The following is a 57671-nucleotide window of genomic DNA, read 5'->3' as shown; positions in this document are numbered from 1 at the left end:
GGGCGGCACGTTGATATCTATCTGCTGTTTACCAATCCCTGCCGTGATTACTGGGGCGATATTCAGGACTATGCGTTTCTGGCGAAGCTACAAAGCCGCCAGCGGCGGCGTCATGACCGGGAAGAATATCGCGGTTTATTCAGTGATGTGGCGCGCGCGCCAGCCCTGTTTAGTGAGCAAGGGGAACAACATCTGACTAACCCGCTGCTGGCCTCCTGGGGCAAGTTAGGCCGCGATAACCTCTTCCTGCTCAGCCAGATGGAGCTGAACAGCGAAATCGATGCGTTTGTTGACGTCGAAGAAGACAACCTGCTGCACTGCATGCAGCACGATCTTCTTAATCTGCAGGACAGGGCAATCATTGGCCTGACGGCGGATGAACTGGCTTACAGTGGGCAGAAACGGCGGCTGGACCCGCAGGATCGCTCTGTTGCCATCCAGGTTTGCCACAGTGCGCAGCGCGAAGTTGAAGTGCTACAGGATCATCTTCTGGCGTTGATGGAAGCCGATCCTGAGCTGAAAGCGCGGGATATTATCGTCATGGTGGCCGATATTGACGCTTACGCGCCTTTTATTCAGGCCGTGTTTGCAAACGCCCCGGCAGAACGCTATCTGCCGTTTGCCATTTCTGACCGTCGTGCCAGTCAGGCGCATCCTGCTATCGTTGCGTTTCTGCAATTACTGTCACTGCCGGACAGCCGGTTTGTCTCTGAAGATGTGCTGGCGCTGCTGGATGTCCCGGCCTTAGCGAATCACTTCTCGATTGACGAAAGCGGCCTGCGTCTGTTGCGCCGCTGGGTCAGCGAATCAGGCGTGCGCTGGGGGCTGGATGATGCCAGTGTGGAAGCGCTGGCTCTGCCGGTCACCGGTCAGCATACCTGGCGCTTTGGCTTGCAACGTATGCTGCTGGGATATGCAATGGAAAGCCAGCATGGCGACTGGCAAGGTATTCTGCCTTATGACGAATCAAGTGGGCTGGTCGCCGAACTGGCGGGCCATCTGGCCGAACTGCTGTCCCGGCTTAATCACTGGCGACAGGTCTTATCGGAGCCGCGCCCGCTGGAGGCCTGGCTGCCGCTGTGTCGCGAACTGCTGAATGCCTTTTTTACACCGGATACCGAAACAGAAGCGGCATTGCTGCTGGTGGAAGAGCAGTGGAAAACGCTGATTGAGTACGGTATGGACGCGCGTTTCAATGAGGCGATTCCGGTCGTGCTCCTGCGCGACGATCTGCGTGGGCGGCTGGATCAGCAGCGGATCAGTCAACGCTTTCTGGCCGGGCAAATCAATTTTTGTACCCTGATGCCGATGCGCTCGATTCCCTTCAGCGTGGTGTGCTTACTGGGGATGAACGACGGCGTTTATCCGCGCACCTTAGCGCCGCTGGGGTTTGACCTGATGCAGCAGCAGTCGCGCAAAGGTGACCGTAGCCGTCGTGATGACGACCGCTATCTGTTTCTGGAAGCCCTGATTTCCGCTCAGCAACAGCTCTATATCAGCTATATTGGCCGCGCTATTCAGGACAATACCGAACGTTACCCTTCGGTGCTGGTCACCGAATTGCTGGAGTATATCGGGCAAAGTTTATACCTGCCTGGCGACGAGGACAGGGAACTGGATGACAGCGCACAGCGGGTACGGGCACACCTGGAACATTTACACAGCCGGATGCCGTTTGCGCCGGAAAACTTCCAGCCTGCGTCAGCGGCACACAGCTTTGCTCGTGAATGGCTGCCTGCCGCGCAGGGCACCGGTCAGCCCCAGCCTGATTTTGTTCAGCCGCTGAGCACACCGCCTGTAGAGACATTAGCCTTCGAACAGTTTCTGCGCTTCTGGCGTCATCCGGTTCGGGCCTGGTTTCAGCAGCGCCTGGGGGTCAATTTCTGGCTTGAAGAAAATGAACTGCCCGACAGTGAACCCTTTGCTCTGGACAGCCTGGAGCGCTATCAAATCAATGCGCAGCTACTGAATGCGCTGGTAACAGGGGAGGACACCGATCGCCTTTATGCCCATCACCGCGCCGCCGGCAACTTACCTTATGGGGCGTTTGGCGAGCTGTTCTGGCAGGCTCAGCGCGAAGAGATGCAGGAGGTGGCCGCAGAGGTGATCACTCAGCGCAGTGAGGGTGAAAGTCGGGAGATCAATCTGGCACTGGCGGGCGTCAAATTAACCGGCTGGTTAACCCAGGTGCAGAGCGATGGCCTGCTGCGTTGGCGACCGGGTGTGCTGAATATCAATGACGGTTTATTACTGTGGCTGGAACATTTAGTTTATTGTGCACTGGGTGGAGACGGTAAAAGTCGGATGTTTGGCCGACAGCACAGCTACTGGTGCTTCCCTGCCGTGCCGCCGGACGAGGCGACTGATGCGCTGGCGCGCTATATGCAAGGCTATCTGCAGGGCATGCGCGAGCCTTTGATGTTGCTGACCAAAAGCGGTGGCGCCTGGCTTAATGCGTGTTTTGACAAGAAAAATCATCAGCTTATGACAGATGAGGCGACACAGCTCAAAGCCCGTAACGCTCTGCTTGCCGCCTGGGTCGGCGGTTACCAACAGGAAGGTGAGGGAAGCGATCCCTACCTGCAACGGTTATGCAGGGCACTGGATGAACCCCGGATACAGCAGATAACCGACGCGGCTGAATGCTGGTATTTACCGGTACTCCAGGCGCATCAGGACGACCGGTAAGCGACCGCTGCCGGGTAATGAAAACATCAAAAAGTTTGTTGTACTTTCAGCCGTTAATGCGCTCGCAACGCGGCTTTTGGGTAACGTAAGAGGTTTTACATGCGCACACATGCACGCTTGATCGCCGCCATTCTGCTGGGCTTACTGGCGCTGGCGGTACAAGCCGAAACCGGCGCGGGCTGGCAGCCTGTCAACACGCCCATCGGGAAAAGCGAACAGGATCCGCGTCAGTATCAGGCCATCACGCTGAATAATGGCATGACGGTGCTGTTGGTTTCAGATACTCAGGCGCCGAAATCCCTTGCTGCGCTGACATTGCCCATTGGCTCACTGGATGATCCCGCGCAGCAGCCCGGCCTGGCGCACTACCTTGAACATATGGTGCTGATGGGCTCAACGCGTTACCCACAGCCTGACAGCCTTGCCGATTTTCTCAAGAAACACGGTGGCAGCCATAATGCCAGCACCGCCTCCTATCGCACGGCTTATTACCTCGAAGTCGAAAACGATGCGCTTGAGCCTGCCGTCGATCGTCTGGCCGACGCGATTGCCGAACCCTTACTAGATCCGGTCAATGCCGATCGGGAACGCCATGCGGTCAATGCGGAGTTGACCATGGCACGGTCCCGTGACGGTTTGCGCATGGGACAGGTCGGGGCTGAGACGATTAACCCGGCGCACCCGGCCGCGCATTTTTACGGCGGCAATCTGGATACCCTGCGCGATAAGCCCGGCAGTAATCTGCATCAGGCGCTGCTGGACTTTTACCACACGCACTATTCAGCCAATCTGATGAAGGCGGTGATCTACAGTAATAAACCGCTGGCAGAGATGGCGACCATCGCCGTGAATACGTTTGGGCGCGTGGCTAACCACAATGCCAGCGTTCCCGCGATTACCGAGCCGGTCGTCACGGAAGCCCAGCAGGGCATCATTATTCACTATGTGCCGGCGCAGCCGCGTAAGCAGTTAAAAATCGAGTTCCGTATACCGAATAACAGTGACCGCTTTCGCAGTAAAACGGACACGCTTATCAGCTATGTCATTGGTAACCGCAGCCCCAATACGCTGGCCGACTGGCTGCAAAAACAGGGCCTGGCCGACGGCGTCAGCACGGAGGCCGATCCGGTGACCGAGCGCACCAGCGGCGTGTTCTCCATCAGCGTGTCATTAACGGACAAAGGTCTGGCACAACGTGATGAGGTCGTCGCGGCTGTTTTTAGCTATCTCGCGATGCTGCGCAAAAACGGTATCGACCAACGCTATTTCGATGAAGTTTCGCATGTGCTGGCGCTGGACTTCCGTTATCCGTCAATCACCCGCGACATGGACTATATTGAGTGGCTGGCGGATACGATGCTGCGTGTTCCGGTTGAGCACACGCTGGATGCGCCTTATCTGGCCGATCGCTACGATCCCGCGGCTATCAATGCTCGTCTGGAAAGCATGACGCCAGCGCAGGCGCGAATCTGGTACATCAGCCCGCAGGAACCGCATAACAAGCTGGCCTATTTTGTGAATGCGCCTTATCAGGTTGATAAGATAACGGCCCAGACGTTGACGCAATGGCAACAGCGTGGCCAGGCGATTCAGCTCGCCATGCCGCGCTTAAATCCCTACATTCCCGATGCGTTTACCCTGGTGTCGACTGACAAAACCTACCGTCATCCGGTTAAGCTCGACAATGATTTCGGGATGCGTATTTACTGGATGCCAAGCCAGTTCTATGCCAGCGAGCCAAAGGCCAGCATCACCGTCGCGCTGCGAAATCAGCAGGCGATCAGTGATGCGCGTCAGCAGGTACTGTTCGGCCTGAATGATTATCTGGCAAGCCTGGCGCTGGATGAACTGAGTTCCCAGGCGTCTATTGGCGGCATCAGTTTTTCAACCAGCGAAAACGATGGTCTGGTCTTTAATGCCAGCGGCTTCACACAACGCCTGCCTGACCTGCTTAAGCAGTTAGTTAATCGCTACAGCACTTTTCAGCCCAGCGAGGCACAGCTACAACAGGCCAAATCCTGGTATCTGGAGCGTCTGGACGCTGCAGAGAAAGGAAAAGCCTTCGAGCAGGCGATCCAGCCTATGCAGCTCTTATCCCAACTGCCTTACACGCAGCGAGACACGCGCCGTAAGCTGGTCAAGGGGATTACACTGAAGGATGTCGTGGCCTATCGCGATGCCTTAATTAAAAATGCCACGCCAGAAATGATGGTGATCGGTAACCTGAGTGCTGACAGTGTGACGCAACTGGGACGCGAGCTGAAACAGCAGATGCAGTGCGACGGTACGCACTACTGGCACAGCAATTACCTCAGTGTCGAAAAGCCGCTTAAGGCGAATCTGGAGCAGCACGGCAGCAGTACGGACTCTGCGCTGGCGGCGCTCTATATTCCCCTAGGTTATGACGAATACCAGAGTATGGCCAACAGCGCGATGCTCAGTCAGATTGTCCAGCCGTGGTTCTATAACCAACTGCGTACCGAGGAGCAGTTAGGTTATGCCGTGTTTGCGTTCAGGATGCCGGTAGGGCGTCAGTGGGGGATTGGCTTTCTGCTGCAAAGTAACAGTAAGCCACCCGCTTATCTGATGCAGCGCTATCAGGCTTTTTATCCCCAGGCGGAACACCGCCTGCGCTCGATGAGTCAGGCCGATTTTGTGCAGTATCAGCAGGCCATGATCAACGATTTGAAACAGCGTCCACAAACGCTGAATGAAGAGGCCGATCGTTACAGCCGCGATTTTGATCGGCAGAATTACGATTTTGATACCCGACAAAAGTTGATGGAGCAGGTTCAACAGCTTACCCCTTCCGGACTGGCGGACTTCTTTCACCAGGCCGTCATGCAGAAAAAAGGCATGGCAATGACCTCTCAAATCGCCGGTAGCGGTGAGCATAACATCGCGTTCGCACCGTTACCGGGCTGGCGGACCTGGCCAGAAATCGCCAAATTACAGCAGTCTTTGCCGGTCAAGAGTGAAACACCATGACGGCGTCCAGACCTGAACCGTTAAACCCCCTAACGCTGCCCCTCAACGGCGAGCGGTTAATTGAAGCCTCAGCGGGCACCGGTAAAACCTTTACGATTGGTCTGCTCTACCTGCGTTTGTTATTAGGGCTGGGGGGCGAGAACGCCTGGCGCAGGCCGCTGTCAGTCGAAGAGATCCTAGTGGTGACTTTTACAGAAGCCGCCACGGCGGAGCTGCGCGGCCGTATTCGTGACAATATTCATCAGCTTCGGCTCGCCTGCGTGCGGGGTAAAAGCCATAACACCATGCACCAACAGCTGATTGAACAGATAGCGGATTTGCCCCAGGCGGCCTCGCTGCTGCTGGCGGCTGAGCGGCAAATGGATGAAGCGGCGATTTTTACCATTCATGGTTTTTGCCAGCGCATGCTCAACCTGAATGCCTTTGAGTCAGGCATGTTGTTCGAGCAGGAACTCATCGAAAACGAACAAACGTTACTCCGCCAGGCCGCGGCGGATTTCTGGCGTCGCCAGTGTTATCCCCTGTCACTGGATGTGGCCCGGGTGATCGCGGCGGAGTGGAGCGGCCCGGACAGTTTGTTGACGACGTTACGGCCCTGGCTGCAGGGGGAATCCCCCAGGCTGAAGCGTCCGCCTCGCGCAGACGAAACGCTGGCATCACGTCATACCGCTAACCTGCAACGCATCCAGGCCCTCAAGCAGCAGTGGCAGACTGTCTGTGCCGATATCGAAGGGATGATCGCGGCTTCCGGCGTCGACAAACGCAGCTACAGCAGTAAGCACTTACCTAACTGGGTGGCGAAAGTGACTCAGTGGGCACAGAGCGATACGCTGGATTACCAGTTTCCTAAAGAGCTTGAACGCTTTGGCCAGCAGGTGCTGCACGAAAAAACCAAAAAGGGCGAGGCACCGCAACATGCGCTGTTCGATGCCGTCGATGGCTTTCTTGCCGAACCGCTGACGCTCCGCGATATCATCATCTGGCAGGCGCTGAGCGAGGTGAAAGAAACGGTGCAGCGGGAAAAACGGCAGCGTGCCTTGCTGGGATTTGACGATCTGTTAAGTCGTCTGGATGAAGCGCTTCAGCAGCCGGGCGGGGCGCTGCTGGCCGAAACTATTCGTGGCCGTTTCCCGGTGGCCCTGATTGACGAGTTTCAGGATACCGACCCGCAACAGTACCGAATCTTCCGTACGCTGTATATTCAACAGCCGGATGTGGCGTTGCTGCTCATTGGCGATCCCAAGCAGGCGATCTATGCGTTTCGCGGCGCAGATATTTTTACCTACTTACGCGCCCGTAGTGAAGTTAGTGCTCACTATACGCTGGAGACGAACTGGCGCTCATCGCCCGCGATGGTGAACAGCGTCAACCGCCTGTTTTCACAGGTTGACGCACCCTTTTTATTTTCTTCCATTCCGTTTCTTCCGGTCAGCCCGGCCGCCCCGAATCAGGCGTTAACGCTGGTTTACCATGATCAGCCCCAGCCAGCCTTGCGCTTCTGGCTCCAGCCGGGCGAAGGTGTTGGAGTAAGTGATTACCAACAATTTATGGCCCAGCAGTGTGCGGCCGATATCAGCCGCTGGCTGGTGGCCGGTCAGCAGGGCAAGGCGCGGTTAGGGAAAGGCGATGCACTGCAGCCGGTTAAGGCCTCGGATATCACCGTACTGGTGCGTAGCCGCAATGAAGCCAGTCTGATTCGTGACGCGCTGAATAAGCTGGCTATTCCGTCGGTCTATCTTTCCAGCCGCGACAGCGTTTATACCACGCCTGAAGCGCGCGAGCTGTTATGGCTGTTGCAGGCGGTGCAGTCACCTGAACAGGAGCGACTGCTGCGTAGCGCGCTGGCCACGTCCATCTTTGCTATCGATGCCGCCCAACTTGATGCGCTGGCGCAAAACGAACGTGAGTGGGATGCGCTGGTAGAGCAGTTTGTCAGCTGGCAGCAGATCTGGCAGCAACGTGGCGTACTGCCCATGTTGCGCGATGTAATGATTAAACGGCAGTTGGCGGAAAATATGCTGGCTTCCGAAAATGGCGAGCGGCGCTTAACCGATCTGATGCATCTGGGCGAATTACTGCAGGAAGCGGCAACGCAGCTCGACAGCACGCATGCTCTGGTGCGTTTCCTGGCACAGCAAATTGCCCGCCCTGACAGCCAGGCCGCCAGTCAGCAGCTGCGTCTGGAAAGCGATCGCCATCTGGTGCAGATCGTCACGATTCACAAATCCAAAGGCCTGCAGTATCCGCTGGTCTGGCTGCCGTTTGCGGCCGGATTTCGCGAAGCGGCCAGCGCCCTGTATCACGACCGTGAAAGTTTTGCTGCCATGCTCGACGTACAGGGCGATGCACAGAGCCTGACGCTGGCGGAAGAGGAGCGACTGGCCGAGGATTTACGGCTGCTCTATGTCGCGCTGACGCGCTCGGTTTACCACTGCAGCGTGGGTATTGCGCCCCTAATCAAAGGCGCGCGTAAAAAAGAGGGCGACAGCGATCTGCATAAGAGCGCGCTGGGCTACCTGGTACAGCGCGGTGAGAGCGGCGATGCCGCCGTGCTCAGTCACCATCTTGAGGCGCTCGCAGGCGAAGGGATTGAGGTGATACGGAGCGAGCTGCAGCCCGGCGCGAAGTGGCAGGACAGCGAACACCGCGAGAACGCGCTGAGCAGTCGGGAAATGACCCGAGCGCTGGCGGACAGTTGGCGCGTCACCAGTTACTCCGGATTACAACAGCACGGCAGTTCCCCCCTGCTGGATGCTTTGCCGAAATTCGATATTGATGCTGCTGGTGAGGCGGCTGAGGATGAAGAGCCCTTGTTAACGCCGCACCATTTCCCCCGCGGTGCGGCTCCCGGCACGTTTCTGCACGGGCTGTTTGAGGCCATGGATTTCACTGAGCCGCCGGACGCATTCTGGCTGGAGGATCAGCTTCAGCAACAGGGCTATTCCCTGAACTGGCTGCCCGTGATTGAGCAGTGGATCGCCCGCGTACTGACCACGCCGCTCAACAAAGACGGCTTAACCCTGGACAGCATCCGCAGCGCTGATCGGCTGATTGAGATGGAGTTTTACCTGCCGATCAACCACCTGCTGACGGCTGCCGATCTGGATGCGCTGATGCGCCGGCACGATCCACTGTCGCAGCGCGCTGCCGCGCTGGATTTCCGTCAGGTGAGAGGCATGTTAAAAGGGTTTATTGATTTGGTATTTCGCTGGCAGGGAAAATATTATCTGCTGGATTACAAATCGAACTGGCTGGGTGACAGCCATACCGCGTATACGCAGGAGGCGATGGCGCAGGCCATGATCGACCATCGCTATGACCTGCAATATCAGCTGTACACACTGGCGCTGCACCGGTATCTGCAGCACCGCCTGGCGGGCTATGATTACCAACAGCATTTTGGCGGCGTCTTTTATGTATTCCTGCGCGGGGTGGATGGCACCTCTGCCGATAACGGCATCTTTACCACTCGTCCCGATCCCGCCTTTATTGAGGAACTGGATGCATTGTTTGGTCATACAGAGGAGAGCTTATGAGTGATATAAACGCCTTGCTGCTTCAGGCAGTCGAAAAGCGTTTACTGCGTCCTCTGGATATTCAGTTTGCCCGCCTGATTGCAGATGAGACGCAACCCTTTCGGTTGCTGGCAGCGGCCTGTGTGAGTGCCGACGCGTGCGAAGGACATGTCTGCCTGCCGCTGGCTAACCTGAATGAGGCTGGGCTGTTCTCCGGTCGTCAGCCCGCACTGGCGCAGGCATTGTGGCAGGCCGCAGGCGCGCCCGATGAAGCAGAGCGGCATGCACAGCTGTCCAGTTGGTCAGCGGTGAGCGATGGCCGTGTTGTGACGCCCCTGGTGCTGAGTCACCAGCGTTTATACCTGCACCGGCTTTGGCAAAGTGAAGGCCAGGTTGCCCGGTTTTTCTCATTGCAGCCGGATAGCGGGACGTTTGATTCGCAACAGGCACGAGATGTTCTGCAGACGTTATTTGGCCGTCAGCCTGACGACTGGCAAAAAATTGCTGCTGCGGTGGCACTGACCCGTAAAACCGCCGTTATTTCAGGCGGACCCGGTACCGGCAAAACCACGACGGTGGCGAAATTGCTGGCGGCGCTGATTCGCCTGAATCCCGAACCTCTGCGCATACAGCTGGCGGCACCGACAGGGAAAGCGGCAGCCCGTCTGACCGAATCCCTGGGAAAAGCCCTGCAGGGACTGGCGGTGGACGATGACGAGTGTGCGCGTTTTCCTGCTGAAGCGACCACGCTGCATCGCCTGCTTGGCGCACAGCCTGACTCGCAGCGCATGCGCTACCATGCGGGTAACCCGTTACACCTGGATGTGCTGGTGGTTGATGAAGCGTCGATGGTTGATCTGACAATGATGGCAAAACTGATTTCCGCCTTGCCGCCTCACGCCAGAGTGGTGTTTCTGGGCGATCGCGATCAGCTGGCTTCGGTTGAAGCCGGAGCGGTGTTGGGGGACATTTGTCGTTGCAGCGAAACCGGCTTCAGTCCGGCGCGCGCCGCACAACTGGTGACGCTTACCGAATGTGCGCTTACGGGCAGCGATGACGATACCGCGCCTGCCGTTCGCGACAGCATTTGTCTGCTCCGCCAGAGTTACCGCTTTGACGAAAAGTCCGGTATTGGCCAGCTTGCCCGCACCGTCAACCAGGGCGATGCGCGCCAGATGAGTAAGGTGTTCGCCGCCGGACATGCTGACCTGTCTTTTCAGCCGCTGAATGACGGTGAGGCATATCAGACCATGCTGAACGAGGTGGCGCAGGGCTATCAGGACTATCTGGATGCCGTTCAGCGTCAGGCTGCGCCAGAACAGGCCATTGCGGCATTTAGCCGTTATCAGCTCCTGTGTGCCCTGCGTGAAGGGCCATTTGGTGTGCACGGATTAAATCAGCGCATCGAGCAGCGTCTGATGCAGCTGCAGCGCATCCGGCGTCCTGCACTCGGCAGCCGCTGGTATCCGGGACGTCCGGTGATGATCACCCGCAACGACAGTGCCCTGGGGCTGTTTAACGGCGATATCGGGATTACGTTGCGTGATGCTGAAGGGCAACTCAGGGTGTTTTTTCCGTTGCCAGACGGCAGCGTGAAAGCGATTCAGCCCAGCCGTTTGCCGTCTCATGAAACGGCATGGGTGATGACCGTGCACAAGTCGCAGGGTTCAGAGTTTGATCATACCGCGCTGGTCATGCCGACGCAGTTTTTGCCGGTCCTGACCCGTGAGCTGGTTTACACGGCCATTACCCGCGCACGCAAACAACTGACCCTTTACAGCGATCGCGCGATATTTGAACGGGCAGTCCAGCTGCAGACGCAGCGGCGAAGTGGCCTGGTGGAAAGGCTGGGGGCGGAAACGCAGGGATAACAGGTCGGGCGGCGGGATGGCCGCCCGGCTGCCATCAGGTTAAATCGGCCATCAGCACCTTGGAACGGCGCTGGTAGTTGTACATCTCTTTCTTACTCTCCGGCAGCGACTCGATATCCACCGGCGTGAAGCCGCGCTCCTGGAACCAGTGGATACTGCGTGTGGTTAACACAAACAGTTTTTCCAGCCCCATCTGCTTCGCCTGAAGTGCAACGCGTTGCAGCAGCAGCTCTCCGCGTGAGGAGCTGCGGTAATCCGGATGGACCGCAACGCACGCCATTTCGCCAATCTTTTCATCCATAAACGGATAGAGCGCGGCGCAGGCGATGGTCAGGTTGTCCCGCTGAATGATGGTGAATTTGTCGATCTCCATTTCCAGCTGTTCGCGTGAACGGCGTACCAGAATCCCTTGCTGTTCCAGCGGACGAATCAGCTCCAGAATGCCACCGATGTCGTTGATCGTGGCCCGACGAATCTGCTCGGCGGACTCCATAACAATCTGCGTACCAATGCCGTCGCGCGAGAAGAGTTCCTGTAACAGGGCGCCGTCTTCCTGATAGCTGATCAGATGGCTGCGACGGACGCCGCTGCGACAGGCTTTAACGGCGCCACGCAGAAAGCGCACCGTGCCAGACAGAAAATCGCCATCGCGTTCCATTTCATCAATGCGTGCCTGAGCGTCATTGGGAAATAACTCCGAGACAATGTTGCCTTCACGATCGATTACACCCTGTTCCGAGCAGAAGCCAATCATTTTTTCTGCTTTAAGCTTAATTGCCAGCTGCGTGGCCACTTCTTCAGAAGTCAGGTTAAAACTTTCACCGGTCACTGACACGGCCACCGGACCCAGCAGCACAATAGCATCGTTGTCGAGCTGGCGGTGAATAGCCTCTTCATCAATACGACGAATGCGACCGCTGTGACAGTAATCGACGCCATCATCCACGCCGAGCGGCTGGGCAATGATAAAGTTGCCGCTCACCACGTTGATATGCGCGCCCTGTAACGGAGTGTTGTTCAGGCTCATGGAAAGGCGGGCGGTAATATCCAACTGAAGACGGCCTGCGGCCTGCTTTACCAGCTCCAGTGACTGCGCGTCGGTCACGCGGGTATATTTGTGGTAAACCGGTTCCAGCTGGTTTGCGGCGAGGCTGGCATCAATCTGCGGACGTGCGCCGTACACGACGACTAAACGAATGCCAAGGCTGTGAAGCAGGCCAATATCGTTGACGATGCTGGAGAAATTTTCATGCTCAATGGCCTCACCGCCAAGCATGATGACAAATGTCTTATCCCGATGCGCATTGATATAGGGAACGGTATGGCGAAAACCCTGAACCAGTTCAGTACTACGTTCCTTCACGGCTAACCCTCAGTGAATGTTTATTCGTATTTTCTGTATTTTTATGCCTTTGGCGGCCATTTAGCAAGCGCTAATCCTGACGTTTATTTACGTTTTTTCAGGTGATAACGCCGCTAACAGACTGCATTATTTAGAGTTTCCGGGGTGACATCGTCAGCCGGATTGGATAAAGTTTTCGCCGCCATTTTATTTGGTTGCCGTTTTTTTAAACACGATATAACAGCTGGAGTGGCATGTCGGAAGGTCATCCCCTTATTTCACGTAGACGATTATTAAAAGGTACTGGGGCACTGCTGCTGCTCAGCGTAAGCGGTGTGGGCATCGCGGCCACCAGCCATATTATGGCGGTTCGCATCTGGCCCTCTTCAACCTATTCGCGCATGACGCTGGAATCCAATGTTGCCCTTAAGTATAAGCAGTTCGCACTGACGAATCCGGACCGGCTGGTCATCGACATTGAGAACCTGCACCTTAATTCGGTCCTTAAGGGCGTTAACCAGCACGTCAGGGTGGACGATCCTTTTATCAAAAACGCCAGGGTCGGGCAGTTCGATGCCAATACCGTGCGGGTGGTGCTGGAACTGAAACGCAACGTCTCGCCAAAAATCTTCAGCCTTGCACCGGTCTCCAGTATTCAACACCGGCTGGTGGTCGATCTCTACCCCAGCCAGAATACGGTAGAAGATGATCCGCTGCTGGCATTACTGAAAGATTACAACCAGGGCGATCTGGATAAAAATGAAAGCGTTCAGCCGCCGTTACCCGGTAAAGCCGGGCGCGATCGCCCCATCATTATCATGATCGATCCTGGCCATGGCGGGGAAGATCCGGGCGCGCACGGTAAATACAAAACCCGTGAAAAAGACATTGTGTTGAAGATTGGCCGCCGCCTTAAGGCGCTGATTGAGAAAGAACACAATATGAAGGCGTACATGACGCGTAACGAGGATGTGTTTATTCCCCTGCGGGTTCGCGTGGCCAAAGCCCGTAAACAGCGGGCCGATCTGTTCGTCTCCATTCATGCGGATGCGTTCACCAGCCGGGCCGCACGGGGCTCCTCTGTGTTTGCCCTTTCGACCCGGGGGGCGACGTCAGCCGCGGCGCGTTTTCTGGCGCAAACCCAGAATGAATCCGACCTGATTGGCGGCGTCAGCATGAGTGGCGATCGCTATCTGGATCACACCATGTATGATATGGTGCAGCGCCAGACGATCCATGACAGCCTGAAGTTTGGCAAAGAAGTGCTGCACCGGATGGGGCGGATTAACCATCTGCACAAACGCACTGTGGATCAGGCCGGTTTTGCGGTGCTGAAGGCAGCGGATATTCCCTCGATCCTGGTGGAAACCGCGTTCATCAGCAACGTCGAAGAAGAGCGTAAACTCCGCACCACGCGTTATCAACATCAGGTCGCCGAGGCCATTCTGGAAGGCATTAAGGCCTATTTCAAAAACGGGGCGGCGCTGGCACACCGTTAAGCTGCCGGGCAGGAAAAATCACCCGCCCGGCCTTATCTGCTGTCAGGGTTTGCCGTCAGAAGCGGAACAGGGACCGGGTTGCGTGGCGTTCCTGTCTCGCCGACGATGTGCGTCCACTTAGCGGCCTTTTGCCAGGTAGTGCGCCATTTCCTGTTCCGGCACCATGCCGCCGCCCGTCGCCCAGACCAGGTGAGTGGCCTGTTGTAACTGTGTTGGGCTGAAGTCGTGCAGCGCGTGATAGTGCGCTGAACCACATACGTGCTGTGGACCGATCATCCCGGCCAGCGCAGAAGGTTCAAGCCGCAGACCTTCTTCCTGCGCCAGCCAGCCGAGCATGTCGTACATGCGCGCATCATCAAGTGTGTAAATGCCATCCAGCAGACGTTGCATGGCTCTGCCCACAAAGCTGGATGCCCGGCCTACCGCCAGACCATCCGCAGCCGTGACATTATCAATACCTATGTCCTGTACGGAAATGCCGTCGTGTAAGCCCGTTGTTATGCCCAGCAACATGCAGGGCGAATGAGTGGGCTCCGCAAACAGACAGTGAACATGGTCACCCCATGCCAGCTTCAGGCCAAACGCGACGCCGCCGGGGCCACCGCCCACGCCGCAGGGCAGGTACACAAATAAGGGATGTTGAGCATCAACCACGCGGCCCTGTTGTTCAAACTGCGCTTTCAGCCGTTGGCCGGCGACCGCATAACCTAAAAACAGCGTGCGGGAGTTTTCATCGTCAATAAAGAAACAGTTGGGGTCCGATGCGGCCGCTTTGCGTCCTTGCCCGACCGCCACGCCGTAATCCTGTTCATATTCCACCACCGTTACGCCATGGCTGCGCAGTTTTGCTTTCTTCCATTCCCGGGCATCCGCCGACATATGAACGGTTACGTTAAAGCCGAGACGGGCGCTCATGATGCCAATCGACAGCCCGAGATTGCCGGTCGATCCCACGGCAATACGGTACTGGCTAAAAAACTGCCGAAGCGTGGGGGAGAGCAACGTGCGGTAATCCGCCTCCGGGGACAGTAAACCGGCAGCTAATGCCAGTTTCTCGGCATGATTCAGGACTTCATAAATGCCGCCACGCGCTTTGATGGAGCCAGAAATCGGCAGGTGGCTGTCTTTCTTCAGCAGCAGTGTGCCTGCAATTTTCTGGCCGTACGCCTGTTCCAGCCGGGCCTGCATGGCGGGGATCGCGACCACATCCGATTCGATTATACCGCCCGTGGCGGCGGTTTCAGGAAAGGCCTGAGCCAGCAAAGGCGCAAACCGCTTCAGGCGGGCATGGGCGGCTTCAACGTCCTGCTCTGTCAGACCCACAAAGGGCAGGGCGTCGGCGACGGTTGTGGTGGCAGGATTGAACCAGATGGTTTCTTTCAGCGCGATCATATCCGCAACCGGCGGATACTGTGCAGCAAGTGCAGCAATGTTGAAGGTATTCATAACAGACCTTGTCGTGTCCGGATGAATCATAAAAGCAGAAACGGGTTGGCCAGAGCAAGATCTGTTGCGACATTCGCGTACGGTCTGATCTCACTGCGTGTCTGAGCGGTAAAAAGGAGAGGGGGATTGACTGACGGAGGCCAGAAACAAAAAAACACCTTCTCAGGTGTTTAAAGTGGTTGCGGGGGCCGGATTTGAACCGACGACCTTCGGGTTATGAGCCCGACGAGCTACCAGGCTGCTCCACCCCGCGTCCGATTGCGCATAGCGACTTTCACATTGTCCCTTCTGAGTGAGCATTGTCTCAGAAGAATTGGTTGCGGAGGCCGGATTTGAACCGACGACCTTCGGGTTATGAGCCCGACGAGCTACCAGGCTGCTCCACCCCGCGTCCGTAGATGCGCACTATACTCCGCACGATGATTGTTGCAACCCCTTTTTGCCCTAAAAGGCTAAATTTGCTGTTAATTGCTGAAGGATTCCACCAATTGGTGAATTATTGCACCGATATCCGTTATGACGAAAGAGGATGGATTTCATTCTGATGACGGCTTTGCTATCGTCGCGTGGCGAACACTTATAAAAAGAGATGAAGATGAAAGGACGTTGGGCGAAGTACGCACTTACTGGCGCATTTTTAGCGCTTCTGGCGGGCTGTAGTTCTAGGCCGACCGATCGGGGTCAACAATATAAAGACGGAAAACTTGATCAACCCTTAGCGCTGGTTAATCAACCTAACGCCAAAGGTCGTCCGGTTAACGGCAGAGATTTTGGGCAACAGATTCAGCAAATCCAGGCGGCCGCTTCGGGTTTGTTTGGCCGTAACAACAGCACTTACAGTGCGGTTGAAAACTGGCTGATGGCGGGGGGCGATACACGACAGTTGCGCCAGTTTGGGTTAAATGCGTTTCAGATGGAAGGCACCGATAATTACGGTAACGTCCAGTTCACGGGCTACTACACGCCGGTAGTTCAGGCACGCTACACGCGACAGGGCGAGTTTCAGTACCCTATTTACCGCATGCCGCCGCGCAAACGCGGTCAGAAATTACCCAGCCGCGCATCGATATACAGTGGGGCGTTGGACGATCGCTACGTCATTGCCTGGAGTAACTCACTCATCGATAACTTTATTATGGACGTGCAGGGCAGCGGCTATGTCGATTTTGGTGACGGGCGTCCGATGAGCTTTTTTGGTTATGGCGGCAAAAACGGCTGGGGTTATCATAGCATCGGTAAAGAGCTGATCGACCGGGGCGAGGTCAAGCGTGAAGACATGTCAATGCAGGCCATTCGCCAGTGGGCTGAGGAACATTCACCCGAGGAAGTGCGGGCGCTGCTAGAAACTAACCCCTCCTTTGTCTTTTTCAAACCCGAACCTTATGTGCCGGTACGTGGCGCGAGCGCGGTACCGCTGGTGGCGAAAGCCTCTGTGGCATCCGATCGTTCACTGATTCCTGCCGGAACGGTGCTGCTGGCAGAAGTGCCGCAGCTCAATGAAAAGGGCAAATTCAACGGGAAATATGAAATGCGGGTGATGGTGGCGCTGGATGTCGGCGGCGCGATCAAAGGCCAGCACTTCGATATCTATCAGGGCGTAGGGCCAGATGCTGCCCATCTGGCGGGGTTCTATAACCATTATGGTCGTGTGTGGGTGCTGAAATCGGCACCGGGAGCCGGTCAGCCGCTGTTCAGCAATGCGCAGAGCAGTAACAACGTCAGCCTGCTGTTAGGCGCTAACTAAATTTTGAAGCGGCGGGCGATCGGGCCCGCGCTCAGTAACAGGTTCAACTATGAAAGTGTTAAACGATGCCTGGCACCAGCGATTTGGTGGCACGGCACGTCTTTATGGGCAGTCGGCGTTGCAGCATTTCGCTGATGCCCACTTCTGCGTGATTGGTATTGGCGGCGTGGGCTCCTGGGCTGCCGAGGCACTGGTAAGAACCGGCATCGGCAGGATTACCCTGATCGATATGGATGATGTCTGTATCACCAACACCAATCGTCAGATACATGCGATGAGCGGCAATGTGGGTAAAGCCAAAACGGACGTGATGGCCGAGCGTCTGCGCGCCATTAATCCTGACTGTGAGGTGATCTGTATTGATGACTTTATCACCCCGGAAAACACGGCGACGCTGCTGACTGCCGATATCGACTATGTGATTGACGCTATCGATAGTGTGCGCCCCAAGGCGGCGCTGATTGCCTGGTGTCGACGCAATAAGATTCCCCTGATCACCACGGGCGGCGCAGGTGGGCAAATCGATCCCACGCAAATCCAGGTGACTGACTTAGCGAAGACCATCCAGGATCCGCTGGCGGCTAAATTACGCGAGCGGCTTAAACAGCTGGGCGTGGTAAAAAACAGCAAAGGCAAGCTGGGCATCGACTGCGTTTTCTCTACAGAGGCGCTGGTTTATCCGCAGGCGGATGGCTCGGTTTGCGCCTCACGCAGCACAGCGGAAGGGCCGAAAAGAATGGATTGTGAATCCGGATTTGGCGCAGCCACGATGGTCACCGCCACCTTTGGCTTTGTCGCCGTTTCGCATGCCCTGAAGAAATTTCTGGCACGGGCCGCGCGCCAGGCGTAATGCTAATCTGCCGTGCAACGCGGTTGTACGGCTTTAGCCCGCGTTTGCCAGGCCGCCAGCCTGACCTGCTTAGCTAAACACTGGCCGACGACTGCGCCATGAGCGGTTAACCCAGCGCCCGTTGCGCATGCTGCTGGACGGCATCGGCCAGCGCTTTCAGGCCGCTACTGCGTGAGGCGCTAAGCTGCGCACGCAGGCCCAGCGATTCAAACAGATCCAGCGGATCGGCCGCCAGTAATTGCGCGGGCGTCTGGCCTTCAACAGCGGTGAGCAGCACGGCCAGCAAACCACGAACGATGCGACCTTCGCTGTCACCGTAAAAATGCAGGGAACCTTCTTCCCGGATCTGGCTGCCCAGCCAGACGCGATTCTCGCAACCACTCAGCTCACTGTCCGGTGTTTTTAATGCGTCAGGTAAGGCCGGTAACTGTCGGCCAAGTAAAATCAGCTGCCGGTAGCGATCCTCCCACTGCCGACAGTGAGAGAAGGTTTCTTTCAGATCCGCAGGCGTAATTTCAACACCGAACGGATGCGGGGCAAGCAGGGATGCGTGCATGATTAAAACTCCGATAACAACGCGACAGCGCTGTGCATAGCGCGCAGCAGCGCATCGACGTCCTGTAAATTATTATAGGGGGCAAACGATACGCGCAGCGTCCCCTCAACGCCCAGTGCCGCCATTAACGGTTGGGCACAATGTTGACCCGCACGTAAGGCGATCCCGTGCTCTGCCAGCAGTGTCACGATATCGCTGTGATGAATTCCCTGAATGTCGAAGGCCAGCAGGCTGGCCTGGCCACAACGGAAACTGCGAAAGCCCGGCAGTTCTGCAAGCTGTTCCTCGGCCAGACTGGCTAACTGCTGGCTCCAGATCTCTGCTTTAGACATATTATGCTGTTGCAGCCAGCTCAGCGCGGCACTCAGTCCGGTCACGCCCGCCACGTTTGGCGTACCGGCCTCAAAGCGCCAGGGCACCGGCTGGGGCGTAAAGCCGGTGAAGTCGACCTTCGTCAGCATCTTACCGCCGCCCTGCCAGGGGGCCATCTCTTCCAGCAATTCCGCTTTACCGTACAGCACACCGATGCCCATTGGGCCATAGAGCTTGTGGCCGGAAAAGGCATAGAAATCAATATCCAGCGCCTGTACATCCGGCGGGCAATGTACGACGCCCTGCGCGCCATCGACCATAACTTTTGCCCCTGCCGCATGGGCAAGAGCGATGGCCCGGGATAAATCGGGGCAGCCGCCTGTGACATTGGACATCTGACCCAGCGCAAGCAGACGCGTCCGGTGAGTGATCAGTGAGGGCAGCACGGCGATATCGGGCAGGCGATCCTCACCGATTGGCCATTTTACCACGCGCGCGCCCGTGGCCTGTGCGACCATGAGCCAGGGAACCAGATTGGCGTGGTGCTCGGCTTCGCTGACGAGGATTTCATCGCCGGGCTGTAAACGCGGGGCTAACCAGCTTTGCGCCACCAGGTTAATGGCTTCGGTGGTACCGCGCGTCCAGACAATCTGCCGGTCACTGGCGGCATTGAGCCACTGCGCCACCTGGCCCCGCGCCTGCTCATACTGCTCGGTTAACCGGCGGGCCGCTGCAAACTGGCTACGATGAACCGTACCGGCGCTCAGGCTGTAGAACTGCTGAGTCGCCTCGATTACCGCCTGCGGTTTTAGCGTGGTGGCGGCGCTGTCGAGATAAACACCCGCGTCGCTCAGGGCAGGAAACTGCTGCCGGAATGAAGAAGGATTAAAGGCACGCATACATAGCTCGTTGTTAATTTTCAGACTCAGGCTGAAAGATGGATGTCTGTCTGGCAAAGCTGGAAAAGCGGGTTATGCTGAATATTGCAAGGTAAAAACTTCACCCGCATGGCGATACGACATTCTGATAGTCGATCCCACTTGACCATTTCTCGGGTCAGCGTAACGCGGGCGGTTTGGTGCAATCAATCTGCAAGGAGATAGAAGATGAAAAAACTCGCCGCAATGCTGGCCGTTTGTACAATGGCCTTTACCCTGGCTGCCTGTTCAAGCAACTACGTAATGCATACCAATGACGGACGCACTATCGTTGCTGAAGGTAAACCAAGAGTCGATACTGATACCGGTATGATTAGCTATAAAGATGCGAATGGCAATGAGCAGCAGATTAACCGTTCAGATGTGAAAGAAATGGTTGAGATGAAGTAATCCGCGCATAAAAAAAGCACCGCAATTTGCGGTGCTACTCAATATCACAATGGACAGACAGGGTAAATCTACAGGAAATAAAAAAGCTTGATCTGTAAAGGTCAGATCAAAATTGCAAACACAACATCACGACCACAAGCCAAAAGCTTTCAGAAAATCTGCGAACTCACTCACAAATCTAAAAACTTTTCGTTCCGGCTCAGGAAGTACCGCAACTATAGGTATTTGCTGGAGCTTCCTCAACGGACAATTTATAATGTCTCGGATTATAAATTCTAATACGTTAAGGCTTTGTATTAGTCCGCGTATTTTTTGCCAGGCTGGCTATGGATAACCATGTCAAAACGTCTTCCTCCCCTGAATGCACTGCGGGTATTTGATGCCGCAGCACGCCATTTAAGCTTCACCAAAGCCGCTGAAGAGCTGTTTGTGACTCAGGCTGCTGTCAGTCACCAGATCAAATCACTGGAAGATTTTCTGGGACTGAAGCTGTTCAGACGGCGAAACCGGTCGCTTTTACTCACCGAGGAAGGCCAAAGCTACTATCTGGATATCAAAGAAATTTTCTCTGCGCTCAACGAGGCGACGCGTAAACTGCAGGCACGCAGCGCCAAAGGGGCGTTGACGGTGAGTTTGCTGCCAAGCTTTGCGATTCAGTGGCTGGTCCCGCGTCTTTCCAGCTTTAATCTGGCTTATCCGGGAATTGACGTCCGCATTCAGGCGGTCGATCGGGATGAAGAGAAGCTGGCCGATGATGTGGATGTGGCCATTTTCTATGGCCGGGGAAACTGGCCAGGCCTGCGGGTCGAAAAACTCTATGCCGAATATTTGCTGCCGGTTTGTTCGCCGTCGCTGATGACGGGGGAAAATCCCCTGAAAACGCCCATGGATCTGGCTCGTTTTACGCTGTTGCATGATGCTTCCCGCCGTGACTGGCAGGCGTATATCCGTCAGTCAGGCGTCCAGCATATCAATGTGCAACAGGGACCCATTTTCAGCCACAGCGCGATGGTGCTGCAGGCGGCCATCCATGGGCAGGGCGTTGCCCTGGCCAATAACGTTATGGCGCAAAGCGAAATTGAAGCGGGACGGTTGATTTGTCCGTTTAATGACGTTTTAGTGAGCAAAAATGCTTTTTATCTGGTTTGTCATGACAGTCAGGCAGAACTGGGTAAAATAGCCGCCTTTCGACAGTGGATCCTCGCCAAAGCGGCTACCGAACAAGAAAAATTCCGCTTTCGTTATGATCAGTAACTTTTTTATTTTTTTGCAGGGACCTGCAAACGCACCTTGAGGATACATTCATGTCCAGACGTGCCATGTTTATTTTTGCGGCCATCAGTGGGTTTTTCCTGGTGGCATTTGGTGCTTTTGGTGCTCATGTGTTGAATAAAACGCTGGGAGCGACTGAAATGGCCTGGATTCATACCGGGCTGGAATACCAAGCGTATCATACGCTGGCTGTGCTGGGGCTGGGAGCGGCGATGCTTTATCGCTGTAATATCTGGTTCTACTGGAGCAGCGCCTCTATGGCACTGGGTACCGTATTATTCAGCGGCAGCCTCTATTCCCTGGCGCTGTCGCACTTAACGTTTTTTTTTTTATCACGCCAGTCGGGGGGCTGTTCTTCCTCGTTGGCTGGCTATTGATGTTGATTGGCGCACTGCGTCTTAAAACCAAGGCAGAACGCCATGAATAAAGTTTTACTGTATTGCCGCGCTGGCTTTGAAAAAGAGTGTGCGGCGGAAATTAGTGCTAAAGCCGCCGAGCGCAATGTTTACGGCTTTCCTCGGGTTAAAGAGGATGCAGGTTATGTCCTGTTTGAGTGCTACCAGCAGTCCGATGCGGAGAGACTGATCCGCGAGTTGCCGTTTGATCAGTTGATTTTTGCCCGTCAGATGCTGGTTGTTGGCGAACTGCTGCGGGATCTGCCCCAGGACGATCGTATTTCCCCCATCGTAGGCATGTTAAGCGGCGTGGTGGAAAAGGGCGGGGAACTGCGTGTTGAAGTGCCGGACACCAACGAAGCCAAAGAGCTCACCAGGTTCTGCCGCAAGTTTACCGTCCCGCTGCGCGCCAGCCTGCGTGAGAGCAAAATCCTGCTCAACTATGAAAGCCCAAAACGCCCGGTCGTGCATGTGTTCTTTATCGCCCCCGGCACCTGCTACGTCGGGTATTCACTGCCGGAGAACAGCTCACCCTTTTATATGGGCATTCCGCGTCTTAAGTTCCCGTCTGATGCGCCGAGTCGGTCCACGCTTAAGCTGGAAGAGGCCTTTCACGTTTTTGTTCCGGCCGATGAGTGGGATGAACGTCTGGCCAGTGGAATGTATGCCGTCGATTTGGGGGCCTGTCCAGGCGGCTGGACCTATCAACTGGTACAGCGCAGCATGATGGTTTACGCCGTGGATAACGGGCCGATGGCGCCCAGCCTGATGGAGACCGGCCAGGTTTTTCACGAGCGTGAAGACGGTTTCCGTTTCCGTCCGCCCCGCACCAACATCAGCTGGCTGGTCTGCGACATGGTGGAAAAGCCGGCTCGCGTGGCGAACCTGATGGCGGACTGGCTGGTCAACGGCTGGTGCCGCGAAGCCATATTTAACCTGAAACTGCCCATGAAGAAGCGCTACGAAGAAGTCACGCAGAATCTGGCCATGATCGAGCAGCGGCTCAATGAAAATGGCGTTAACGCGCAGATTCGGGCACGTCAGCTTTATCACGATCGTGAAGAAGTGACAGTGCACATTCGTCGCATCTGGGCCGCTGTCGGTGGCCGCCGCGACGAGCGTTAACCCTGCTGACCGGGCGCGATTGTGCCCGGTCTGATATGATTAGCCGCCATGGTAACGCAGTAAATTCAGATTCCCTTCCAGCACCAAATCCTGTTTCAGCCGGGCCACATCGCGGCTGATCAGCGCCATCTCCTGTCCGGCCTGTAACTTATTACGCCATTTGGTCGGCACCTGATCCAACTGCTGATACAGCGATTCCAGTGAACCAAACTGCTGTAGCAGTTCCCGGGCGCTTTTGGGTCCAATGCCTGCGATGCCGGGAATTTTACTGCTGCTGATGCCGCATAATCCCCAGTAGTCAGGCAGCAACGCGGGTGCAACGCCGAATTCGGCTTCAATAAAAGGCACATCCAGCCAGCGCTTTTGAAAATAGTCACGGATGCGAATCGTCGGTGCCAGTAACTGGCAGTAACCTTTGTCGGTTGAAACGATGGTCGCCTGATGACCTGCCTGCGCCATTTTGACCGCCAGCGTCGCCGCCAGATCGTCGGCTTCATCCTGGTCGGCTATCCAGCAACTGACGCCCGCGTTTCGAAAGGCGTCCTTCAGCGCGGGCATTTCGGCCTGCAAATCGTCGGGCATCGGCGGGCGGCCACTTTTATAGTCAGGCAACAACTGGTGCCGCCATCCCTGATGGCGGGCTTCACCATCAAACACCGCCACCACATGCGTCGGCCGCGTGTGCCCCAGAAGCTGACGCAGCGCGCCTACGCAACTGTCGACGCAGGGCGAGCCTTGTACCGCATGCAGGCGACGAATTAAATTGAGGGCGTCAACAATGAGTAAGTGAAGAGACATAAGATATGGGCAGCCCGCAGGCTGCCTCCAGATTTACTTGATGATTTCGTAGCACGGAATATAGGCAGTGCCGGGCAGTTTCATACGTTGCTGCGCCACAAAGCCCTGTAGCAGTTCATCCATGCGGTGCATGATGTCGGCATCGCCGTGCAGTTTGTAAGGGCCTTTTTCGCGGATTTCGCGAATGCCCATCTCTTTGACGTTTCCTGCAACAATCCCAGAGAAGGCCCGGCGCAAATCCGCCGCCAGTTTTTCTGGAGCCTGGTTTGTGTAGAGATTGAGGTTGGCCATATTTTCATGCGTTGGCATAAACGGCACCTGCAGATCCTGAGCAATACGCATTGACCAGTTAAAACTGTAGGCGTCACCGGTTTCACGGCGATGCTCTTTCACCTGCGGCATGGCTTTTCTCATCAGACGGGCAACTTCAGCAGCATCGTCAATGATGATCTGATAATGCTTACGTGCCTGCTCGCCGAGCGTGCTGACAATGAAGTCGTCCAGTACGCGGAAATAATCGGCGCTCTCTTTCGGGCCGGTCAGAATAAGCGGCAGAACCTGATGCGCGTTCTGTGGATTCATCAGAATGCCCAACAGATAGAGGAACTCCTCTGCGGTACCCACGCCGCCCGGGAAGATGATGATGCCGTGCGCGATGCGCACAAAGGCTTCCAGGCGCTTTTCGATATCCGGCATGATGATAAGTTCGTTCACCAGCGGATTCGGTGGCTCAGCCGCGATAATAGACGGCTCAGTTAACCCGATAAAGCGGCTGTCACGATAGCGCTGCTGGGCATGGCCCACGGCGGCACCTTTCATCGGCGCTTCCATCACGCCCGGTCCACAACCGGTACAAATGTTCAGCTCACGCAGCCCCAGTTGCGTGCCCACGTTGCGACAATACTGGTATTCCACCGCGTTGATCGAGTGGCCACCCCAGCAGACAACGGTATTGGGATATTCACCCACATGCAGGGCGCGGGCATTGCGCAAAATGGAAAACACCGTGTTGGTGATGGTGGCTGAGTCGTTGTCCTCTTCGCAGGGTAAACGCCCCGAGCTGGCGAGCTGGCCATTCACAAACAGGATGTCGCGCAAGACGGCAAACAGGTTGGCCTGGAGTGAACGGATGATACGACCGTCGACGAAGGCTTCTTCCGGGGGATTAATCAGTTCCAGCTTAACGCCGCGCTCACGGCGCAGTACGTTGATGTCGAAGTTCTCAAAACGCGACAGCAGTTCATGGCTGCTGTCAGTCTGACTGCCAGAGTTGAGTACGGCGAGCGAGCAGTTACGGAAAAGTTGATACAAATCGCTGCTGGCCGTGCGCTTCAGCATATCTACTTCCAGTTGGGAGAGCAGATCCATAGAGCCAAGAGGGCTGACATGTGTAATCAAATGAACTCCTTTGCACCCGCTGGGGTGATAACTGACACTGCAAATGCAGTGACCAAAATCCCTGGTTGGCAACCCGCAGGTTACCGCCCTGTCCAGAGTAGCCTTGTCGGCAAGGTTTGCTCAAGTGGAACCGTATGCGCGTTTAACAGTCTGAGAAAGGATTCGCAAACTATTGACGAACCAGACGAGAATGGCCCGGCGTAAAGGGCACATTACTGCGCCACGGATTGATATCCAGTCCACCCCGTCGCGTGTAACGTGCGTAGACGGTCAGCTGTGATGGCTGACAAAAGCGCATCAGGTCGTTGAAAATACGCTCCACGCACTGTTCATGAAACTCATTATGCTGACGAAATGAAACGATATAGCGCAGCAGAGCTTCACGATCGATGCGCGGGCCCTGATAGCGAATCATTACCGATCCCCAGTCAGGCTGATTGGTGATCAAACAGTTGGATTTAAGCAGATGGCTGACCAGCGTTTCTTGCACCTGTTCCTGACCGGCGGCGTCGATCAGATAATCGGCATTGAAGCCGTAATCTTCAATCTCGATGTCCTGCTCATCAATGCAGGTGCCCGCAAAGTGACCAACAGGCTGACCTTCGATCTCCTGTAAGCGAAACAGCGCCACAAGGACATCGCCCTCGGCACAGGCGCGCAGGTCCTGCTCCAGCGTCTGGCGTACCTCGGCCCAGTCTGTAAATCGCGTCTGGTTAAAGCTGTTAAGGTAGAGCTTAAAACTCTTTGATTCGATAAGATTACGGCTCCGGGCATCAAGCTCGACTTCGCCCACGGCCACCTGGGGCACGCCTTTGCTGTTGAGCCATGAGAGTTCATAGAGCGTCCAGATATCACTGCCCGAGAACGGCAAATTATCGGGATAAAGGCCCAAAGGCTCGCGATTCATGCTGCGCGGCACGGCCTGTAATAAGCTGTTGTCATAGCGATCGTGATACGCTGTAGGCTTGCCCAGCGTCAGGTTGCTCAGTGCCGGGTCCGGCTGGTAAGAAGACATAACGGTTACCACTAGAGTCATCAAAGTGAGTAAGTGTAACCTATCAGAAGTGAGAATTTGAATGATGCAGCAAACCGCTGAAGCGTTAACGGATTTTACCACGCGCTACTGCCAGCACTGGCAGCAGAGCCGGGGCCATGCGCCAGCCAGTCGCGATCTTTATGGTATTCCTTCCCCCTGTTTGCTGGAAAACCGTGATGAGTGTGCGCTCTGGCAACCGCAACCCTTTACACTACCGCCCTCGCTGGAGGCGGTTGAGCGGGCGCTGGAGATTGCGCTGCAACCGCAGATTACGGCCTTTTATACGCACCAGTTCGCGGGGGACATGCAGGCCATGTGGCAGGACCACAGACTAACGCTGCTCCAGGTCTGGAGTGAAACCGACTTTGTCCGGCTGCAGGAAAACCTGATCGGGCACCTCGTCATGCAGCGGCGCCTGAAGCAGAATCCAACACTGTTTATTGCCACCACTGCGTCAGAAGAGAACATTATTTCCCTGTGCAATCTGAGCGGTGACATCATCCTTGAAACGCCCGGTCAGAAGAAACGTATTACGCTGGCATCGGATATCTGTACTTTTCTTAATAATTTACAACCGCTTAGTGATTAATTGCAGAGATGTGCCGCTTCGCGTGTGAGAGATCTCTTACATGCCGTGTGAGAGATCGCCATATTAGCGAAACGGTGAAGTAGCGGCCGAGATGTAAAAATATTGTAAATCATTAACTTATTAGCACCGCTGTTCAATCTCTTGAACAGGATCGCGTTATATCGTGTTTTAACACCTTGTGCCCTGAGGCTTTTCTTAAGAGAATAGGTCTCGCTGACAGGACGTCATGGACAGCAGGAACCGTCAGGAAGACGGTAGCCAGGAGGCAGGAACGTAATGCTGTTACGTCACAAGGAAGGCTTCAGGACGAAGCAGGACACTCAGGAATGAGTTAAGGGACACCTCCAGGATGGAGAATGAGAGCCCCTCGGACGAGGCGGTGGGCCAGGAGGCTAAGGAGTGATCAGGATGATTCGCGGAAGGACTACGCACGGGAAAAGTTGTCAAGGATGAGCAGGGAGCATTAACGTAGCAGGAGAGCTGCAAACGAACCGGGAGCACTGTTTAATACAGTGCTCCCTTTTTTTGTGCCTGCGGGTTATCCTTGCCGCCCCTTTTTATTCGTCAGAGGTGAGGCATGACGTCAGAACAGTTTATTATGCAACGGCTTGAACAGCTCGAAGCCGTCATGCGTGAGCACGATCTGTGGCAGGTGGACGCGCCAGACGAACAGGCTTTCGCAAGCCAGCAACCTTTTTTCCTCGACACGATGCAGCCGCTGGAATGGTTGCAGTGGGTCCTGATTCCACGGGTGCAGATGCTGATTCGTGCGGGCCAGGCATTGCCAAAAAATTTTGCGGTTGCCCCCTATTTTGAAATGGCGTTAACGCCGGTTCAGCCGGGGCGCACACTGTTGTTGCTGACCTTACAGCAGCTGGATGCATTGCTGCAGGATGACCCGGTCTGATGCTGGAAATCATTTATCAGGATGCGTGGCTGGTCGCGGTGAATAAGCCCGCAGGCTGGCTGGTGCACCGCAGTTGGCTTGATCGCCATGAAACCCGGTTTGTGATGCAGACGGTACGCGACCAGATAGGCCAGCATGTTTTCACGGCGCATCGGCTGGATCGTCCCACATCAGGCGTGCTGCTGATGGGGCTGTCCAGTGAGGCAGGCCGCCTGCTGTCCCAGCAGTTTGAGCATCACCACATGGAAAAGACCTACCATGCCATTGTGCGCGGCTGGCTTGAAGGCAGTGACAGGCTGGATTATCCGTTGGTGGAAGAGCTGGACAAGATCGCGGACAAATTTGTCAGCGAACCCCGTGCGCCGCAGCCGGCGGTGACCGATTACGCCGCACTGGCAACGGTAGAAATGCCAGTCGCCATCAGTCGCTATCCCACGGCACGTTACAGCCTGGTTGAGCTTAAACCGCAAACCGGGCGGAAACATCAACTCCGTCGGCACATGTCCCATTTGCGTCATCCCATTATCGGCGATTCGGCTCACGGGGATTTACGCCAGAATCGTGGTGCGGCTGCGCACTTTGGGGCCAGCCGTTTGATGCTGCATGCCAGCAGCTTATCCCTTAACCATCCTGTGACGGGCGAACCGCTGCTTATTCGTGCCGGGCTCGATCCTGTCTGGCAACGGGTGATGGAGCGGTTTGGCTGGCAGGCCTGTATTCCTGATGTGCCACGGGTTGAGTTTCTCGCAGGCTCAGGTCAGGATAGCGTTCCGGAATAAAGGGGAAAAGAAATGGCAAAGATTGGGATTTTTGTAGGCACCGTCTATGGGAACGCCTTACTGGTTGCAGAAGAAGCTGAGCCGTTGTTGCAGCAGCAGGGCCATGAGGTAACGATTTTCGAAGATCCGACACTGGCCGACTGGCAACACTATGCCAGTGATGTCGCTCTGATCATCACCTCGACCACCGGTCAGGGCGATTTTCCGGATACGATTTCCGGCCTGTTTCATGCTATGCAGGATAAGCTGGGCCATCAGCCCACGCTGCGTTATGGCGTGATAGCGTTAGGCGACAGCAGTTATGAAAATTTCTGCGGCGCAGGCAAGCGTTTTGATGCATTGCTGCAGGCGCACCAGGCGAAGCGGATCGGTGACGTGTTGCTCATCGACGCCACCGAAGATCCGGAGCCTGAGTCGGTAACGTCTCCCTGGGTTGAGCAGTGGGGTAAACAGCTCTGACTGTACAGGGTGGGGAAGACGGCACCCGCGTGGCTGACATGCGCGCCACGCGGGTGTCAGCACGGCCTGTCTGCATAAAAACGGCATCAGGTGATCGGTGCGGGATTAAAGACCGCCAGCTGATTGCGGATGCCCCAGCGGTCTGACCAGGTTTGTTTCCGGCCGCTGGCAATGTCCAGAATTAATGTAAACAACCGCCAGCCAACCTGCTCGATGGTTTCTTCGCCCGTGGCAATCGTACCGGCGTTAATATCCATTAAATCATGCCAGCGTTCAGCCAATGCGGTACGGGTCGCCATCTTAATCACCGGAATCGCCGGCAGGCCGTAAGGCGTTCCCCTGCCTGTTGTAAAAACCTGTAAGGTGATGCCTGAGGCCAGCTGCTGCGTGCCGCAGACAAAATCGCTGGCGGGCGTGGCGGCAAAAATCAGCCCTCGTCGTGTTGGCCGTTGTCCCGGCGACAGCACTTCCACAATCGGGCTTCGGCCTGATTTGGCAATTGAGCCTAATGCTTTTTCCACCACGTTGGCCAGTCCGCCTTTCTTGTTGCCGGGCGAGGGATTGGCGCTGCGGTCCGTTTTGCCTTGATCGAGATAGCGATCATACCAGGCCATTTCCTCAATCAGTCGCTGGCCCACGGCCTGGTCAACCACGCGTGGCGTCAGCAAATGAATGGCATCCCGTACCTCCGTGACTTCAGAAAACATTACGGTGGCTCCGCAGCGTACCAGCAGATCAGCGGCGAAGCCGACGGCGGGATTCGCGGTCACGCCCGAAAACGCGTCGCTGCCGCCACACTGCATGCCCACCACCAGTTCAGAGGCCGGGCAGGTTTCGCGCTGGCGTTGATTAAGGCGGCTCAGGTGGCGCTCTGCGACCTGCAAAATGTCATCCACCATGGCACCGAAGCCCACCCGGCTCTCGTCCTGCAAACGCACAATATCCGCATCGTCCAGCGAGATGGGCTGTACGTCAGGCGTGCCGGTCAGCAGGCGTTCGGGTTGTAACTTTTCGCATCCCAGACTGACCACCATGATTTCGCCGCCGAAATTGGCATTCAGGGCCAGATTATGAACGGTTCGGATCGGGATCACCGCCGCGGGGGCATTGATCGCCACGCCACAGCCATAAAGATGATTCAGCGCCACCACGCCATCAACGTTGGGATAGCGGGGCAGTAAATCACGCTCAATGATTTGCACCACATAATCCACCACGCCCGCGACGCAGTGCACGCTGGTGGTGATCCCCAACAGATTACGGGTGCCCACGCTGCCGTCGGCGTTGCGATAGCCCTCAAAGGTATAACCGTCCAGCGGCGGTAACGCCGGCGGCACATTATTCGCTAAAGATAAATGCGCTAAGTCCGGGGCGTCCGGCAGAGCAATTAGCGATTCGTCGATCCAGCTCCCCTGGGCGATATCACGCATGGCCAGACCAATCACCTCGCCATAGCGCAGTATGGGCTGCCCACCAGGAATAGCCTGCAGCGCCACCTTGTGTCCCTGGGGGATATGCTCGGTCAGAGTTAAGCCATCACGAAACGTGGTACCGGCAGGCAGTCCCTGGCTGTTAACCACAATGGCCACGTTATCGTTTTCATGAACTTTGATATAGAGCGGTTGTTCGTTTGACAGGGGGATCATCGCTCACCTTCCAGTGCGTCGCGCCTTATTTCTGTGGCGCATTCATTATAAGAAGTCAGGTGTCACAGGTTCAGTATTTGCCACCGTCAGTATAAAGAGGGGTTCTCACCTGCACATTGTGCAATTGACCTACATTCAGCCTTCAGAGACGGCCGTTTTCATGTCTTTTTACCAAATCAAGTGAAGATTCTCACAAAGCCGGCGATCGTCGGGCTTAGGAGCTGGCTTTGGGTGAGGAATACCAAAATACGTGAAATGCGCCGCAGTGTTTTATGCAATAGCCCAAAAAAGCACGATTCCTTCTCCTTATTCCAGGGAGATATTCCAATGTCACCGTGAAACCCACTTCTTATACTGATTTCCGTTTCCCCGGTCAGGTTATATGTCACGCCGCGTGAGTAATTTGCCAATAAAAAAATCGCCGTGTTTAACCTACATCTCTCTGATACCCAACGCGATGTGTATGCAGTCAGAGCGAATGTCACTTTCGCTATTTTTCAGGAGTGCATCATGAGTAGTTTTCACCAGACGTCAGAGGCGGTCCAGAAACGGACAAATGCACGCTACTGGATTGTGGTCATGTTGTTTATTGTGACCTCATTCAACTACGGCGACCGGACGACGTTATCCATCGCTGGCTCCGCGATGGCAAAGGATATTGGCCTCGATCCCGTGGGCATGGGTTACATCTTCTCGGCGTTTTCGTGGGCCTATGTTATTGGACAAATCCCCGGCGGCTGGCTGTTGGATCGCTTTGGTTCCAAACGCGTCTATTTCTGGAGCATCTTCCTCTGGTCGTTATTTACCTTGCTGCAAGGTTTCGTGGACCTGTTCAGCGGTTACACCATCGTGATGGCGCTGTTTATGTTGCGCTTTATGGTGGGCCTGGCAGAAGCACCTTCATTTCCGGGTAACAGCCGGATTGTGGCCGCCTGGTTCCCGGCTCAGGAGCGCGGTACCGCCGTGGCCATTTTCAATTCTGCCCAGTATTTTGCGACCGTGATTTTCGCACCCATCATGGGCTGGCTGACCTCCGCAGTCGGTTGGGCTCATGTCTTCTGGTTCATGGGGGGACTGGGCATCATCCTGAGCCTTATCTGGCTCAAAGTGATTCACGATCCCAGCGATCATCCTGGCGTTAATCAGGCGGAACGGGAATACATGGAGCAGGGCGGTGCGCTAATCAACATGGATCAGAAAAGCGAAAAGCAAAACGTCAGCTTTCGTGACAAGCGGTTCCAGATCAAACAGCTGCTGCAGTCACGCATGATGATCGGTATCTATATTGGCCAGTACTGCATCAACGCACTGACCTATTTCTTTATCACCTGGTTTCCGGTTTATCTGGTTCAGGCGCGCGGAATGTCGATTCTTAAAGCCGGTTTTGTTGCCTCCGTACCGGCACTGTGCGGCTTTATTGGCGGCGTGCTGGGTGGCGTGATCTCTGACTGGCTGATGCGCAAAACCGGTTCCCTGAACATCGCCCGCAAAACGCCCATTGTGCTCGGGATGCTGCTCTCGACCTCTATGGTGATATGTAACTACGTTGAAACCGACTGGGTTGTGGTGCTGTTTATGGCGACGGCCTTTTTTGGCAAAGGCATTGGTGCGTTGGGCTGGGCGGTGATGGCCGATACCGCGCCGAAGGAGATCAGCGGTCTGAGCGGCGGCCTGTTCAATATGTTTGGTAATGCGTCCGGCATTATCACGCCTGTCGCGATTGGCTACATCATTGCCTCGACCGGATCGTATAACGGTGCGCTGGTATACGTGGGTATCCACGCCTTTGTCGCGGTACTCAGTTATCTGGTGCTGGTGGATAACATCAAGCGCATTGAGCTGAAAACCCGCTAAGGAGCCTGTATGAATACGCAATCCACGCCCGTTATCACCGCTATGCAGGTTGTGCCGGTGGCCGGTTACGACAGTATGCTGCTCAACATTGGGGGGGCACACAATGCCAGTTTTACCCGCAACATTGTGATACTGACGGACAGTGCGGATCATACCGGGCTGGGTGAGGCACCGGGAGGCGAGACCATTTATCAGACCTTGCTGGATGCCGTACAGCAGGTGACAGGTCAGCAGGTCGCCTGCCTGAACCGGCTGGTACAGCAGGTGCATCGGGGCAATCAGTCTGCGGATTTCGAGACCTTTGGCAAGGGCGCCTGGACGTTTGAACTGCGCGTAAATGCGGTTGCGGCGCTGGAGGCCGCGCTGCTGGATCTGCTGGGGCAATGTCTGGGCGTGCCGGTCGCCGAGCTGCTGGGGCCGGGTAAACAACGCGATGCGGTCACGGTTTTGGGTTACCTGTTCTATATCGGCGACCGGTGCAAAACCGATCTGCCTTACCTCACTGGTGAGAACGCGCAGCATGACTGGTATCGGCTGCGTCATCAGGAAGCCCTGAGCAGTGAGGCCATCGTCAGGCTGGCGGAAGCGGCTCAGGATAAATACGGATTTCACGATTTTAAACTCAAGGGCGGTGTGCTGCCGGGCGAACAGGAAATCGCGACCGCGCAGGCGTTGAAAAAACGCTTTCCCGATGCGCGTATCACCGTTGATCCTAACGGCGCATGGCGGCTGGACGAGGCGATCCGGCTGTGCAAAGGCATGCAGGATGTGCTGACCTATGCAGAAGATCCCTGTGGGGCGGAGCAGGGTTATTCCGGGCGTGAGGTGATGGTGGAGTTTCGGCGCGCGACGGGCCTGCCGGTCGCCACCAATATGATTGCTACAGACTGGCGTCAGATGGGACACACCTTGTCTTTACAGTCAGTCGATATCCCGCTGGCCGATCCGCACTTCTGGACGATGCAGGGATCCGTGCGCGTGGCGCAAATGTGCCATGAATTTGGCCTGACGTGGGGTTCCCATTCCAACAACCATTTCGATATTTCCTTGGCGATGTTCACGCACGTTGCGGCCGCCGCACCGGGCAACATCACCGCCATTGATACGCACTGGATCTGGCAGGAGGGCAATCAACGGCTCACAAAAGCGCCTTTCCAGATTGAAGGTGGCAGGGTGGCAGTGCCGCAGAAGCCGGGCCTGGGTATTGAGCTGGACAGGGAGCGGGTGATGCAGGCTAATGCGCTTTATCAAAAGCATGGCCTGGGTGCCCGTGATGATGCACAGGCCATGCAGTTTCTGATTCCGCAGTGGACGTTCGATCACAAGCGTCCGTGCCTGGTGCGTTAACGTTTTTGGGCTTCCTGCAGGAAACCCGTTTCACAGGAGTAAAACCATGAGTAATACAGCCTGGCGCAATGAATTTCGCCATCGCCTGCTGGCAGGTGAAACCCTGATTGGCAGTTGGTGTGCCCTGGCGAATCCCCTTTCGACCGAAGTCCTGGGGCTGGCCGGATTTGACTGGCTGGTGCTGGACGGCGAGCACGCGCCTAACGATATCACCACCTTTGTGCCTCAACTGATGGCGCTGAAAGGCAGCGATAGTGCGCCGGTTGTGCGTCCACCCTGTAACGAGCCGGTGATTATTAAACGCCTGCTGGATATTGGTTTTAACAACATTCTGGTGCCCTTCGTCGAGAACGAAGACGAGGCCAGACGTGCGGTCGCCTCGACGCGTTATCCGCCTGCGGGGATTCGCGGCGTATCCGTTTCACATCGCAGCAATATGTACGGCACCATGCCAGCGTACAACAGCACTATCAACGACAACATTACGGTGTTAGTCCAGATAGAAACGCAGCAGGCCGTGGACAACATCGATGCTATCGCGGCCGTTGAGGGCGTGGACGGGATCTTTGTCGGACCGGGCGATCTGTCCGCCGCGCTGGGTTATCTCGGCCAGCCTGCGCACCCGGCGGTATTGCCCGTCATCAAACACATCTTTGAACGGGCAAAAGCTGCCAACAAACCCAGCGGGATTCTGGCGCCGGTCGAGGCCGACGCCCGCCGCTACCTCGAGTGGGGCGCGACCTTTGTTGCTGTGGGTAGCGATCTCGGTGTTTTCCGCAGTGCCACGCAGGCGTTGTGTGACAAATTTAAAACGTAATCATCCAGGAGAGACGCAATGAAAATTGGCTTTATTGGCCTTGGGATTATGGGCAAACTTATGAGTAAAAACCTGCTGAAGGCGGGTTATTCACTTGTCGTGCGGGATCATCATGCCGAAAACGAGGCCGAGCTGGTCGCGCTGGGTGCGACAACGGCCAGCAACGCGAAAGAGATTGCCGGGCAGTGCGATGTGGTCATCACCATGGTGCCGAACTCGCCGCAGGTCAAAGAGGTTTGTCTGGGTGAAAATGGCATTATCAATGGGGCAAAACCCGGTCTGATTGTCATCGACATGAGCTCAATCGCCCCACTGGCAAGCCGGGAAATCCATGATGCGCTGGCGGCAAAACAGATCCGTATGCTGGATGCGCCGGTCAGTGGCGGCGAACCCAAAGCCATCGAAGGCACGTTGTCGGTGATGGTGGGCGGCGATAAAGCCGTGTTTGACCAGTGTTACGACATCATGAAAGCCATGGCGGGCTCGGTCGTGCATACCGGCGATATCGGTGCCGGTAACGTGACCAAGCTGGCCAATCAGGTGATTGTGGCGCTGAATATTGCCGCGATGTCAGAAGCGCTGTCACTGGCGACCAAAGCCGGTGTCAATCCGGAGCTGGTCTATCAGGCTATACGTGGCGGTCTGGCAGGAAGCACCGTGCTGGATGCGAAAGCGCCGATGGTGATGGACCGCAATTTTAAACCCGGCTTTCGTATCGATTTACATATTAAAGATCTGGCTAACGCACTGGATACCTCACATGACATTGGTGCTCCTCTCCCACTGACAGCGGCGGTGATGGAGATGATGCAGGCACTGCGTAACGACGGACAGGGAACCGCCGACCACAGCGCGCTGGCCTGCTATTATGAAAAGTTAGCAAACGTCGAAATTTCGCGCTAAGCGTTGCCCGGTATCTGGGGATGCCGGGCGAATGTCCTTCCCTTATCGTCAAACCATACCGTCTGGATTGCTTATGAAAATCGTCATCGCACCGGATTCATATAAAGAAAGTCTCTCTGCCCTGGATGTGGCGTCGGCAATCGAAGCGGGATTTCGCGAGATTTTCCCCGATGCGCATTATGTGAAAATACCGGTCGCTGATGGCGGTGAAGGCACGGTTGAAGCGATGGTCGCTGCAACCCAGGGAAAAAAGATCAGGTTACAGGTGACCGGTCCACTGGGGGAACCTGTGGAGGCGTTCTATGGGGTGTCGGGCAACGACGAGACCGCCTATATCGAGATGGCCGCCGCCAGTGGCCTGGAGCTGGTCCCGGCGGCGCGGCGCGACCCATTGATTACCACTTCGTTTGGCACAGGTGAACTGATCAAAAACGCGCTGGATAAAGGGGTAAAGCACATCATTATTGGCATTGGTGGCAGCGCCACCAATGACGGCGGCGCAGGAATGATGCAGGCGCTGGGGGCGCGTTTGCTGGATAAGCAAGGTGAAGAGATTGGCCCTGGCGGCGGCGCGCTGCCGCATCTGGCCCGCATTGATATTTCCCGCCTGGACAGCCGTATCCGGGCGTGCCGTTTCGAAGTGGCCTGTGATGTGACCAATACGCTGACAGGCGATGACGGTGCGTCGGCGGTCTTTGGCCCGCAAAAGGGCGCAACACCTGAACGGGTGGCACTGCTCGATAAGGCGCTGACGCACTATGCTGCGATGATTCAGCGCGATCTGGGCATGGATGTCCTGCAGGTCAGCGGTGGCGGTGCCGCAGGGGGAATGGGGGCCGCACTGTATGCATTTTGCCAGGCGGCCCTGCGCCCCGGTATTGAAATCGTTACAGAAGCGCTGGGGCTGGCGGCGCAGTTGCAGGACGCCCAACTGGTGATTACGGGCGAAGGGCGCATAGACAGTCAGAGTATCAATGGCAAAGTGCCGATTGGCGTCGCGAAAGTTGCAAAGCGGTTTGGTCTTCCGGTGATTGGCATTGCCGGTAGCCTGACGGACGATGTCGGCGTCGTTCATCAACATGGCATTGATGCGGTATTCAGCGTGCTATACCGTATCTGTTCGCTGGATGAAGCGCTGGATGGCGCACGCAACAATGTGCGGCTTACTGCACGCAATGTGGCGGCCACCCTGAAAATCGGGGGTTTTTAAACGCTAATTTGGGGGCCCCTGGCGTTCAGGGGCCTGCTGACTGACCGGCTTTTCACGGCATAGCGAGCACGCGGCGCGCCTGTCTGGCCACATTTTCCATCTCATCCTGCAGCTCCAGCAACTCCGGCTCCAGCGCCTCAATATCACTGGCCTGATGCAGTTCTTTTTCCAGTTTACGACAGAGTTGCTTCATCCGCGGTACGCCGCTGTAACTGGCGCTGCCGTGAAGTTTATGGATAATTTCCCGCAAGGCAACCGCATCGTTTTCAGCCATGTACTGTACGATCTTAGCGTGCACTTCCGGCAAAAATTCCAGCAGCATTCGCAATAAATCCCGCGCTAAATCAGGTTTGTTGGCCGCCTGACGTAACGCCAGTTTCCAGTCCAGCGTGGGCAGGATCTGGGGAACCTCGGGCACAGCGCTGGCCGGGCTGGGCATATAACGCGTCAACACCTGGCTGAGCTTATTTTCATCAATAGGCTTAGCAAGATAGTCGTTCATGCCGGCCCGGATCAGGTGCTCACGTTCACCATCGATCGCGTGCGCGGTTACAGCGACGATCGGCGTGTTGGCATGGTTTGGCAGCGTGCGGATAATTTCACTGGCGCGAATGCCATCGATGTCGGGCATCTGGATATCCATTAAAATCACGTCCAGTGCTTGCCGGTGGGCGACGTGGATGGCCTGCTCGGCGTTATTGCACAGGATGCTGTGCTCAACCTGTTCTTCCAGCAGTGCGCCGATCAGCTTGAGATTCGCAGGATTATCATCCACCGCCATGACGGTTAACGGCAGACGCGGCGAGGAAGAGGTATCGTTACTGTGGCGGGCATGCAGCTCCAGCAGCATGGGCAGTAAACGTGTTTGTGAGACAGGTTTGGCAATACAGCCGTCAATGCCACGTACTTTTAGCTCATCGGCCAGTAACATCATTGGGCTTGGCAGCGCCATGATGACCTGATCGGCGCGTTCCAGCAGCGAATTGATAAACCGGCTTTCCAGCACCTGCGACTTGCTGGCATCGACAGGCATCGCCATCAGCAACAGGGGATAACGCGGCTGACTCAGGCCTTCCAGCGTTAAGCTGTGCTCTACCTGTAACGGCGTCGCGCCTAAAATCTCGACGACTGCGCTGGCAACATCGGGATTCGCTTCCACATAGGCCATACGGGTGTTCGATAGTGCGTCAAGGACGCGCGGCATACTCGGTGCATTCGGATTGAGATCAAGTTTCACGCGCACCCAAAAGGTGGAACCGTGATTCTGGCGGCTGACGAAGGTGATCTCCCCGTTCATTTCCCGCACCAGTTTCTGGGTGATCACCAGTCCCAGCCCCGATCCGCCGTGGCGACGGGAAATGCTGGCATCCGCCTGGCGAAAGGCCTGAAACAGCTGCGCCTGCTGTTCTTCGGAAATGCCTATCCCCGTATCACGCACCTGAATCTCCAGCTCAACCTGGGTTGCCGTAAAGGTATGTTGCTCAACCCGTAAATTGATGGTGCCTTTTTCAGTGAACTTAATCGCATTGCCCATCAGGTTAATCAGGATTTGCTGCAGGCGAAGCGCGTCACCGATCACGTTGTCGGGGACGTTGTTATCGCATACCACCGTCAACTCCAGCTTCTTTTCGTGGGCCGATGGGGCCAGCAAAACCAGCGTTTCATCCAGCGTGGCGCGAAGCGGGAAAGGAATGGATTCCAGCATCAGCTTTCCGGCTTCCAGCTTCGAGAAATCCAGTACGTCATTGATAATCGACAGCAGGTTATTGGCCGAACGTTCAATCGTCAGCATATAGTCACGCTGGGTGGTGCGCAGCGGCGTTTTCAGCATTTGACGGGTAAAGCCCAGCACGCCATTCAGCGGCGTGCGCAGTTCATGGGACATGTTCGCCAGGAATTCGGATTTGATGCGGGCAGCTTCTTGGGCACGTTTTTTGGCCAGATCCAGCTCAACGTTTTGAATTTCGAGCTGCTCCAGCGTTTCCCGCAGGTCCCAGGTCGCCTGATCGATGTTGTGCTGCATCTCTTCGTGGTAGGCGGTAAGCGACATCGCCATGGCATTGATCCCATTCTTCAGGATGCTCAGCTCGCCCAGCATGTGGCCTTCCACCCGGCTGTCCAGTTGCCCACGACGAATCCGGTCAACGGTGCTGACCATATTGCGAATGGGGCCGGTAACGTCCCGCATCAGGCGATAGGCAAACAACATGGCAATACACAGGCAGAACAGCAGCATCAGGGTGGCAATAAAGACTTCCCGGTATTGCTGTAAACGCACGGACTGCAAATCCAGCTCTATCGCCACATAGCCCAGCGGATTCCCGGCGGGCTTGGCATCCTGTCCGGGCAATTCATCCACGGCGTAACGCTCGGAGGTGATGGGTTTGCGCAGGATCAACAGGTTGCCGCTGCCCTCCAGGGAAACATCCTCGGGCAGCGCCTGGATCGCCTTCTTTGTCTTCAGGCTGAGGTTTTGGTTGGTGTTGGAGGTGACGTAGAGCTGGTTATTATCATCAAAAACAGAAATGGCCCGTACAATGCCGGAATGGCGGTGATGGAGTAAACTCACCAGTTCACGCAGCGCATCACGATTGTGCCAGGTCATGCTGTATTCTGTGGAGACCGCCAGCGGTTCAATGATATTTGCCCCCGCCTCAATCACCTGGCGCTGTAATTCATTGTAGCGATGCACCACAAAAAATGAGCTGAGCAGCAAGCCTACCATTAGCGTAGGCGCCAGGATTAAAATCATCATTCGCGCCCGCAGGCTGTATTTAGTCATAATAGTCGCCTGCTGTTTCGGCCTGAACGTCCCTGTGCACGTCGCTGAAATGGATGCACATCGAATTTAAAGAGAAAGAACTACACTATGGCGCAATTTTATTCCGCAAAACAGCGCGTGACGACCCGAAAAAGGCTGACCGTCACTATCGAAGACCTGGATCCTTTCGGTCAGGGCGTGGCCCGGCACAAAGGAAAAACCCTGTTTGTCGCGGGTGCGCTGCCCGGCGAACAGGCGGAAGTCACCCTGCTGGAGGAGAAGCGCCAGTATGCTCGCGCCAAAACAGAGCGTCTGTTGAACCACAGCCCGTCACGGGTTGAACCTCGCTGTCCGCATTTTAGCCGCTGTGGCGGCTGCCAACAGCAACATGTTGATGAGCCGCTACAGCAGCAGAGTAAAGCGCGTGCGCTGGCACGAATGCTTACTCAGGCAGCAAAGCAGCCGATCACGGTGGATGAGATCATCGCCGGTCCTGCCTGGGGCTATCGCCGCCGTGCCCGCCTTGGCCTGCAGTGGCACAGCAAAACACAGCAGCTCCAGATGGGCTTTCGCCAGGAAGCCACCAACGATCTGGTCGATATCCAGCAGTGCCCCGTTTTGGTGCCCCAACTTGAGGCGCTGATTATTCCGCTGCGCAATTGTCTCACTACGCTTAATGCTGTCAACCGTTTAGGCCATGTCGAACTGGTGCTGGCTGATAACGGGCCGGTGATGTTATTGCGTCATCTGGATGCATTAACTGCTGACGATATGGCAAAACTGGAACGGTTTTCGCATCAGCATCAGCTCATGCTGTTTTTGGATGATGGCGGCGAGGCACTGCGCGCAATCAGTGAACAACGCCCGTTTTATCATTCACACCAGCTTACGCTAACCTTCAGTCCACAGGATTTTATTCAGGTTAATGATACGGTGAATCAGCAGATGGTCGCCAGGGCAATCGCGAGGCTGGATTTACAGCCTGACGATCGTGTGCTGGACCTGTTTTGCGGCATGGGAAACTTTACGCTCCCTGTAGGAAAAACGGTACAAAATGCCGTAGGTGTGGAGGGCGTTGCAGCATTAGTCCAGCAGGCAGAGTATAATGCTGAGGTCAATGATCTTAAAAACGTCAGATTTTTTCAGCACAATCTGGAAGACGATGTTTCGCGTCAGCCCTGGGCGACGCAAGGCTTTAATAAGGTGTTACTCGATCCGGCGCGGGCCGGGGCGGCGGGTGTCATGTCCCATGTCGTCAAACTATCACCACAGCGTGTGGTCTATGTGTCGTGTAATCCTGTAACACTCGCGCGTGACAGCGAAACACTGTTGTCGGCGGGCTACCAATTGGAAAGGGTCGCGATGCTGGATATGTTTCCGCATACCCGTCATCTCGAATCCATGGTGCTGTTCAGAAAAAAAACATAAGTGTCCGGCAGGGGCGCTGTGCAGGAGAGGATATGGTTGCGGTCAGAAGTGCACATTTAAATACGGAAGGGGAATTTGCCCTCGACCAGTGGATCGCCAGTCTTGGCGTGGCTAACCCGCAATCATGTGAACGTCTTGCTGAAACCTGGCGCTATTGTGAGGCGCAGACGCAAGGCCATCCCGACCAGTCGCTGCTGCTGTGGCGCGGTATTGAGATGGTGGAAATCCTCTCAATGCTCAGCATGGACATTGAAAGCCTGTGCGCGGCACTGATTTTCCCGCTCGCCAATGACGAAGTGGTCAGCGAAGAAGAGCTGGAAAAAACCGTGGGCAAAGGCATCGTTTCGCTGGTACATGGCGTGCGCGATATGGATGCGATTCGCCAGCTGAAAGCCATTCATAACGATTCAATGGCCTCAGAGCAGGTGGATAACGTGCGCCGTATGCTGCTGGCGATGGTGGAAGATTTCCGCTGCGTGGTGCTTAAGCTGGCAGAGCGCATTATGAACCTGCGCGAGGTGAAGGATGCACCGGAAGACGAACGCGTTCTGGCCGCCAAAGAAAGCACCAATATTTACGCGCCGCTGGCCAACCGGCTGGGCATCGGCCAGCTGAAATGGGAGCTGGAAGATTACTGCTTCCGCTATCTGCATCCCGAAGAATACAAGCGCATTGCGAAACTGTTGCACGAACGTCGTATCGATCGTGAGCAATATATCGATAACTTTGTTGTTAACCTGCGTAAAGAGATGGCGAAAGAGGGCGTTCGTGCTGAAGTGTACGGCCGTCCCAAACATATCTACAGCATCTGGCGCAAGATGCAGAAAAAATCGCTCGCTTTTGATGAGCTGTTCGACGTGCGTGCGGTGCGTATTGTGGCTGAGCGTTTGCAGGACTGCTATGGCGCCTTGGGTACGGTACATACGCTGTACCGCCATCTGCCCAGTGAATTCGACGATTACGTCGCTAACCCAAAGCCTAACGGCTATCAGTCCATTCATACGGTAGTGCTGGGACCGCAGGGTAAAACCGTTGAGATCCAGATTCGTACGCGTCAGATGCATGAGGACGCGGAACTCGGCGTCGCGGCACACTGGAAATACAAAGAAGGCCCGTCGTCCAGCCATGCCCGTGGGGCGGCAGGCCATGAAGAACGCATTGCCTGGTTACGTAAGCTGATCTCCTGGCAGGAAGAGATGGCCGATTCCGGCGAGCTGCTGGAAGAGGTCCGCAGTCAGGTGTTTGATGACCGCGTCTACGTCTTTACCCCGAAAGGCGATGTGGTCGATTTGCCCGCCGGTTCTACGCCGCTGGACTTTGCTTACCATATCCACAGCGATATCGGCCATCGCTGCATCGGTGCCAAAATCGGTGGGCGCATCGTGCCCTTTACCTATCAGTTGCAGATGGGCGACCAGGTTGAAGTCATCACACAAAAACAGCCGAATCCAAGCCGCGACTGGCTGAACCCGAATTTAGGATTCATCACCACCAGCCGTGGCCGCGCCAAAATTCACAACTGGTTCCGTAAGCAGGATCGCGATAAAAACATTCTCGCCGGTCGCCAGATTCTGGACAACGAGCTGAACCAGATGGATATCAGCCTGCGCGAAGCCGAGAAGCTGCTGCTGCCGCGCTATAACGTCACCTCGCTGGACGAGTTACTGGCCGCCATTGGCGGCGGGGATATTCGTCTGCACCAGATGGTGAATTTCCTGCAGGCCAAGCTTAATAAGCCGACGGCGGAAGAACAGGACCGTGAAGCCCTGCGTCAGCTGACGCAAAAATCGCACGCGCCGTCTGCCCGCAAGGAAAGTGGTCGCGTCGTGGTGGAAGGCGTGGGCAACCTCATGCACCATATCGCACGCTGCTGTCAGCCTATCCCGGGCGACGATATCGTCGGCTTTATCACCCACGGACGCGGTATTTCCATTCACCGTGCCGACTGCGATCAGCTGTCAGAGCTGATCTCCAATGCGCCAGAGCGCATCGTCGATGCCGTATGGGGCGAAAGCTACTCCAGCGGCTATTCGCTGGTGGTGCGCGTCACGGCTAACGATCGCAGCGGGCTGTTGCGCGATATCACCACGATTCTCGCCAACGAAAAGGTCAACGTGCTCGGCGTATCGAGCCGCAGCGATACCAAAAAACAGCTCGCCACCATTGATATGGACATCGAGATTTACAATCACCAGGTCCTGGGGCGCGTGCTGTCTCGCCTCAATCAGGTACCTGACATCATCGATGCCCGCCGCCTGCACTAACCTGTCATCAGGCGCACGTTTTGACCGACGTGCGCCTGGCTGCTTTTATCACCGCGTTTATGCCAACGGAACACCGGAAGGATTACCCTATGACGTCAATTGATCGCCTGCTGGGCATTATGAAAACCCTGCGCGATCCGCAACAGGGCTGCCCGTGGGATCGCGAGCAGACCTTTGCCACCATCGCGCCTTATACCCTGGAAGAAACCTACGAAGTGCTGGATGCGATCCAGCGCGAAGACTTCGACGATCTGCGGGGGGAGCTGGGCGATTTGCTGTTTCAGGTGGTGTTTTATGCCCAGATGGCACAGGAGCAGGGGCGCTTTAATTTTGATGATATCTGCCATGCCATCAGTGACAAGCTGGAACGTCGCCATCCGCATATTTTTGCGGAAGGCACCGCCGGGAACAGCGCTGAGGTGTTGAAAAACTGGGAGGCGATAAAAAGCGCGGAACGGGCAGAGAAAGCCCAGCATTCGGCACTGGACGATATTCCAAAAGCGCTGCCTGCGCTGATGCGCGCTCATAAAATTCAAAAGCGTTGCCACAATGTGGGCTTCGACTGGACCACGCTGGGCCCGGTGGTCGACAAGGTGCATGAAGAGATCGATGAGGTGATGCACGAGGCGCAGCAAAGCGTCGTCGACCCGCAAAAGCTGGAAGAAGAGATCGGCGATTTACTGTTTGCGACGGTTAACCTCTCGCGTCACTTGGGCAGCAAAGCCGAAATCGCGCTACAGAAGGCCAACGATAAGTTGGAGCGCCGTTTCCGTGCGGTGGAAGCAATCATTACTGCACAGGGACTGTCTATGCCTGGCGCCACGCTGGAACAAATGGAAGCGGCCTGGCAGCAGGTAAAAGCCGACGAAAAACGCTGATTATTCCAGCGCTGCGCATAAAGTGCGCGCTCGGGCTTACTCGATTCAGCTTCGCGTCAACTTTGTGATGTACGTCAACATTTTGTTAACCGCTATCCGCTAAGGTACGCGCAGCAATGCGTGAGGAGAGGGATGTGATTCATCAATTGTGGCTGATGGCGGTTTCCAGTATACTGTTTTCCCGTCTTGGTTATTCCACCGTCTTTAAACCTAAACTCTCAGGTTCAGCATGACAACGAATTATATTTTTGTGACCGGCGGGGTCGTTTCCTCTCTGGGTAAAGGCATTGCCGCAGCCTCCCTCGCAGCCATTCTCGAAGCGCGTGGTCTGAACGTGACCATCATGAAACTGGATCCGTACATTAACGTCGATCCGGGTACCATGAGCCCGACACAGCACGGTGAAGTATTCGTCACTGATGATGGGGCCGAAACCGATCTGGATTTGGGTCACTATGAGCGCTTCATCCGCACGAAAATGTCGCGCCGCAACAACTTCACCACTGGCCGTATCTACTCGGAAGTCCTGCGCAAAGAGCGCCGTGGCGACTATCTGGGTGCCACGATTCAGGTCATTCCGCATATTACTAATGCGATTAAAGAGCGCATCATCGAAGGTGGCGAAGGTCACGACGTCGTGCTGGTCGAAATCGGCGGTACGGTCGGTGATATCGAATCCCTGCCGTTCCTGGAAGCGATTCGTCAGATGGCCGTCGACGTGGGCCGCGAACATACGATGTACATGCACCTGACGCTGGTGCCTTACATGGCGGCAGCGGGCGAGGTCAAAACCAAGCCGACGCAGCACTCTGTAAAAGAACTGCTCTCTATCGGTATTCAGCCAGATGTCCTGATCTGCCGTTCCGATCGGGCGGTGCCGGCCAACGAGCGTGGCAAAATTGCCCTGTTCTGTAACGTGCCAGAAAAAGCCGTTATTTCGCTGAAAGACGTCGATTCCATCTACAAAATTCCAGGCATGCTGAAATCGCAGGGTCTGGATGACTATATCTGTAAGCGTTTCAATCTGAATGCTCCGGAAGCCAATCTGGCCGAGTGGGAGCAGGTGATTTATGAAGAAGCGAACCCGGGCGGCGAAGTCACCATTGGTATGGTGGGCAAATATGTCGAACTGCCGGATGCGTATAAATCTGTTATTGAAGCCCTGAAGCACGGCGGGCTGAAGAATCGCGTTACCGTCAACATCAAGCTGATCGACTCCCAGGACGTAGAAACCCGCGGTGTCGAATTGCTGAAAGATTTAGATGCCATTCTGATTCCGGGTGGGTTTGGTTACCGCGGTGTCGAAGGCAAGCTGATGACGGCGAAATATGCCCGCGAAAACAACGTGCCTTATCTCGGCATCTGTCTTGGCATGCAGGTTGCCCTGATGGAGTTCGCGCGCAATGTTGCCGGTATGGAAGGCGCAAACTCCACAGAATTTGTGCCAGACTGTAAGTACCCGGTGGTCGCCTTGATCACCGAATGGCGTGACGAAGAAGGTAACGTTGAAGTCCGTTCTGAGCAGAGCGATCTGGGCGGTACCATGCGTCTTGGCAGCCAGCAGTGCCAGTTGACCCCGGAAAGCAAGGTTCGCCAGCTGTACGGTTCTGACACGATTGTTGAGCGCCATCGTCACCGCTACGAAGTGAATAATATGCTGCTGAAGCAAATTGAAGCAGCGGGTTTACGTGTGGCAGGACGTTCTGGCGACGATCAGTTGGTTGAGATCATTGAGATCCCGAACCATCCATGGTTTATTGCTTGCCAGTTCCACCCTGAGTTCACATCGACGCCACGCGATGGTCATCCGTTGTTTGCCGGGTTTGTGAAGGCAGCACATGAGCATCAGAAGCGTTTAGCGAAATAAGTTTAACGAACAACGCGCGAACTTTTCGCGCGTTGTTTGTCTTAGGATTGACTAACTTGTACTGAGGAAAATCGTAATGGCCAAAATCGTAAAAGTCATCGGTCGCGAAATTATCGACTCACGTGGCAACCCAACTGTTGAAGCTGAAGTGCACCTGGAAGGCGGCTTCGTAGGCCTGGCTGCAGCACCATCAGGTGCCTCTACCGGTTCTCGTGAAGCACTGGAACTGCGTGACGGTGACAAATCTCGCTTCCTGGGCAAAGGCGTAACTAAAGCGGTTGCTGCGGTTAACGGTCCGATTGCTGAAGCGGTAAAAGGCAAAGACGCGAAAGATCAGGCGAACATCGATAAAATCATGATCGACCTGGACGGTACTGAGAACAAATCTAACTTCGGTGCTAACGCCATTCTGGCTGTTTCACTGGCTGCGGCAAAAGCGGCGGCAGCCTCTAAAGGTCAGGCGCTGTATGAGCACATCGCTGAACTGAACGGCACCCCAGGCAAATATTCTATGCCACTGCCTATGATGAACATCATCAACGGTGGTGAGCACGCGGATAACAACGTCGACATTCAGGAATTCATGATTCAGCCTGTCGGCGCATCAAGCGTGAAAGAAGCGATCCGCATGGGTTCAGAAGTGTTCCACAACCTGGCGAAAGTGCTGAAAAGCAAAGGTATGAGCACAGCGGTAGGTGACGAAGGTGGCTATGCGCCAAACCTGGGTTCTAACGCCGAAGCGCTGGCGGTTATCGCGGAAGCGGTAAAAGCAGCAGGCTATGAGCTGGGTAAAGATATCACCCTGGCAATGGACTGTGCGGCATCTGAATTCTATAAAGATGGCAAATACGTGCTGGCCGGTGAAGGCGGTAAGGCCTTCACCTCTGAAGAGTTCACCCACTTCCTGGAAGATCTGACGAAGCAGTATCCGATCGTTTCTATCGAAGATGGCCTGGACGAATCTGACTGGGATGGCTTCGCCTACCAGACCAAAGTGCTGGGCGACAAAATCCAACTGGTAGGTGACGACCTGTTCGTTACCAACACGAAGATCCTGAAAGAAGGTATCGAGAAAGGCATCGCGAACTCCATCCTGATCAAATTCAACCAGATCGGTTCACTGACCGAAACCCTGGCTGCGATTAAAATGGCGAAAGACGCAGGCTACACCGCTGTGATCTCTCACCGTTCAGGTGAAACCGAAGATGCGACCATCGCTGACCTGGCGGTCGGTACTGCTGCAGGCCAGATCAAAACCGGTTCAATGAGCCGTTCTGACCGTGTTGCGAAGTACAACCAGCTGATCCGTATCGAAGAAGCGCTGGGTTCAAAAGCGCCCTTCAACGGTCTGAAAGAAGTAAAAGGCCAGTAAGTTTACTGACTTCTTACTTCTGATGAAAACCCGCCCACGTGGCGGGTTTTTTTATGCCTTTGCCGTCAGGCTTCCTCATCTTTTTCTGCGACGTCTATGCTGTTTACATCTGTGCTTAACACAACCCACCGATACTGACGCTGTATACACGAATCTGACGCATCCTGTTGCTCGCCTGAGGCGCATGAATCACCGCTTTCAGGCAAAGATTAACTGGCTGAAGGAGAAAACCTGTGAGGCTGGCTTCGTATAACGTTGAAAACCTGTTTGATCGCGCCAGAGCGATGAATCAGAACGAATGGCGTGCAGGAAAACCGGTGCTCGAAAAATTCGCCGAGCTGAATGCCCTGCTGGGGCAGGCTGAGTATACCGAAGCGATGAAAAAACAGATGGTTGAACTGATGGTGGCGCTGGGACTGCAAAAGTCAGACACCGGGCCTTTTGTTCTCCTGCGGCGCAACCGGGGTAAACTGTTGACCCGACCCACAGACAACAGCGGCATTCGCATTATCGCCAATGGCCGTGCTGACTGGGTCGGTTCGCTGGAACTGCGACGTGCGCCGATAGACGAGATTGCTATGGGATTAACGGCGCAGGTCATGACAGATCTCAGGGCGGATATCCTGACGGTCGTGGAAGCAGAAAGCCGCCCCGCGTTGCTGGAATTTAATAACACGATGCTGCCTGCACGCGGCGGCACGCCGTTTAATCATGTGATGGTGATTGATGGCAACGATGAGCGGGGCATTGATGTCGGGCTAATGAGCGCGGCAGACTTTGCTATCGACACAATCCGAAGCCATGTCGATGACAAAGATAAACAGGGCGAGCTGATTTTCTCGCGCGACTGTCCCGAATTCACGATTCCTTTGCCCGACGGTCAAACCCTGCTTGTGCTGGTTAACCATTTTAAAAGCAAAGGGTACGGTGCAAAAGCCAGCTCTGACGCCCGCCGTAAACGGCAGGCGGAGCGGGTCAAAGCGATATATCAGCAACGCATTAAAGACGGGCAAACCCTGATCGCCATCACGGGCGATTTTAACGACACGCCAGACAGCGAGGCCTTATCGCCGTTGCTGAAGGACACCGACCTGAAAGATATCTTTACCCATGAAAAGTTTGATAACGGTGGCTATCCCGGTACCTGGGGCGGTTGCAGCGCCAGTAATAAAATTGACTATATTTTGCTGTCGCCCGCCCTGTGGAAAAAGGTCGAAAAGGGCGGCGTGTGGCGCAAAGGGATGTGGCCCGGGGTTCGCCCGGTAAAATGGGAAACCTATCCCGAACTGAAAAAAGAGGTCAATGCAGCGTCTGATCATGCGGCGGTGTGGGTGGATCTGGCCCTCTGATCCCGCCTGCTGTCCTCCTGTTGCCTGGCGCGTTCACAGCAGATCGCGTCGGTTCAGCATCACCTGACATGATCTCAGCGCTGAGTTCTGCGATAATCGCGTTTTAAAACTTCACAGAGATGATTATGCAGTACCCGATTAACGAAATGTTCCAGACGCTGCAAGGCGAAGGCTATTACACCGGCGTGCCGGCGATTTTCATCCGCTTACAGGGATGTCCGGTAGGATGCAGTTGGTGTGACACCAAACACACCTGGGAAAAACAGGCGGATCGGGAAACAGCATTAGGCGATATTCTGGTTAAAACGGTGGAAAGCGATGCCTGGGGCAACGCGGATGTGCCGATGCTGCTCAGCAGCATCGCGCAACAGGGCTGGACTGCCCGTCACATTGTGATCACCGGCGGAGAACCGGCCATCTACGATTTGCGCCCACTGACCGACGCGCTGGAAGCCGCAGGGTTTCAGTGCCAGATCGAAACCAGCGGGACCCACGAAATCCACTGCTCTGCACAAACCTGGGTGACCGTGTCGCCGAAGGTTAATATGCGCGGCGGTTATGATGTCCTGGCACAGGCGCTGAGCCGTGCAGATGAGATCAAACATCCGGTAGCACGGCAACGTGATGTGGAGGCCTTAGACGATTTACTGGCCGGGATTCAGGACACGAAAGCGCGCATTATTGCGCTGCAGCCGATCAGTCGCAAAGATGATGCGACTAAACTGTGTATCGAAACCTGCATTGCGCGCAACTGGCGCCTGTCGATGCAGACGCATAAATACCTGAATATTGCCTGACAGCAAAAAGGCGGCCCTGGCCGCCTTTTTCATTTACTGTTTCGCTTTCCAGGTTTCATAAGCCTGCTTAATCTCCGCTTTTGCGGCGTTCGCGTCTTCAAACCCTTTCAGCTCAACCTTCTTACGGCCCTCGGGCAGTTCCTTGTAAACGCGAAAAAAAAGCCTCCAGCCGCTGCTGCTCCATTTTGGGCAAATCGGCTACCGTCTGAATCGCATCATAGGTTGGATCGACATGACTGGCGGGTACGGCGACAATTTTGTCATCCACTTCGCCGCCGTCGATCATTTTCAGTACGCCAATCGGGCGCAGTTTAATGAGTGTCCCGGGGGCGAGTGGGGCGCGCGTATAGAAGATCACATCCAGCGGATCGTTATCACCGCCCAGTGATTGCGTCAGCGAACCGTAGTTAGCCGGATACGCAACCGGCATGGACTGAAAACGGTCGGCAACGATGAAACCGGTTTTCGCATCGGTTTCATATTTTATGATGCCGCCTGCCGGAATTTCCGTGACGGCATAGAAGGCATCCGGCAGCGTTTCGGGTTGCGGGAAGTTAAGGATGTTTTCCGCCTGGACGGCGGCAGAGGCAGTGATAAAAACGGACAAGGCCAGAAAAGGCTTTCTCAGGTTCATTGTTGATTCTCATGATCTTTAATGAAGGAGAGAACAGCCTGGTCGGTAAAGATGACAGCGGGATGACAGCCGACGGAACGTTACAATGCATATGTCAGCAACCCTGCCGACTGATCAACCCTGTGCCCGATCAGCCGCCCGTTGGCGAAGGGCGGCCGGTTAACCGCGGTAGGTACAGCCTGCGGTGCAGGTTTCTTTGATCATGACCGCGCTCAGCAACGGCAGGCGAGGCTTCATATGATCCCAAATCCATTTGGCCAGCACTTCGCTGGTCGGATTCTCCAGTCCCGGAATGTCATTGAGGTAATAATGATCAAGCCGGTCATAAAGGGGTTTAAAGGCCGCTTTCAGTTCAGCAAAATCCATCACCCAGCCGGTATGCGCATCCACTTCGCCGGTGATTTCCAGACGCACCAGGAAGGAGTGACCGTGCAAACGACCGCATTTGTGTCCGGCCGGTACATTAGGTAAATGGTGTGCGGCTTCGAACTGGAACTCTTTAAATAACGTGGTAGACATAATCGCTCTCAGGCATTAAAAACGGGCCGAATTCTACCTGAAAAGCAGCTTTTTCGCACCCGTTAAGCGCAGTTTGCTCAGCCAATCGCCAGAATGGTTAAGCGCATCAGGGCGTTAACCCGGCATAAAGCCGTTAACCGTTGTGCGACACGTCGGCGGGAAGACGCGCCACGATTTCTTCGGCGATACCGAAATGCTCAATTAACAACTGATGTTGTTGTGATTGTGACAGCGGCGTGAAGCTTTCGCTTCCGTCCTGGGCTCTTACTACCTGCTCACCTTTAACGATGCCGGTGAGTGTTTCATGACCTGCCCGACGAATCAGCAGTGCACCGTCAAAGCGACTGGTGTTGCGGCTTTTTTGATGGCGCGCCTGAAAGTCAGCGAAGGGGATATTAAGCGCCAGGAGCTGACAATCCAGCCTTGCCCGACCTAACGGCTTCCAGTTAATCAACCAACTGTCGCCCTGCTGATGAACCTGCGTGCCCCAGACGGGATGCGCATACTCTGCCACCTCAAGCGGCAGCGGATGGCCATGAAGCATCGTAGCATCCACCACCAGAGGACGATCGTCGAGGGTGACCAACAGCAGACCATGACCGGGAGAATCGACGGGGGACGGACGCGAGGACAGCATCCTGGATACACCGAGTTGTGCACGAAATCCCAGTTGCATGAGCAGCGCAAAGAGTGCGCCATGACCGGCCCAGCAGGTGCCGCCGGTGCCAAATTGTAGCCAGTGCGTGAAAAAATCGTCGGCCGTGGTGCCGGGCAACGGTTGGGAAGGAGGATCGTTCGCGAGAATGCGCCGGCGGATAGTGTCGAAGGGCACCTTCTGGCACCAGGCGCGGTAAAGCGCCTGAAGTCCGGCCGCATCTGGGGCAGGGGAGTGATCCAGGCCCAGTTTATCCAGGATTCGCTCTGTCAGCGCAGGCGATAATGCAGTTACTGTCTCAGGCACCCGATCCTCTCGTATCGTCGCTTTGGCAATTCGTTATGCCACGTATTCAGGGCAATCACCCGCCATTAATCAGAGCGGGAAGGATGATTACCTGAGTCTGTTGATGACTGTCAGGATTACCACTTTTAACGATTAATTGTATCTGAAAAACCATTTAGTCATTTTGGTTATTTGATATGTCGAAGGCGTCTTTAATCGTTAATATAGCTGGCTGTACCCTTCTCTCTCTTCCGCCACTATTCGGTCCGGATTTCTGCTACTGGAATTTTTATCGCGATGACGACTCAGGCACCAGGTTCACTGCTTCCGCTCTCTCCGGAGCAACTTGCCCGTTTAGAGGCAGCAACGACAGATTTTTCCACCACTCAAATGGCGTGGCTCTCCGGCTACTTCTGGGGCAAAGTCAATCATGCGCCGGGTCAGGCGGTGGCCAGCGCTCCGGCACAGCCTGAAGCGCCCGCGATTACGCTGCTTTCCGCCTCGCAAACCGGCAACGCCCGTCGGGTGGCTGAACAGCTCCGCGATGACCTGCAGGCCGCAAAGCTGACCGTGAATCTGGTGAACGCCGGCGACTACAAATTTAAACAAATCGGCCAGGAAAAGCTGCTGATTGTGGTGACCTCCACGCAAGGGGAAGGCGAGCCGCCGGAAGAAGCCGTTGCGCTGCATAAATTCCTGATGTCGAAAAAAGCGCCCAAAATGGACGGTGCGGCTTTTGCCGTACTGGGTCTGGGCGACACCTCCTATGAATTCTTCAGCAAGGCGGGCAAAGATTTCGATACACGGCTGGCTGAGCTGGGGGCGGAACGCCTGCTGGATCGGGTTGATGCCGATGTTGACTATGCTGAGCAGGCCAGCGCCTGGCGCAAGGCGCTCACCGACATTCTGAAAGCACGGGTCCCGACGGCCTCGCCCGCACAGGCGGCGGCAACCGTGGCGGGCAGCGTCAATGAAGTGTCCACCAGCCCCTATTCCAAAACGCAGCCCCTCAGCGCGAGTTTATCGGTCAATCAGAAAATCACCGGCCGCGATTCGGATAAAGACGTCCGCCATATCGAAATTGATTTGGGCGATTCCGGTTTGCGCTACCAGCCCGGCGATGCGCTGGGCGTCTGGTATGAAAACGATGCCGCGTTGGTCAGCGAACTGCTGGAGCTGGTGTGGTTAAAAGGCGATGAGCCGGTTGACGTACAGGGCCAGACGCTGCCGCTGCCAGAGGCGCTGCAGAAACATTTCGAGTTAACGGTCAACACCGCGCAAATTGTGGCGCAGTACGCCACTTTATCCCGCAACGATGAACTGCTGTCGCTGGTGGATGACAAAGCTAAACTTCAACAGTACGCGCAACGTTATCCGATTGTCGATATGGTTCGCCTGGCGCCTGCGCAACTGACGGCTGAGCAGCTGACCGGCCTGCTGCGTCCCTTAACCCCGCGCTTGTATTCGATTGCCTCTTCGCAGGCGGAGACCGATACCGAAGTGCATATCACCGTGGGTGCGGTACGTTTTGATATCGAAGGACGGCAGCGCGGCGGCGGCGCATCAACCTGGCTGGCAGACCGTGTTGAAGAAGACGGCGAAGTCCGGGTGTTTATCGAACATAATGATAACTTCCGCCTGCCGGAGAATCCCGATGTACCTGTGATCATGATTGGTCCGGGCACCGGAATCGCCCCGTTCCGCGCCTTTATGCAACAGCGTGACAACGATGGGGCCAGCGGGAAAAACTGGCTGTTCTTTGGCAATCCGCACTTTACGGATGACTTTCTGTATCAGGTGGAATGGCAGAAATATGTTAAAGACGGCCTGTTAACGCACATCGATCTGGCCTGGTCGCGCGATCAGGCAGAGAAAATATACGTACAAGATAAAATCCGCGCGAAGGGTGCGGAAGTCTGGCGCTGGATTCAGGATGGCGCGCACCTGTATGTCTGCGGCGATGCAAATCGCATGGCAAGAGACGTTGAGCAGGCGTTACTGGATGTGGTGGTCGAGCACGGTGCTATGGATCGTGAAACGGCTGACGAATTTTTAAGTGAGCTGCGCATTGAGCGCCGCTATCAGCGAGACGTTTACTAATGACTGAAAAATACCCTGGACCGCTGGTGGTTGAAGGCAAACTGACAGATGCAGAGCGGTTAAAAAAAGAGAGCAATTATCTGCGTGGAACCATTCTTGACGATCTTGAGGATGGACTGACCGGTGGTTTCAGCGGCGACAACTTCCTGCTGATCCGTTTTCACGGCATGTACCAGCAGGATGATCGCGATATTCGCGCAGAACGCGCCGAGCAAAAGCTGGAACCGCGCCATGCCATGATGCTGCGCTGCCGCCTGCCGGGTGGGATTATCACGCCGACCCAGTGGCTGGCGATCGATAAGTTTGCCACCGAGAAAACGCTCTACGGCAGCATTCGTCTGACGAACCGTCAGACGTTCCAGTTTCACGGCATCCTGAAAAAGAACGTCAAACCTACGCATCAGATGCTGCATGAAGTGGGGCTGGATGCGCTGGCGACGGCGAATGACGTTAACCGTAACGTCCTGTGTACCTCCAACCCGGTGGAATCCGCGTTGCATCAGGAAGCCTACGAATGGGCGAAAAAGCTGTCAGAACATCTGCTGCCGCAAACCCGCGCCTATACTGAGATTTGGTGGGATCAGGAGAAAGTCGCCACAACCGACGAAGAGCCGATCCTGGGGGAAACCTACCTGCCGCGTAAGTTTAAAACCACGGTGGTGATCCCGCCGCACAATGATGTCGATCTGCACGCTAACGATCTGAACTTTATTGCCATTGCGGAAAACGGCAAGCTGGTCGGCTTTAACCTGCTGGTGGGCGGCGGTTTGTCCATTGAGCACGGTAACAAAGCGACCTATGCCCGTACCGCCAGCGAATTCGGCTATTTCCCGGTAGAGAAGATTCTGGACGTCGCCGCGGCGGTGGTTACCACGCAGCGCGACTGGGGCAACCGTACCGATCGTAAAAACGCCAAAACCAAATACACGCTGGAGCGCGTGGGCGTTGACACCTTTAAGGCCGAAGTTGAGAAGCGCGCCGGTGTGACGTTTGAGCCGACGCGCCCTTACGAATTCACTACACGCGGCGATCGTTTCGGCTGGATCAAAGGGATCGACAACAAATGGCATCTGACGCTGTTCATTGAAAACGGCCGTCTGCTGGATTATCCGGGACGTCCGTTAAAAAGCGGCATCGCCGAAATCGCCAAAATCCATCAGGGCGATTTCCGCCTGACCGCCAACCAGAATCTGATCGTGGCGGGCGTGCCAGAAAGCCAGAAAGCGCAGATTGAGGCGATTGCCCGTGAACATGGACTGATGGAAAATGTGACGCCGCAGCGAGAAAACTCAATGGCCTGCGTGGCGTTTCCGACCTGTCCACTGGCTATGGCGGAGGCTGAGCGTTTCCTGCCGTCTTTCGTCACCCGGGTTGAAGCGATCATGCACAATCACGGCGTCGGTGAAGAGCACATCGTGCTACGCGTTACCGGTTGTCCGAACGGCTGTGGCCGTGCGATGCTGGCAGAAGTGGGCCTGGTCGGGAAAGCGCCAGGGCGTTACAACCTGCACATTGGGGGTAACCGTATCGGCACGCGTATCCCACGTATGTATCGTGAAAACATTACCGAACCTGAAATTCTCGCCACAATTGATGAGCTGGTAGGGCGCTGGGCGAAAGAGCGCGAGGCCGCAGAAGGCTTTGGCGACTTCGTGATCCGTGCGGGCATCGTTGCTCCGGTGCTGGACCCTGCGCGCGACTTCTGGCAGGAGGCAAAATGAGTATCGATCTTGCAGCACTGAATGCGATGTCGAAGGTCCAGCGCGCGATGGCGCTGGCCGCGACGAACGCCCAACTGGAAAAAGCCTCTGCGGAAGAACGCGTAAGCTGGGCACTGGAAAACCTGCCGGGTGCTTATGTGCTCTCGTCCAGCTTTGGTATTCAGGCTGCCGTATCGCTACATCTGGTCACGCGTGTGCAACCCGATATTCCGGTTATCCTCACGGATACGGGCTATCTGTTTCCAGAAACGTATCGCTTTATAGATGAGCTGGCCGACCAGCTCAATCTCAACCTGAAGGTGTTCCGCGCCGAAACGTCGCCTGCCTGGCAGGAAGCGCGTTATGGCAAGCTGTGGGAACAAGGGGTTGAAGGCATTGAGCAGTACAACCAAATCAACAAAGTTGAGCCGATGAACCGGGCACTGGAAACGCTGGGCGCCCAGACCTGGTTTGCGGGCCTGCGTCGCGATCAGTCAGGCAGTCGTGCCAGTCTGCCGGTGCTGGGCGTTCAGCGCGGTGTGTTTAAAGTGCTGCCGATTATTGACTGGGATAACCGCCAGGTCCATCAGTATCTGCAAACCCATAATCTGAAATACCATCCGTTGTGGGACGAAGGCTACCTGTCGGTGGGAGATACGCACACCACGCGTAAGTGGGAGCCGGGCATGGCGGAAGAAGAAACACGTTTCTTTGGCCTGAAACGCGAGTGCGGCTTGCACGAAGGCTGATGAAGACAGCATAACAAAACGGGCGATTCGGATGAATCGCCCGTTTTGTTATGGGCCGGTCGCGGCCTCAGCGGTGGAGATTCTCTGCGGTCAGAACGCGGTTTCTACGCTGTCCACGACGCGGTAGTCGTCATCGACCAACGGAAGATAGCGCCACTTATCAAAAGCGGTACAGGGATGAGAAATACCGCATCCTACCAAGTCGCCCGGCTGAAGGGATTCATCCGCGGGAAGGCGCAGATAGGCATGCTGATCGTTAACCTCGCTGATCGACAGATGCGTGCCGGATCGCGGTGCGCTGCCGTCAGCGGCACGCATCCACAGCGGGACAGGTAAATCCTGATCGAAAGGGACATCGCGTCGGCCAAAGTCCAGCAGCGCCAGTCCCGGTTCCGGACGGGACAGTACGCGTCCCCAGATTTCCAGCGCGGCTTCAAAATAGTGGCCTGAGCCCGGCTGCGCAAAGGGGGCGATACGGGAATAGAGACCGCTGTCGTGTGCCATATACGCACCCGAGCGAATTAAAGGCTGAACCGGTAGCGGCAGCGTGGCCTGGGTAAAGCACGCTGTCACCACATCAAACCAGGCACCCCCACCGGCGCTCAGCAGAATGGTCTCACTCTGAAACAGCTGGCGTTCAGCCAGCAGAGTGGCGGTAGATAACATGACGTTGCAGTAGTGCTGAATTAACGCCACGCCCGCTGCATCACGTGCGGCACCCAGCGCCCCTTCATAGCCCGCGACACCGACAAGCTGCAGGTGGCGACTCTGGGCGATGCGTTCAGCTATCCTCAGCACTTCCTCCTCGGTTCGGCATCCTGTTCTGCCGCCGGGAATCGATACTTCAATCAACACGGCAATGGCCGTATCGCCCAGGTTCTCTTCCAGCAGCGTGATGCCCGCCAGTGAATCCACATAACAGAGAAAGCCGTGGTCAGGATGCTGGCGCTGCCATTCACCGATCCAGCGAATACCGGCAGGATCGACTAACTCGTTTGCCAGAAAGACATTGCGGATACCAAAGTGTCGCAGGGCACGGACCTGAGCGGGCGTGGCGGCGCTGATGCCCCATGCACCGCCCTGACTGACAGCTCGCCGTAAGATGGTCGGTGCCATCGACGTTTTACCGTGCGCCGCCAGCATGACACCTTTTTCGCGACAGAATGCCGCGAGTTGCTGCAGGTTATTCTCCAGTGCGGCCTGTTTCATGACCATCACCGGCGAAAACACTGCTGCGCTGCGCAGGACGTCGGTGCCGATCTCAAGCGGCGCCGCGCCGTTACCGGCAACGGATTTAAAACGGGGCGATGGCTGCGCGGCATCCAGCGTGGCATCCGCGTTTAGCGGAAGACGTAAAGACATAGCGGCTCCTTAATGCTCAAGAACGCGTGACAGAAACTGTTGCGTGCGTGGATTCTGGGGATGCCCGAAAATGGCGTCTGGTGTGCCCTGTTCGGCAATCACGCCCTGATCCATAAACACCACCCGGTCAGCGGTTTTGCGGGCAAAGCCCTGAGGGATCCCCACAAATTGACGCTAATAAACCAGCACCATTTTGTGGTAAACCCTTGTTAAATTGTTAAGAACGTCCTTCAGGGATATTCGCCTGAGCATTAGCGGAGAATGCCGTAAAATATTC

At 55.6% G+C, this 57671-nt stretch carries 41 protein-coding genes, 2 tRNA genes and 3 pseudogenes (1 of these 46 running past the window's edge); 30 read left to right on the top strand and 16 right to left on the bottom strand.

The annotated features are described in order from the left end of the window. From recC to recD, 4 genes are all read left to right on the top strand, one after another. Nucleotides 1-2688: the 3' portion of an exodeoxyribonuclease V subunit gamma gene (gene recC / locus F7Q90_RS04760; protein ID WP_006120794.1), read on the top strand. The gene continues 690 nt to the left of window position 1, outside the view; the window shows 2688 of its 3378 coding nt (coding positions 691-3378); the start codon falls outside the window, past its left edge; its stop codon occupies nucleotides 2686-2688. A 99-nt stretch (nucleotides 2689-2787) separates the two neighbouring features. After that, complete coding sequence (gene ptrA / locus F7Q90_RS04755; protein WP_006120793.1) at nucleotides 2788-5676, top strand: pitrilysin; 2889 nt, start codon at nucleotides 2788-2790, stop codon at nucleotides 5674-5676. Continuing rightward, nucleotides 5673-9212 (top strand): exodeoxyribonuclease V subunit beta, encoded by a 3540-nt coding sequence (recB, locus tag F7Q90_RS04750; protein ID WP_006120792.1) that lies wholly within the window; start codon nucleotides 5673-5675, stop codon nucleotides 9210-9212. The genes ptrA and recB overlap by 4 nt, the downstream gene beginning before the upstream one ends. Further along, entirely contained in the window at nucleotides 9209-11062 is a 1854-nt protein-coding gene (recD, locus tag F7Q90_RS04745) for an exodeoxyribonuclease V subunit alpha (protein WP_006120791.1), read from the top strand. Before recB ends, recD begins: the two co-directional genes overlap by 4 nt. Nucleotides 11063-11096: 34 nt before the next feature. Here the strand turns inward: recD and argA are convergent, their stop codons facing one another. Further along, nucleotides 11097-12425, bottom strand: a complete 1329-nt coding sequence (argA, locus tag F7Q90_RS04740; RefSeq protein WP_006120790.1) for an amino-acid N-acetyltransferase — start codon at nucleotides 12423-12425, stop codon at nucleotides 11097-11099. 233 nt (nucleotides 12426-12658) lie between these two features. Between argA and amiC the strand changes: the two genes are divergently transcribed. After that, the gene (amiC, locus tag F7Q90_RS04735; protein WP_006120789.1) at nucleotides 12659-13903 is read left to right on the top strand and encodes an N-acetylmuramoyl-L-alanine amidase AmiC; all 1245 of its coding nucleotides are present in this window, start codon (nucleotides 12659-12661) and stop codon (nucleotides 13901-13903) included. 117 nt (nucleotides 13904-14020) lie between these two features. Here amiC and F7Q90_RS04730 read toward each other — a convergent pair whose 3' ends face one another. The 3 genes from F7Q90_RS04730 to F7Q90_RS04720 all read right to left on the bottom strand — a co-directional run bounded on the left by F7Q90_RS04730 (nucleotide 14021) and on the right by F7Q90_RS04720 (nucleotide 15740). Continuing rightward, nucleotides 14021-15349 carry a D-serine ammonia-lyase gene (locus tag F7Q90_RS04730; protein WP_006120788.1) on the bottom strand — a complete coding sequence of 443 codons (1329 nt, stop codon included), beginning with the start codon at nucleotides 15347-15349 and terminating at the stop codon, nucleotides 14021-14023. A gap of 176 nt (nucleotides 15350-15525) precedes the next feature. Then, a tRNA-Met gene (locus F7Q90_RS04725) sits at nucleotides 15526-15602 on the bottom strand. 61 nt (nucleotides 15603-15663) lie between these two features. Continuing rightward, nucleotides 15664-15740, bottom strand: a tRNA-Met gene (locus F7Q90_RS04720). A 204-nt stretch (nucleotides 15741-15944) separates the two neighbouring features. On the opposite strand from F7Q90_RS04720, the gene mltA reads away from it, so the two are divergent. Together mltA and tcdA are read left to right on the top strand one after the other, a co-directional pair. Next, a complete protein-coding gene (gene mltA / locus F7Q90_RS04715; protein WP_006120787.1) occupies nucleotides 15945-17093 on the top strand; it encodes a murein transglycosylase A in 1149 nt (382 codons plus the stop codon). Between the two features lie 49 nt (nucleotides 17094-17142). After that, complete coding sequence (tcdA, locus tag F7Q90_RS04710; RefSeq protein WP_006120786.1) at nucleotides 17143-17943, top strand: tRNA cyclic N6-threonylcarbamoyladenosine(37) synthase TcdA; 801 nt, start codon at nucleotides 17143-17145, stop codon at nucleotides 17941-17943. Between the two features lie 106 nt (nucleotides 17944-18049). Here the strand turns inward: tcdA and csdE are convergent, their stop codons facing one another. After that, on the bottom strand, nucleotides 18050-18499 hold the full coding sequence (csdE, locus tag F7Q90_RS04705; RefSeq protein WP_006120785.1) for a cysteine desulfurase sulfur acceptor subunit CsdE: 450 nt from the start codon (nucleotides 18497-18499) through the stop codon (nucleotides 18050-18052). Between the two features lie 2 nt (nucleotides 18500-18501). Further along, complete coding sequence (gene csdA, locus F7Q90_RS04700) at nucleotides 18502-19710, bottom strand: cysteine desulfurase CsdA (protein WP_006120784.1); 1209 nt, start codon at nucleotides 19708-19710, stop codon at nucleotides 18502-18504. Between the two features lie 207 nt (nucleotides 19711-19917). Here csdA and F7Q90_RS04695 point away from each other — a divergent pair, with 207 nt between their 5' ends. The 4 genes and pseudogenes from F7Q90_RS04695 to rlmM all read left to right on the top strand — a co-directional run bounded on the left by F7Q90_RS04695 (nucleotide 19918) and on the right by rlmM (nucleotide 22931). Further along, nucleotides 19918-20139 (top strand): YgdI/YgdR family lipoprotein, encoded by a 222-nt coding sequence (locus F7Q90_RS04695; RefSeq protein WP_006120783.1) that lies wholly within the window; start codon nucleotides 19918-19920, stop codon nucleotides 20137-20139. Between the two features lie 336 nt (nucleotides 20140-20475). After that, on the top strand, nucleotides 20476-21393 hold the full coding sequence (locus F7Q90_RS04690) for a transcriptional regulator GcvA (protein ID WP_006120782.1): 918 nt from the start codon (nucleotides 20476-20478) through the stop codon (nucleotides 21391-21393). A gap of 50 nt (nucleotides 21394-21443) precedes the next feature. Continuing rightward, a pseudogene (locus tag F7Q90_RS04685) lies at nucleotides 21444-21838 on the top strand (DUF423 domain-containing protein). Beyond that, a complete protein-coding gene (gene rlmM, locus F7Q90_RS04680) occupies nucleotides 21831-22931 on the top strand; it encodes a 23S rRNA (cytidine(2498)-2'-O)-methyltransferase RlmM (RefSeq protein WP_006120780.1) in 1101 nt (366 codons plus the stop codon). The pseudogene F7Q90_RS04685 and the gene rlmM overlap by 8 nt, the downstream one beginning before the upstream one ends. 39 nt (nucleotides 22932-22970) lie before the next feature. On the opposite strand, the gene xni is transcribed toward rlmM, so the two are convergent. From xni to queF, 3 genes are all read right to left on the bottom strand, one after another. After that, nucleotides 22971-23729, bottom strand: coding sequence for a flap endonuclease Xni (xni, locus tag F7Q90_RS04675; protein ID WP_006120779.1), 759 nt, complete (start codon nucleotides 23727-23729; stop codon nucleotides 22971-22973). 33 nt (nucleotides 23730-23762) lie between these two features. Next, nucleotides 23763-25127 (bottom strand): nucleotide 5'-monophosphate nucleosidase PpnN, encoded by a 1365-nt coding sequence (gene ppnN, locus F7Q90_RS04670; protein WP_006120778.1) that lies wholly within the window; start codon nucleotides 25125-25127, stop codon nucleotides 23763-23765. A 169-nt stretch (nucleotides 25128-25296) separates the two neighbouring features. Further along, nucleotides 25297-26142: an NADPH-dependent 7-cyano-7-deazaguanine reductase QueF gene (gene queF / locus F7Q90_RS04665; protein ID WP_006120777.1), complete on the bottom strand. Its 846-nt coding sequence runs from the start codon at nucleotides 26140-26142 to the stop codon at nucleotides 25297-25299. Nucleotides 26143-26203: 61 nt separating this feature from the next. On the opposite strand from queF, the gene syd reads away from it, so the two are divergent. The 4 genes from syd (at nucleotide 26204) to F7Q90_RS04645 (ending at nucleotide 28897) form a co-directional block, all read left to right on the top strand. Then, entirely contained in the window at nucleotides 26204-26752 is a 549-nt protein-coding gene (gene syd / locus F7Q90_RS04660) for a SecY-interacting protein (protein ID WP_006120776.1), read from the top strand. A 577-nt stretch (nucleotides 26753-27329) separates the two neighbouring features. Then, the gene (locus tag F7Q90_RS04655; protein WP_006120775.1) at nucleotides 27330-27659 is read left to right on the top strand and encodes a YqcC family protein; all 330 of its coding nucleotides are present in this window, start codon (nucleotides 27330-27332) and stop codon (nucleotides 27657-27659) included. Continuing rightward, nucleotides 27659-28438 (top strand): tRNA pseudouridine(65) synthase TruC, encoded by a 780-nt coding sequence (truC, locus tag F7Q90_RS04650; RefSeq protein ID WP_006120774.1) that lies wholly within the window; start codon nucleotides 27659-27661, stop codon nucleotides 28436-28438. The genes F7Q90_RS04655 and truC overlap by 1 nt, the downstream gene beginning before the upstream one ends. Before the next feature lie 12 nt (nucleotides 28439-28450). Continuing rightward, the gene (locus tag F7Q90_RS04645) at nucleotides 28451-28897 is read left to right on the top strand and encodes a flavodoxin (RefSeq protein ID WP_006120773.1); all 447 of its coding nucleotides are present in this window, start codon (nucleotides 28451-28453) and stop codon (nucleotides 28895-28897) included. 86 nt (nucleotides 28898-28983) lie between these two features. On the opposite strand, the gene garD is transcribed toward F7Q90_RS04645, so the two are convergent. Then, nucleotides 28984-30543 (bottom strand): galactarate dehydratase, encoded by a 1560-nt coding sequence (gene garD, locus F7Q90_RS04640; RefSeq protein WP_006120772.1) that lies wholly within the window; start codon nucleotides 30541-30543, stop codon nucleotides 28984-28986. A gap of 510 nt (nucleotides 30544-31053) precedes the next feature. On the opposite strand from garD, the gene F7Q90_RS04635 reads away from it, so the two are divergent. From F7Q90_RS04635 to F7Q90_RS04615, 5 genes are all read left to right on the top strand, one after another. Then, the gene (locus F7Q90_RS04635) at nucleotides 31054-32397 is read left to right on the top strand and encodes an MFS transporter (protein WP_006120771.1); all 1344 of its coding nucleotides are present in this window, start codon (nucleotides 31054-31056) and stop codon (nucleotides 32395-32397) included. Between the two features lie 9 nt (nucleotides 32398-32406). Then, a complete protein-coding gene (locus F7Q90_RS04630) occupies nucleotides 32407-33744 on the top strand; it encodes an enolase C-terminal domain-like protein (protein WP_006120770.1) in 1338 nt (445 codons plus the stop codon). A gap of 46 nt (nucleotides 33745-33790) precedes the next feature. Continuing rightward, a complete protein-coding gene (gene garL, locus F7Q90_RS04625; RefSeq protein ID WP_006120769.1) occupies nucleotides 33791-34561 on the top strand; it encodes a 2-dehydro-3-deoxyglucarate aldolase in 771 nt (256 codons plus the stop codon). 18 nt (nucleotides 34562-34579) lie between these two features. Continuing rightward, nucleotides 34580-35464 (top strand): 2-hydroxy-3-oxopropionate reductase, encoded by an 885-nt coding sequence (gene garR / locus F7Q90_RS04620; RefSeq protein ID WP_006120768.1) that lies wholly within the window; start codon nucleotides 34580-34582, stop codon nucleotides 35462-35464. A gap of 73 nt (nucleotides 35465-35537) precedes the next feature. Continuing rightward, a complete protein-coding gene (locus F7Q90_RS04615) occupies nucleotides 35538-36674 on the top strand; it encodes a glycerate kinase (RefSeq protein ID WP_006120767.1) in 1137 nt (378 codons plus the stop codon). Between the two features lie 52 nt (nucleotides 36675-36726). Here F7Q90_RS04615 and barA read toward each other — a convergent pair whose 3' ends face one another. Further along, the gene (gene barA, locus F7Q90_RS04610) at nucleotides 36727-39456 is read right to left on the bottom strand and encodes a two-component sensor histidine kinase BarA (protein ID WP_006120766.1); all 2730 of its coding nucleotides are present in this window, start codon (nucleotides 39454-39456) and stop codon (nucleotides 36727-36729) included. A gap of 87 nt (nucleotides 39457-39543) precedes the next feature. Here barA and rlmD point away from each other — a divergent pair, with 87 nt between their 5' ends. From rlmD to queE, 7 genes are all read left to right on the top strand, one after another. Next, entirely contained in the window at nucleotides 39544-40863 is a 1320-nt protein-coding gene (gene rlmD / locus F7Q90_RS04605; protein ID WP_006120765.1) for a 23S rRNA (uracil(1939)-C(5))-methyltransferase RlmD, read from the top strand. A gap of 32 nt (nucleotides 40864-40895) precedes the next feature. Further along, the gene (relA, locus tag F7Q90_RS04600; protein ID WP_006120764.1) at nucleotides 40896-43127 is read left to right on the top strand and encodes a GTP diphosphokinase; all 2232 of its coding nucleotides are present in this window, start codon (nucleotides 40896-40898) and stop codon (nucleotides 43125-43127) included. 89 nt (nucleotides 43128-43216) lie between these two features. Next, nucleotides 43217-44005: a nucleoside triphosphate pyrophosphohydrolase gene (mazG, locus tag F7Q90_RS04595; protein ID WP_006120763.1), complete on the top strand. Its 789-nt coding sequence runs from the start codon at nucleotides 43217-43219 to the stop codon at nucleotides 44003-44005. 229 nt (nucleotides 44006-44234) lie between these two features. Then, the gene (pyrG, locus tag F7Q90_RS04590; RefSeq protein ID WP_006120762.1) at nucleotides 44235-45872 is read left to right on the top strand and encodes a glutamine hydrolyzing CTP synthase; all 1638 of its coding nucleotides are present in this window, start codon (nucleotides 44235-44237) and stop codon (nucleotides 45870-45872) included. A gap of 76 nt (nucleotides 45873-45948) precedes the next feature. Further along, the gene (gene eno, locus F7Q90_RS04585) at nucleotides 45949-47244 is read left to right on the top strand and encodes a phosphopyruvate hydratase (RefSeq protein ID WP_006120761.1); all 1296 of its coding nucleotides are present in this window, start codon (nucleotides 45949-45951) and stop codon (nucleotides 47242-47244) included. Between the two features lie 233 nt (nucleotides 47245-47477). Then, on the top strand, nucleotides 47478-48593 hold the full coding sequence (locus F7Q90_RS04580) for an endonuclease/exonuclease/phosphatase family protein (protein WP_006120760.1): 1116 nt from the start codon (nucleotides 47478-47480) through the stop codon (nucleotides 48591-48593). 125 nt (nucleotides 48594-48718) lie between these two features. Beyond that, entirely contained in the window at nucleotides 48719-49390 is a 672-nt protein-coding gene (gene queE, locus F7Q90_RS04575) for a 7-carboxy-7-deazaguanine synthase QueE (RefSeq protein WP_006120759.1), read from the top strand. Between the two features lie 33 nt (nucleotides 49391-49423). Here the strand turns inward: queE and F7Q90_RS04570 are convergent. The 3 genes and pseudogenes from F7Q90_RS04570 to F7Q90_RS04560 all read right to left on the bottom strand — a co-directional run bounded on the left by F7Q90_RS04570 (nucleotide 49424) and on the right by F7Q90_RS04560 (nucleotide 51504). Beyond that, nucleotides 49424-50024 (bottom strand): annotated as a pseudogene (locus F7Q90_RS04570) (inorganic diphosphatase). Nucleotides 50025-50183: 159 nt separating this feature from the next. Beyond that, nucleotides 50184-50543: a 6-carboxytetrahydropterin synthase QueD gene (gene queD / locus F7Q90_RS04565; RefSeq protein ID WP_006120757.1), complete on the bottom strand. Its 360-nt coding sequence runs from the start codon at nucleotides 50541-50543 to the stop codon at nucleotides 50184-50186. Between the two features lie 133 nt (nucleotides 50544-50676). Next, nucleotides 50677-51504, bottom strand: coding sequence for an arylamine N-acetyltransferase family protein (locus F7Q90_RS04560; protein WP_006120756.1), 828 nt, complete (start codon nucleotides 51502-51504; stop codon nucleotides 50677-50679). Nucleotides 51505-51780: 276 nt separating this feature from the next. Here F7Q90_RS04560 and cysJ point away from each other — a divergent pair, with 276 nt between their 5' ends. Genes cysJ through F7Q90_RS04545 form a run of 3 tightly spaced genes read left to right on the top strand, consistent with a single transcriptional unit; the run spans nucleotide 51781 to nucleotide 56032 of the window. Further along, nucleotides 51781-53583 (top strand): NADPH-dependent assimilatory sulfite reductase flavoprotein subunit, encoded by a 1803-nt coding sequence (cysJ, locus tag F7Q90_RS04555; protein WP_151160783.1) that lies wholly within the window; start codon nucleotides 51781-51783, stop codon nucleotides 53581-53583. Beyond that, entirely contained in the window at nucleotides 53583-55304 is a 1722-nt protein-coding gene (gene cysI, locus F7Q90_RS04550; RefSeq protein ID WP_006120754.1) for an assimilatory sulfite reductase (NADPH) hemoprotein subunit, read from the top strand. Before cysJ ends, cysI begins: the two co-directional genes overlap by 1 nt. After that, a complete protein-coding gene (locus F7Q90_RS04545) occupies nucleotides 55301-56032 on the top strand; it encodes a phosphoadenylyl-sulfate reductase (RefSeq protein ID WP_006120753.1) in 732 nt (243 codons plus the stop codon). Before cysI ends, F7Q90_RS04545 begins: the two co-directional genes overlap by 4 nt. Nucleotides 56033-56122: 90 nt before the next feature. Here the strand turns inward: F7Q90_RS04545 and F7Q90_RS04540 are convergent, their stop codons facing one another. Continuing rightward, a complete protein-coding gene (locus F7Q90_RS04540; protein ID WP_006120752.1) occupies nucleotides 56123-57394 on the bottom strand; it encodes an alanine racemase in 1272 nt (423 codons plus the stop codon). 9 nt (nucleotides 57395-57403) lie between these two features. After that, nucleotides 57404-57544 (bottom strand): annotated as a pseudogene (locus F7Q90_RS04535) (glutamine ABC transporter ATP-binding protein); the annotation flags it as partial. Nucleotides 57545-57671: the final 127 nt, after the last annotated feature.

The sequence above is a fragment of the Pantoea stewartii subsp. stewartii genome (assembly GCF_008801695.1).
In the GTDB taxonomy this organism is placed as follows: domain Bacteria; phylum Pseudomonadota; class Gammaproteobacteria; order Enterobacterales; family Enterobacteriaceae; genus Pantoea; species Pantoea stewartii.
Note: the sequence above shows the minus strand (reverse complement) of the source record. Positions and strands in the feature narration are given on the sequence as shown.

Bases quoted from the DNA above. Each gene is read 5' to 3' on its own strand.
- ptrA (WP_006120793.1), top strand. From the start codon at position 2,788: ATGCGCACACATGCACGCTTGATCGCCGCCATTCTGCTGGGCTTACTG.
- recB (WP_006120792.1), top strand. From the start codon at position 5,673: ATGACGGCGTCCAGACCTGAACCGTTAAACCCCCTAACGCTGCCCCTC.
- recD (WP_006120791.1), top strand. From the start codon at position 9,209: ATGAGTGATATAAACGCCTTGCTGCTTCAGGCAGTCGAAAAGCGTTTA.
- amiC (WP_006120789.1), top strand. From the start codon at position 12,659: ATGTCGGAAGGTCATCCCCTTATTTCACGTAGACGATTATTAAAAGGT.
- F7Q90_RS04730 (WP_006120788.1), bottom strand. From the start codon at position 15,349: ATGAATACCTTCAACATTGCTGCACTTGCTGCACAGTATCCGCCGGTT.
- mltA (WP_006120787.1), top strand. From the start codon at position 15,945: ATGAAAGGACGTTGGGCGAAGTACGCACTTACTGGCGCATTTTTAGCG.
- tcdA (WP_006120786.1), top strand. From the start codon at position 17,143: ATGAAAGTGTTAAACGATGCCTGGCACCAGCGATTTGGTGGCACGGCA.
- csdE (WP_006120785.1), bottom strand. From the start codon at position 18,499: ATGCACGCATCCCTGCTTGCCCCGCATCCGTTCGGTGTTGAAATTACG.
- csdA (WP_006120784.1), bottom strand. From the start codon at position 19,710: ATGCGTGCCTTTAATCCTTCTTCATTCCGGCAGCAGTTTCCTGCCCTG.
- F7Q90_RS04695 (WP_006120783.1), top strand. From the start codon at position 19,918: ATGAAAAAACTCGCCGCAATGCTGGCCGTTTGTACAATGGCCTTTACC.
- F7Q90_RS04690 (WP_006120782.1), top strand. From the start codon at position 20,476: ATGTCAAAACGTCTTCCTCCCCTGAATGCACTGCGGGTATTTGATGCC.
- rlmM (WP_006120780.1), top strand. From the start codon at position 21,831: ATGAATAAAGTTTTACTGTATTGCCGCGCTGGCTTTGAAAAAGAGTGT.
- xni (WP_006120779.1), bottom strand. From the start codon at position 23,729: ATGTCTCTTCACTTACTCATTGTTGACGCCCTCAATTTAATTCGTCGC.
- queF (WP_006120777.1), bottom strand. From the start codon at position 26,142: ATGTCTTCTTACCAGCCGGACCCGGCACTGAGCAACCTGACGCTGGGC.
- syd (WP_006120776.1), top strand. From the start codon at position 26,204: ATGATGCAGCAAACCGCTGAAGCGTTAACGGATTTTACCACGCGCTAC.
- F7Q90_RS04655 (WP_006120775.1), top strand. From the start codon at position 27,330: ATGACGTCAGAACAGTTTATTATGCAACGGCTTGAACAGCTCGAAGCC.
- truC (WP_006120774.1), top strand. From the start codon at position 27,659: ATGCTGGAAATCATTTATCAGGATGCGTGGCTGGTCGCGGTGAATAAG.
- F7Q90_RS04645 (WP_006120773.1), top strand. From the start codon at position 28,451: ATGGCAAAGATTGGGATTTTTGTAGGCACCGTCTATGGGAACGCCTTA.
- garD (WP_006120772.1), bottom strand. From the start codon at position 30,543: ATGATCCCCCTGTCAAACGAACAACCGCTCTATATCAAAGTTCATGAA.
- F7Q90_RS04635 (WP_006120771.1), top strand. From the start codon at position 31,054: ATGAGTAGTTTTCACCAGACGTCAGAGGCGGTCCAGAAACGGACAAAT.
- F7Q90_RS04630 (WP_006120770.1), top strand. From the start codon at position 32,407: ATGAATACGCAATCCACGCCCGTTATCACCGCTATGCAGGTTGTGCCG.
- garL (WP_006120769.1), top strand. From the start codon at position 33,791: ATGAGTAATACAGCCTGGCGCAATGAATTTCGCCATCGCCTGCTGGCA.
- garR (WP_006120768.1), top strand. From the start codon at position 34,580: ATGAAAATTGGCTTTATTGGCCTTGGGATTATGGGCAAACTTATGAGT.
- F7Q90_RS04615 (WP_006120767.1), top strand. From the start codon at position 35,538: ATGAAAATCGTCATCGCACCGGATTCATATAAAGAAAGTCTCTCTGCC.
- barA (WP_006120766.1), bottom strand. From the start codon at position 39,456: ATGACTAAATACAGCCTGCGGGCGCGAATGATGATTTTAATCCTGGCG.
- rlmD (WP_006120765.1), top strand. From the start codon at position 39,544: ATGGCGCAATTTTATTCCGCAAAACAGCGCGTGACGACCCGAAAAAGG.
- relA (WP_006120764.1), top strand. From the start codon at position 40,896: ATGGTTGCGGTCAGAAGTGCACATTTAAATACGGAAGGGGAATTTGCC.
- mazG (WP_006120763.1), top strand. From the start codon at position 43,217: ATGACGTCAATTGATCGCCTGCTGGGCATTATGAAAACCCTGCGCGAT.
- pyrG (WP_006120762.1), top strand. From the start codon at position 44,235: ATGACAACGAATTATATTTTTGTGACCGGCGGGGTCGTTTCCTCTCTG.
- eno (WP_006120761.1), top strand. From the start codon at position 45,949: ATGGCCAAAATCGTAAAAGTCATCGGTCGCGAAATTATCGACTCACGT.
- queE (WP_006120759.1), top strand. From the start codon at position 48,719: ATGCAGTACCCGATTAACGAAATGTTCCAGACGCTGCAAGGCGAAGGC.
- queD (WP_006120757.1), bottom strand. From the start codon at position 50,543: ATGTCTACCACGTTATTTAAAGAGTTCCAGTTCGAAGCCGCACACCAT.
- cysJ (WP_151160783.1), top strand. From the start codon at position 51,781: ATGACGACTCAGGCACCAGGTTCACTGCTTCCGCTCTCTCCGGAGCAA.
- cysI (WP_006120754.1), top strand. From the start codon at position 53,583: ATGACTGAAAAATACCCTGGACCGCTGGTGGTTGAAGGCAAACTGACA.
- F7Q90_RS04545 (WP_006120753.1), top strand. From the start codon at position 55,301: ATGAGTATCGATCTTGCAGCACTGAATGCGATGTCGAAGGTCCAGCGC.
- F7Q90_RS04540 (WP_006120752.1), bottom strand. From the start codon at position 57,394: ATGTCTTTACGTCTTCCGCTAAACGCGGATGCCACGCTGGATGCCGCG.